Origin of the sequence: Myxococcus llanfairpwllgwyngyllgogerychwyrndrobwllllantysiliogogogochensis (assembly GCF_006636215.1) — a bacterium.
Lineage (GTDB): Bacteria > Myxococcota > Myxococcia > Myxococcales > Myxococcaceae > Myxococcus > Myxococcus llanfairpwllgwyngyllgogerychwyrndrobwllllantysiliogogogochensis.
On the sequence record NZ_VIFM01000001.1, the window covers coordinates 1 to 57,671 of the forward strand.

Annotated in this window: 21 protein-coding genes and 1 pseudogene (1 of these 22 running past the window's edge); 11 read left to right on the forward strand and 11 right to left on the reverse strand. The window is 69.3% G+C overall.

The window, feature by feature from the left end:
- Positions 1–14 precede the first annotated feature (14 nt).
- Positions 15–31,775, forward strand: coding sequence for a non-ribosomal peptide synthase/polyketide synthase (locus FJV41_RS00005; protein ID WP_246136904.1), 31,761 nt, complete (start codon positions 15–17; stop codon positions 31,773–31,775).
- Positions 31,776–31,834: 59 nt separating this feature from the next.
- Here FJV41_RS00005 and FJV41_RS00010 read toward each other — a convergent pair whose 3' ends face one another.
- Positions 31,835–33,061, reverse strand: a complete 1,227-nt coding sequence (locus FJV41_RS00010; RefSeq protein ID WP_141640284.1) for a M56 family metallopeptidase — start codon at positions 33,059–33,061, stop codon at positions 31,835–31,837.
- Between the two features lie 259 nt (positions 33,062–33,320).
- On the opposite strand from FJV41_RS00010, the gene FJV41_RS00015 reads away from it, so the two are divergent.
- The 5 genes from FJV41_RS00015 (at position 33,321) to FJV41_RS00035 (ending at position 37,345) form a co-directional block, all read left to right on the forward strand.
- Complete coding sequence (locus FJV41_RS00015; RefSeq protein WP_141640285.1) at positions 33,321–33,539, forward strand: hypothetical protein; 219 nt, start codon at positions 33,321–33,323, stop codon at positions 33,537–33,539.
- Between the two features lie 152 nt (positions 33,540–33,691).
- Positions 33,692–35,290, forward strand: a complete 1,599-nt coding sequence (locus tag FJV41_RS00020; protein WP_141640286.1) for a PKD domain-containing protein — start codon at positions 33,692–33,694, stop codon at positions 35,288–35,290.
- 94 nt (positions 35,291–35,384) lie between these two features.
- Entirely contained in the window at positions 35,385–35,741 is a 357-nt protein-coding gene (locus tag FJV41_RS00025; protein WP_141640287.1) for a MerR family transcriptional regulator, read from the forward strand.
- 7 nt (positions 35,742–35,748) lie between these two features.
- Positions 35,749–36,684 (forward strand): alpha/beta fold hydrolase, encoded by a 936-nt coding sequence (locus FJV41_RS00030; RefSeq protein ID WP_141640288.1) that lies wholly within the window; start codon positions 35,749–35,751, stop codon positions 36,682–36,684.
- A gap of 106 nt (positions 36,685–36,790) precedes the next feature.
- Positions 36,791–37,345 carry a DUF1801 domain-containing protein gene (locus tag FJV41_RS00035; RefSeq protein ID WP_141640289.1) on the forward strand — a complete coding sequence of 185 codons (555 nt, stop codon included), beginning with the start codon at positions 36,791–36,793 and terminating at the stop codon, positions 37,343–37,345.
- A gap of 285 nt (positions 37,346–37,630) precedes the next feature.
- Here FJV41_RS00035 and FJV41_RS00040 read toward each other — a convergent pair.
- The 4 genes and pseudogenes from FJV41_RS00040 to FJV41_RS00055 all read right to left on the reverse strand — a co-directional run.
- Positions 37,631–38,041 (reverse strand): annotated as a pseudogene (locus FJV41_RS00040) (DUF1801 domain-containing protein); the annotation flags it as partial.
- Positions 38,042–38,066: 25 nt separating this feature from the next.
- Complete coding sequence (locus FJV41_RS00045) at positions 38,067–38,465, reverse strand: DoxX family protein (RefSeq protein WP_141640291.1); 399 nt, start codon at positions 38,463–38,465, stop codon at positions 38,067–38,069.
- Between the two features lie 18 nt (positions 38,466–38,483).
- Entirely contained in the window at positions 38,484–39,029 is a 546-nt protein-coding gene (locus FJV41_RS00050; RefSeq protein WP_141640292.1) for an SRPBCC family protein, read from the reverse strand.
- On the reverse strand, positions 39,016–39,363 hold the full coding sequence (locus tag FJV41_RS00055; protein ID WP_141640293.1) for an ArsR/SmtB family transcription factor: 348 nt from the start codon (positions 39,361–39,363) through the stop codon (positions 39,016–39,018). Before FJV41_RS00055 ends, FJV41_RS00050 begins: the two co-directional genes overlap by 14 nt.
- Before the next feature lie 144 nt (positions 39,364–39,507).
- Between FJV41_RS00055 and FJV41_RS00060 the strand changes: the two genes are divergently transcribed.
- Positions 39,508–41,880: an ATP-binding cassette domain-containing protein gene (locus tag FJV41_RS00060; protein WP_141640294.1), complete on the forward strand. Its 2,373-nt coding sequence runs from the start codon at positions 39,508–39,510 to the stop codon at positions 41,878–41,880.
- A gap of 75 nt (positions 41,881–41,955) precedes the next feature.
- Here FJV41_RS00060 and FJV41_RS00065 read toward each other — a convergent pair whose 3' ends face one another.
- Positions 41,956–44,391, reverse strand: a complete 2,436-nt coding sequence (locus FJV41_RS00065) for a hypothetical protein (protein ID WP_141640295.1) — start codon at positions 44,389–44,391, stop codon at positions 41,956–41,958.
- Between the two features lie 130 nt (positions 44,392–44,521).
- Here FJV41_RS00065 and FJV41_RS00070 point away from each other — a divergent pair, with 130 nt between their 5' ends.
- Both FJV41_RS00070 and FJV41_RS00075 read left to right on the forward strand, forming a co-directional pair.
- Complete coding sequence (locus FJV41_RS00070; RefSeq protein WP_246136905.1) at positions 44,522–47,566, forward strand: serine/threonine-protein kinase; 3,045 nt, start codon at positions 44,522–44,524, stop codon at positions 47,564–47,566.
- Positions 47,563–48,450 (forward strand): RNA polymerase subunit sigma-70, encoded by an 888-nt coding sequence (locus FJV41_RS00075; RefSeq protein WP_141640297.1) that lies wholly within the window; start codon positions 47,563–47,565, stop codon positions 48,448–48,450. Before FJV41_RS00070 ends, FJV41_RS00075 begins: the two co-directional genes overlap by 4 nt.
- Before the next feature lie 26 nt (positions 48,451–48,476).
- Here FJV41_RS00075 and FJV41_RS00080 read toward each other — a convergent pair whose 3' ends face one another.
- The 3 genes from FJV41_RS00080 to FJV41_RS00090 all read right to left on the reverse strand — a co-directional run bounded on the left by FJV41_RS00080 (position 48,477) and on the right by FJV41_RS00090 (position 54,427).
- Positions 48,477–51,557, reverse strand: a complete 3,081-nt coding sequence (locus tag FJV41_RS00080; protein ID WP_141640298.1) for a serine/threonine-protein kinase — start codon at positions 51,555–51,557, stop codon at positions 48,477–48,479.
- Positions 51,554–52,450 (reverse strand): transcriptional regulator, encoded by an 897-nt coding sequence (locus FJV41_RS00085; protein WP_141640299.1) that lies wholly within the window; start codon positions 52,448–52,450, stop codon positions 51,554–51,556. Before FJV41_RS00085 ends, FJV41_RS00080 begins: the two co-directional genes overlap by 4 nt.
- Before the next feature lie 117 nt (positions 52,451–52,567).
- A complete protein-coding gene (locus FJV41_RS00090; RefSeq protein ID WP_246136906.1) occupies positions 52,568–54,427 on the reverse strand; it encodes a hypothetical protein in 1,860 nt (619 codons plus the stop codon).
- Between the two features lie 54 nt (positions 54,428–54,481).
- Here FJV41_RS00090 and FJV41_RS00095 point away from each other — a divergent pair, with 54 nt between their 5' ends.
- Entirely contained in the window at positions 54,482–55,153 is a 672-nt protein-coding gene (locus tag FJV41_RS00095; RefSeq protein ID WP_141640300.1) for a hypothetical protein, read from the forward strand.
- Between the two features lie 393 nt (positions 55,154–55,546).
- Here FJV41_RS00095 and FJV41_RS00100 read toward each other — a convergent pair whose 3' ends face one another.
- Positions 55,547–55,957, reverse strand: a complete 411-nt coding sequence (locus FJV41_RS00100; protein WP_141640301.1) for a VOC family protein — start codon at positions 55,955–55,957, stop codon at positions 55,547–55,549.
- 76 nt (positions 55,958–56,033) lie between these two features.
- On the opposite strand from FJV41_RS00100, the gene FJV41_RS00105 reads away from it, so the two are divergent.
- Complete coding sequence (locus FJV41_RS00105) at positions 56,034–56,552, forward strand: MarR family winged helix-turn-helix transcriptional regulator (protein WP_141640302.1); 519 nt, start codon at positions 56,034–56,036, stop codon at positions 56,550–56,552.
- 78 nt (positions 56,553–56,630) lie between these two features.
- On the opposite strand, the gene FJV41_RS00110 is transcribed toward FJV41_RS00105, so the two are convergent.
- A protein-coding gene (locus tag FJV41_RS00110) for an invertase recombinase-like protein (protein WP_141640303.1) crosses the window boundary here: on the reverse strand, positions 56,631–57,671 show its 3' portion. The gene runs 810 nt beyond the window's last position; only the last 1,041 of its 1,851 coding nucleotides appear in the window; its start codon lies beyond the right edge, outside the window; the stop codon is at positions 56,631–56,633.

Genomic DNA, 57,671 nt, shown 5'->3' on the forward strand with positions numbered 1-57,671 from the left:
GGCCCAAGGGCGTCATGGTGCCTCACCGCACCGCCGCCAACTTCTTCGCGGCCATGGATGACCGCCTGGGCACCTCTCCCGGCACGTGGCTCGCCGTCACCTCCATCTCCTTCGACATCTCCGTCCTCGAGCTGCTCTGGACGCTCTGCCGAGGCTTCCATGTCGTCCTCCATGACGAGCGCGCCGCCTCTCGCCTCGGCACCGCGCTGACGCTGCCCGAGGTCCTCCGCCGCCACCCCGTCTCCCATCTCCAGTGCACGCCGTCCTTCGCTCGCGCCAGGGTGCTCGCGCACGACTCACTCGCCGCGCTCGCGTCCCTCCGCTACCTCCTCGTCGGCGGTGAGGCGCTACCCGGCCCTCTCGCCTCCCAGCTTCGCGCCGCGCTCCCTCGCTCCACCCTGCTCAACATGTATGGTCCGACGGAAACCACCGTCTGGTCCTCGTCTCACCCGTCCTCGCTTTCCGACGAAGGTGCGTCCACCCTTTCCATCGGGACGCCTCTCGCCAACAACCGTCTCTTCGTCCTCGACACCTCCGGTCAGCCCTGCCCCATCGGCGCTCCCGGCGAGCTCTTCATCGCGGGCGAAGGCGTCGTGCGCGGCTACTTCGGCCGCCCCGACCTCACCGCCGAGCGCTTCCTCCCCGACGCCTTCTCCGGCATCCCTGGCGCGCGCCTCTACCGCACCGGTGACCTTGCTCGCTGGCGCCCTGACGGCTCGCTCGACTTCCTCGGCCGCGCCGACTTCCAGGTGAAGCTGCGCGGCTTCCGCATCGAACTGGGCGAAGTCGAAGCCGTCCTCTCACGCCACACCTCCGTCCTCCAGGCCGTCGCGGGCGTCCACCTCGACTCCTCGGGTGACGGTCGTCTCGTCGCCTGGCTCGTCCCTCAGCCCGGCCTCGCGCTCGACTCCTCCGCGCTCCGAGACTTCGCCCAACGGCACCTGCCCGAGCACATGGTGCCGGCCCTCTTCGTCGCCCTGCCCGCGCTGCCGCTCACGCCCAATGGCAAGGTCGACCGCAAGGCCCTCCCCGCGCCGCAGAGCCGGGGTCCACAGCCCGCCGTCGCCGACGACTCCGAGCCGCGGACACCTCAGGAGAAGGTCCTCGCCGCCATCTGGTCCGACGCCCTGCGCGTGCCGCGCGTCACGCGCCATGACAACTTCTTCGCGCTGGGTGGCGACTCCATCCTTTCCATCCAGATTGTCTCCCGCGCACGCAACGCGGGCGTCCAGCTCACGACCCAGCAGCTCTTCCAACACCCGACGCTGGAAGCCCTGGCCCGAGTGGTACAGCTCCAGGGCGGCGCCTGGGCCGAGCAGTCGGACGCCGCGCTGCTCGCGCTCACCCTGCGCGCATCGACGGACTCGAAGGGTCCTGAGTCCACGGACGTCGTCCTGAGCCGGTTGAAGCAGGCCATCGCCGACCGTCTCGTCACAGCGGGCACGCCGGTGGAGGACCTCTATCCGTTGTCGCCCTTGCAGCAGGGCATGCTCTTCCACACCCTCGCGGCGCCGGGCTCCGGCGTCTACGTCACCCAGTTGACGTGGACCTTCGGTGACGCCCTGGACCTGGGTGCGTTCCGGCGCACCTGGGAGGCTGTCATCCAGCGACAGCCCCTGCTGCGCACGTCCTTCCTCACGGGCGGCTCACAGGAGCCCCTTCAGCTCGTCCACCCCGGTGCTGCCCTGCCCTGGGAGGAACTCGACTGGCGCGGAGTGGAGGAAGCAGAGCAGCAGTCCCGCTTCCAGGCCCTCCTCTCCGAGGACCGCGCTCGCGGGTTCGACCTGCGCACGCCACCGCTGCTGCGACTGACGGTCATCCGCACCGATGAGCACGCCTGGCGCGCTCTCGGGACCATGCATCACATGCTGATGGATGGCTGGAGCATGGGCCTCCTCTTCCAGGACCTCTTCGCCACCTACGAGCAGGTTCGCGCGGGACTGGTGTGGATCCGGCGTGAAGCGACGACCTTCCGCGACTACATCACCTGGCTCGAACGCCAGCCGATGGAGCCCGCGGAGCGCTACTGGCGCAAGACGCTGCGTGGCTTCACCGCGCCCACGCCCCTGCCGGGTGCGCTTCCCCGAAGCCCGGACTCGGTGCTCCAGCGTCAGCGACTCCAGCTCCACCTTCCCGCGCAGACCACCACCGACCTCCAGGCCTTCGTCCGCCAGCACCACCTCACCCTCAATGCACTGGTCCAGGCCGCGTGGACGCTGGTGCTCTCACGTCACACCGGTGAGAAGGACATCCTCTTCGGCGCCACCACCTCAGGTCGCTCCGCCGACGTCTCCGGCATCGACCGCGCCATCGGGCTCTTCATCAACACCGTGCCCGTCCGCGTCTTCGTCGACGATGACACCACCACGCTCTCCTGGCTACAGCAGCTCCACACCCAGCAGCTGGAACTGCGCCAGTTCGAGCACACGTCCCTCGTGCGTCTACACGGGTGGAGCGACGTGCCGCGTGGCACGCCCCTCTTCGAGTCCCTCTTCATCGTCGAGAACTTCCCCGTCGATGCCGCGGTGAATTCCGCCGGAGAAGCGCTGGGCATCCGCGACTTCACCATCCTCGACCAGACGGACACGCCGCTGGAGGCGTACGTCATTCCCGGGGACTCGCTGGAGCTGCGTCTCTTGTTCGACGCCGCGCGCTTCGCGCCATCCATCCCCGAGCGCCTCCTGCACCACTGGGGCGTGGCGCTCCAGGCGCTGATGGCTGCTCCGGAGGCACGCGTCGCCTCCATCTCCCTGCTGACGGGAGAGGAACTCGAGCAGGTCCTTCTCTCCTTCAACAGCAAGGCCCTCCCCGCGCCGGCCCAGAGTGGTTCTGTCCTTCGCTACACCGCGCCGCGCTCACGGACGGAGGAGCAGCTCGCGCGGTTGTTCGAGCAGGTGCTGGACGTGGCGCACGTCGGGGCAGAGGACAGCTTCTTCGCGCTCGGCGGCCACTCCCTGCTCGCCACGCAGATCGTCTCACGCATCCACTCCGTGCTGGGGGTGGAGCTCCCGCTGCGCGTCCTCTTCGAGTCGCCCACCGTCGCGCAGCTCGCACGCCGGCTCGAGTCCTCGACTCATGCGGTGGAGCGCCACTCCCCGCCGCTTCAGCCTGTCTCTCGCTCGGGCGAGCTGCCCCTGTCCTTCGCCCAGCAACGCCTGTGGTTCCTCGACAAGCTGGAGCCGGACAGCCCGTTCTACAACATGCCCGTGGGCCTCCGGCTGGAAGGGACACTCGACGTCCCCGCGCTGGAGCACGCCTTCACCGAGTTGGTGCGCCGCCACGAGGTGCTCCGCACCACCTTCCGCGAGGGTCCGGTTCAAGTCATCCATCCAGCGGCCCCGGTTCCGCTGCTTCGCGTGGACCTCTCGGCGCTACCCGTCGATGAAGGTGAAGCGGAAGCCCGGCGCCTCGCTCGCGAAGAGGCGCGGCGTCCCTTCGACCTCACTCGCGGGCCGCTGCTGCGCGCCACGCTGCTGCGTCTTTCCGAGTCGCGGCACGTCCTGCTGCTGACCCTGCATCACATCGTCTCGGACGGCTGGTCCGTCGACGTGCTGGTTCGCGAGTCCGCCGCGCTCTATGCCGCGTTCCGCGCGGGACACACCTCTCCGCTGCCCGAGCTGTCCATCCAGTACGCGGACTACGCTGCGTGGCAACGCGGCTGGCTCCAGGGCGAGGCGCTCGACGCGCAGTTGTCCTGGTGGCGGGAGCACCTCCAGGGTGCGCCCCGCTTCCTCGAACTCCCCACGGACTTCCCCCGGCCCGCCATCCAGGGCTTCCAGGGCGCCACCCTCACCCGCACGCTGCCTCGCGCGCTGGCAACGGCGCTCCAGGCACTCTCCCGCCGTGAGGGCACCACCCTCTTCATGGCGCTGCTGGCCGGCTTCGACCTCGTCCTCTCGCGGTACTCAGGGCAGGACGACCTCGTCGTCGGCACGGACATCGCCAACCGCAACCGCGTGGAGACGGAGGGCCTCATCGGCTTCTTCGTGAACCAGCTCGCCCTGCGCGCGCGAACCACGCCGGGGATGACCTTCCGCGAGCTGCTCGCCCAGGTGCGCGACGTCACGCTGGGCGCCCACTCGCACCAGGACCTGCCGTTCGAGGAACTGGTCAAGGCCCTCAACCCCGAGCGCAGCCTCGGCCATACGCCCCTGTTCCAGGTGAAGCTGGTGTTGCAGAACCAGCCTGCCGCTGCGCTGGAGGTGCCCGGCCTCACGCTGCGCCCCGAGTTCTCGGAGTCCGGCACCTCACGCCTGGACCTCACCCTCGCCATCGTCGAGACGGAGGCCGGGCTGGAGTGCACCTGCGAGTACCGCACGGACCTCTTCGAGGCCGCCACCATCGATGGGCTCGTGCGTCACCTCGGCGTGGTGCTGGAGGCCGCGGCGGCGAACCCCGGCACGCCCATCTCCGACCTGCCCCTCATGGCCCAGGCGGAGCAGCGCCAGCTCCTGGTCGACTGGAACGCATCCGCGCACGACTTCCCGCGTGACGTCGGCGCGCACCAGCTCTTCCAGGCGCAGGCCACTCGCACCCCGGACGCCATCGCCGTGCGCTTCGAGAGCCAGCAGCTGTCCTACGCGCAGCTCGACGCCCGCGCCAACCAGCTCGCGCACCACCTGCGGGGCCTCGGCGTCCGCGAGGATGTGCCCGTCGCCCTCTGCGTGGAGCGCTCGCTCGACACCGCCGTCGCCATCCTCGGCATCCTCAAGGCGGGCGGAGCCTACGTCCCGCTCGACCCCAGCTATCCCGTCGAGCGCCTCACGTTCATGCTGCGCGACTGCGCGGCGCCCGTCCTCGTCACGACCGAGGCCATCGCCGACGAACTCCCGGCGGGGAGCGAGCAGCTCGTCCTGCTCGACGCCGAGGCGGACCTCATCGCCGCACAGCCCACCCGCGCGCCCGAGCCGGCCACCACCGCCGACAACCTCGCGTACATCATCTACACCTCCGGCAGCACCGGCAGGCCCAAGGGCACGCTCCTGCAGCACCGGGGCCTGTGCAACACGGCCCTCCAGACAGGCCGTGCCATGGGGCTCGGCACCGGAAGCCGCGTCCTCCAGTTCTTCTCCCCTGGCTTCGATGCATCGGTCTGGGAGTTCTTCGGCGCGTTGCTCTCGGGTGCCACCCTCGTGCTGGCGCCGCGTGAGCGACTCCTGCCCGGAGCACCCCTGCGTGCGCTGGCGCGGGATGAGTCCATCACCGCGGTGACGCTCACCCCCTCGGTCCTCGCGCAACTGTCGCCCGAGGACTTCCCTTCGTTGGAGACGCTCGTCTCCGCGGGCGAGGCCTGCACGCCAGAGCTGGTGCGTCGCTGGGCACCACACGTGCGCTTCCTCAACGCGTACGGCCCCACCGAGACCACCGTCTGCGCGTCCATCACCGAGCCGCTGACGGCCGGACAGGTCCTCACCATCGGTCGCCCCTGGGCCAACCTCCAGGTGTACGTACTGGACGCTTCGCTGCGCCCACAGCCCGTCGGCGTGCCCGGCGAGCTTTGCGTGGGCGGCGTTGGTCTGGCGCGAGGCTACCTGGGACAGCCCGCGCTCACCGCCGAGCGCTTCATCCCGGACGCACTCTCCGGAGTGCCCGGAGCGCGGCTCTACCGCACTGGAGACCGGGCGCGGTGGCGAGCCGATGGAACGCTCGAATACCTGGGCCGCCTCGACTCGCAGGTGAAGCTGCGCGGCTTCCGCATCGAGCTGGGTGAGGTGGAGTCCGTCCTCTCGCGGCTCCCCTCCGTGCGCGAGGCCGTCGCCGTCGTGCGCGAGGATGCTCCCGGCCTCACCCGGCTGGTGGCCTACGTCGTGGCCGAGGAGGACGAGTCGGTCGACCCGGCCTCACTGCGCGCGGCGCTCAAAGAGCGGCTGCCCGAGCACATGGTGCCCTCCGCCATCGCCGTCCTGCCCGCGCTGCCGCTCACGGCCCACGGGAAGGTGGACCGCAACGCCCTGCCTCCGCCCGAAGGCACGGGCGAGACCGAGGTCCGGGAGTACGTCGCGCCCCGCAGTGAGACGGAGTCGCGGCTCGCCACGCTGTGGCAGGAGTTGCTGCACGTCGAGCGCGTCGGCGTGCATGACGACTTCTTCGAGCTGGGTGGCCACTCACTGCTCGCCACCCAGGCCCTCTCGCGCGTGCAGGTCGCCTTCGGAGTCGAGCTGCCCCTGCGCGAGCTCTTCGAGGCCCCCACCGTGGCGCGGCTGGCCCTGAGGCTGGATACGCTGGCCCAGGCCGGCGCGAGCACCCTCAAGGCCCCCGCGCTGACTCCCGCGCCGCGCACGGGAGACCTGCCGTTGTCCTTCGCCCAGCAGCGGCTGTGGTTCATCGACCAGCTCGAACCCGGCAGCTCGCTCTACAACATCCCCACGGCCCTGGAGTTGGAGGGACCGCTGGAGGTCACCGCGTTGGAGCGCGCCTTCACCGAGCTGCAACGGCGCCACGAGTCCCTGCGCACCACCTTCGGCGCCGTGGACGGAAAGGCCATCCAGCGCGTCCACCCGGCCGCGCCGTTCCCGCTGCCCGTGGTGGGGCTGGAGTCGCTCGCGCCCGAGGAGCGGGACCGCGAGACGCGGCGGTTGACGTCGGAAGAGGCCCTGCGCCCGTTCGACCTCGCACGCGGTCCGTTGCTGCGCGCCACGCTGTTGCGGCGGGCCACGACTTCGCACGTGCTGCTCGTCACCCTGCACCACGGCGTCGCCGACGCGTGGTCCATGAGCGTCCTCGTGCGCGAGCTGGTCGCCCTGTACGCGGCCTTCCGCGAGGGCCTTCCGTCTCCCCTGTCGGAGCTGGCCGTGCAGTACGCGGACTTCGCCGTGTGGCAGCGCGGTTGGTTGCGAGACGCGGCCCTGGAGGAGCAACTCGCGTGGTGGCGTGACGCGCTGGCCGGCGCGCCCCCCTTGTTGGAGCTGCCCACCGACAGGCCCCGTGCCGCACTGGCCTCACGCGAGGCGGCGCTCCACCCTGTCTCCCTCGGAGCCGAGCTGTCCGAGTCCATCAAGGCGCTCTCCCAGCGCCATGGGGCCACGCCCTTCATGACGCTGCTGGCGGCGTTCCAGCTCCTGCTCGCGCGCTACTCCGGGCAGGACGATGTCGTCGTCGGCTCGCCCATCGCGGGGCGCAACCGCGCCGAGACGGAGGACCTCATCGGCTTCTTCGTCAACACCCTGGTGCTGCGCGCCCGGGTGGCCCCGCGCGTGACGTTCTCCGAGCTGCTGACCCAGGTGAAGCACTCCACCCTCGGCGCGTTCGAGCACCAGGACGTGCCCTTCGAGAAGCTCGTGGAGGAGCTGCAGCCTCAGCGCAGCCTCGGCTTCTCTCCGCTCTTCCAGGTCACCTTCTCGCTGCTCAACGCGCCCACCGGCGACCTGGAGCTTCCCGGACTGAGCCTGCGCCCGCTCGCGCCAACGGGGCTGCTCGCCAAGTTCGACCTGGACCTCACCCTCTCCGAGTCCCCCACGGGCTTCGAGGGCGCGCTCCAGTTCTCCACCGCGCTCTTCGACACGGCCACCGCCGCGCGGATGGCGACGCACTTCCTCACCCTGCTCCGCGCCGCCGTGGCCCAGCCGGAGGTGCCTGTCTCCTCCCTGCCGCTCATGGACGCCGCCGAGCGGCAGCGCCTCCTCGTCGAGTGGAACAACACCGGCATCGACTTCCCGCTCGACAGCCCCGTCCATCGACAGGTCTCCGTGTGGGCCGGGCTCATGCCGCACGCCACCGCGGTCATCTCGGACGATGGCACCCTCTCCTTCTCCCAGCTCGAGGCCCGCGCCAGCCGTCTCGCCGCCCGGCTCCTCCAGACAGGTGTCCGTCCGGGCTCCCTTGTCGCCGTCTTCATGGAGCGCTCACTCGAGCTGCCCGTCGCCCTGCTCGCCATCCTCAAGGCGGGCGCCGCGTGGCTCCCGTTGGACCCGGCCTATCCCCGTGAGCGACTGGCCTTCATGCTCCAGGACGCCGCGCCCCCGGTGCTCCTCACCCAGCCCCACCTCCGGGCGACATTGCCCGAGGGCCCCACTGTCATCTGCCTCGACCCCCAGTGGGGCGCGCAGGGCGATGAAGGCGAGAGACGCTTCGACACCGAGGTGGCCGTGGCTCCCTCCAGCCCGGCGTACCTCATCTACACCTCCGGGTCCTCTGGCCAGCCCAAGGCCACGCTCGTCTCGCATCAGGCCCTCGCCAACCACATGGCGTGGTTGCTCTCCGCCTTCCCGCTCCTGCCCGGCGACAGGGTCCTCCTCAAGACGCCGCTCAGCTTCGACGCCTCCGTCTGGGAAATCTGGGCGCCGCTCCTCGCGGGACTCCCCCTGGTCCTCGCTCCCACCGACGCCCACCGCGACCCGGCCGCGCTCCTGGCCAGCGTCCTGCGACACCGCGTCTCCGTCCTCCAGCTCGTCCCCTCCCTGCTGCGCTTTCTCCTCGACGAGGAAGGACTCGCGAGCGCGGCTCCCCACCTCCGCTTCCTCTTCTGCGGCGGCGAAGCCCTGCCCTCCGAACTCGCGCGCCGCCTCCACGCCACGCTCCCCAGGGCCCTGCTCGTCAACCTCTACGGCCCCACCGAAGTCACCATCGACTCGACGTTCGCCCTCGCCTCACCGTCGGAGACTCGCGCGGCCATTCCCATCGGCAGGCCGGTCTCCAACACGCGGGCCTACGTCCTCGACGCGCTCCTCGAGCCCGTCCCCACGGGGGTCCCGGGCGAGCTTTTCCTCGCCGGTGCCCAGCTCTCGCTCGGCTACCTCCACCGCCCGCACCTCACCGCGGAGCGGTTCATCCCGGACCCGTTCGGCACCGAGCCTGGCGCGCGCATCTACCGCACCGGCGACAAGGCCCGCTGGCTCGCGGACGGCACCCTGGAGTACCTCGGGCGCCTCGACTTCCAGGTGAAGCTGCGCGGCCAGCGCATCGAGCTAGGTGAAGTCGAAGCCGCGCTCCTGGCGCACGCCGACGTTCGTGAAGCCGTCGCGCTGGTTCGAGAGGACTCGCCGGGCAACCAGCACCTGGTGGGCTACGTCGTCGCCAGCGAGACGGTGGACATCGCGGCCCTGCGCACGTTCCTCCTGGCGCGGCTGCCCGAGTACATGGTGCCCGCCGTCCTGGTACCGCTGGAGGCCCTGCCCCTCACGGCCAACGGCAAGCTCGACCGGAGCGCTCTGCCGGCCCCCGACGCTGTTCTCACCGACACCTACGTCGCGCCTCGTACCAACACCGAGCGCACGCTGGCCGCCCTCATGGCGGAGCTGCTGCGCATCGAGCACGTCGGAGCCGAGGACTCCTTCTTCGCGCTCGGCGGCCATTCGCTCCTCGCCACCCAGCTCGCCTCGCGCATCCGCGCGGCCTTCCAGGTCGAGCTGCCCCTCCGAGCCCTCTTCGAGGCTCCCACTGTCGCGTCCCTCGCGGCGCGCATCGACGCGAGTTCGCGTGGAGGCATCTCGAAGGCGCCTCCCCTGACACCCATGCCTCGCACCGAGGCCTTGCCGTTGTCCTTCGCACAGCAGCGCCTGTGGTTCATCGACCAGCTCGAGCCGGGGAGTTCCCTCTACAACATCCCCATCGCCCTGCGCCTCGAAGGCACCCTGAACGTCGCCGCCCTCGAGCGCGCGGTCTCCGAGGTCGTCGCACGACATGAAGTGCTGCGCACCACCTTCACGGCCTCCGTCGACGGGCAGCCCCTCCAGCGAGTCCGCGCGGCTGCTCCCGTCACCATTCCGTGCATCGACCTCCGTCACCTCGACCCGACCTCCCGTTCCTTCGAGGAGCGGAGCCTTGCCCTGGAGGAGTCCGCTCGCCCGTTCGACCTGACCTCGGACTCCCTCTTCCGCCTCTGCCTCGTCCAACTGGAGGAGCACGCGCACCTGCTGCTCTTCACCGTCCACCACATCGTCTCGGATGGCTGGTCCACCGGGGTGCTGGTACGCGAGCTGGGCGCGCTCTATGCCGCGCACCTGTCCGGTGTGCCTGCCTCACTGCCTCCGCTGCCCGTGCAGTACGCCGACTTCGCGGCCTGGCAGCGCGGCTGGCTGCGCGACGAGGCGCTGCGCACGGAGCTGGACTACTGGAAGAAGCACCTCCAGGGGGCTCCGGCGCTGCTGGAGCTGCCCACCGACAGGCCGCGTCCCGCGGTTCAATCACGCACGGCCTCGTCCCATCCGCTCTCCCTCGGCGCGCGGCTCTCCGAGGCCGTCAAGGCGCTCTCCCAGCGTGAAGGCGCCACGCCCTTCATGACGTTGCTGGCGGCCTTCCAACTCCTGCTCTCGCGATACTCCGGGCAGGACGACCTCACCGTCGGCTCGCCCATCGCCGGCCGCAACCACGCGGAGACCGAGCCCCTCATCGGTTTCTTCGTCAACACGCTCGTGCTCCGCGCGCGCATCGACTCGCGGGCTTCCTTCCGAGAGCTCCTCGCCCAGGTGCGCGCCTCCACGCTGGAGGCGTACGAGCACCAGGACGTGCCCTTCGAGAAGCTCGTCGAGGAGCTGCAGCCCGAGCGCAGCCTGGGCTTCTCTCCCCTGTTCCAGGTCTTCTTCTCGCTCCTGAACACCCCCATGGGAGACCTGGAGCTGCCCGGCCTGCGCGTCCTTCCCGTCGACTTCGACAACGCCGTCGCGAAGTTCGACCTCGACCTCTCCCTCAGCGAGACGCCGTCGGGCTTCCAAGGCTCGCTCCAGTTCTCCACGGCCCTGTTCGACGCGGCCACCATCTCTCGACTGGCGTCCCACTTCCTCACGCTGCTCCGCGCGGCGGTGGAACAGCCGGATGTCCCCGTCGCGTCCCTTCCACTCATGGACGAGGCCGAGCAGCACCGCGTCCTCGTGGAGTGGAACGACACGCACGCCGACTTCCCCGCGCACACCACCGTCCACGCCCTCTTCGAGGAAACCGTCGCTCGCACTCCCGACGCGCTCGCCGTGTCCATGGGCGACGCTCAGCTCACCTTCCGTGAACTGGACGCACGCGCCAATCAGCTCGCCCACGCGCTGCGCGACCTGGGCGTGGGACAAGGCTCACGGGTAGGCCTGTACTTCCGCCGCTCGCCGGAGATGGTCGTCGCCCTCTGGGCCGCGCTCAAGGCCGGTGCCGCCTACCTGCCTCTCGACCCGGCCCTGCCCGACTCTCGCATCGCCTTCCTCCTGGACGACACCCACGTCTCCATCGTCCTCACTGAGTCGGTGCTCGCGGACGCGCTGCCCGCGAGCGCGCTCCATGTCCTCCGCGTCGACGACGACTGGGACGTCACGGCGGGCAAGCAGCCCACGACGGCGCCAGCACCCCTGGCCACCGCCGACGACCTCGCCTACCTCATCTACACCTCCGGCAGCACCGGTCTCCCCAAGGGCGTCATGGTGGAGCACCGGGGCGTCGTGAACTACCTCACCTGGGCCCTGCGCGCATACCGCATCGCAGAGGGCTCCGGCTCTCCGGTCCACTCGCCGCTCTCCTTCGACCTGACCGTCACCAGCCTCATCGCTCCGCTCATCGCGGGGAGACCCGTGGTGCTCGTTCCCGAAGAGGCGGGCGTGGAGGGGCTGGGTGAAGCCCTGCGCGAGGGCAGCGACTTCAGCCTCGTGAAGCTGACTCCCACGCACCTGCAACTGCTCGCCTCCCAGCTCACGCCGGGCGAGGCGGCCGGTCGCACTCGAGCCTTTGTCATCGGTGGCGAGGCCCTGACCGCAGAGGGCGTGGCCTTCTGGCGCAAGCACGCTCCGGACACCCTGCTCATCAACGAGTATGGCCCCACGGAGACGGTGGTCGGTTGCAGCGTCCACACCGTGGCCCCTGGAGACGCGACGAGCGGTTCCATCTCCATCGGCCGTCCCATCGCCAACACCCGCCTGTACGTCCTGGATGCCCACCTGCGCCCCGTTCCGGTGGGCATCGTGGGTGAGCTGTTCATCGGCGGCTCGGGCGTGGCGCGCGGCTACTGGCGGCGTCCCGCGTTGACCGCGGAGCGCTTCATTCCAGACGCCTTCAGCACGCTGCCTGGAGCCCGGATGTACCGGACGGGCGACCGCGTCCGCTGGGGCGCTGACGGACGGCTGGAGTACCTGGGCCGCGCCGACTTCCAGGTGAAGGTGCGTGGCTACCGCATCGAGCTGGGAGAGATTGAATCCGCGCTGCGGACGCATGCCTCCATCGGCGACGCGGTGGTGGTGGTGCGCGAGGACGGCCCCTCGGGCGCACGGCTCGTGGCCTATGTCGCGCCGCATGCCGGCGCTTCCCTCCCCGACATCGGCGTGCTGCGGACGCACCTGGGTGAGCGCCTCCCCTCGTACATGGTGCCCTCGGCCATCGTCGCGATGGAGGCGCTGCCCTTGTCCTCCAACGGCAAGGTCGACCGCGCCGCGCTGCCTTCGCCGGACGCCGTGAGCACCGACTCCTACGTCGCGCCTCGCAACGAGATGGAGGAGGCCCTCGCCACGGTGTGGGCCCAGGTGTTGCGCGTCCCGCGTGTCGGCATCCACGACAACTTCTTCCAGTTGGGCGGCGACTCCATCATCAGCCTCCAGCTCGTCGCGCGCGCCCGTCGTGCCGGTCTGCACTTCGCGCCCCGGCAGCTCTTCCAGTCGCAGACCATCGCCACCCTGGCCCCCGAGGTCTCCCGGCTCCAGGCCACCACCCCCGAGCAGACGCCCGTCGTCGGCCCGGTGCTCCTCACGCCCATCCAGCGCGCGTTCCTCGAGGGCACGAATCCCGAGCCGCACCACTACAACCAGGCGCTGATGCTGCGGCTGCGCGAGCCGGTGGAGCCCTCTGTCCTCGAAGCCGCCCTGCGCAAGCTGGTGGAGCACCACGACGCCCTGCGCATCCGCTTCGTCCAGGTGGACGGCCGGTGGAGCCAGCACGGCACGGGCCTGGAGCACACCCCGTCGTTGCGCCGGGAGGACGTGTCCTCGCTGTCCACGGGTGAGCGGACCGCGCGGGTGGAAGCCATCGCCACCGAGGCGCAGAGGTCCTTCGACCTGGGCTCGGCGCCGCTCTTGCGCGCCGTCCACTTCGACTTCGGCCCGGGGGAGTCCGCACGACTGCTGCTCGTGGCCCACCACCTCGTCGTCGACGCAGTCTCCTGGCGAATCCTCGTCGAGGACCTGGAGACCCTCTGCCGTCAGGCCCTGCGTGGCGAGGCGCCCTCGCTCCCGGCAAAGACGACGTCCTTCAAGACGTGGTCCGAGCGCCTGCACAAGCATGCCCGGTCCGAGGCGCTCGACGCTGAGCGCGCCTACTGGCTGGACGAGGCCCGCGCGCGCGTCCTCCCGCTGCCCCGAGACAGGGCGGAGGGGCTGAACACCGTCGCCTCCTCGCACACCGTCTCCACGAGTCTCGACGCCGGAGACACAGGCCTGCTGCTGCGTGAGGTGCCCGCGGCGTACCGCGCGCGGCTCCAGGATGTGTTGCTGGCCGCGCTGGGCCGTGCCCTGGCCGTGCGCACGGGCCAGTCGCGCTTCCTCGTCGAAGCCGAAGGCCACGGCCGCGAGGACCTCTTCACCGACGTGGACCTGTCACGCACCGTGGGCTGGTTCACCTCTCTCTACCCGGTCCTGCTCCAGGTGGGCGCCGGGGACAGCCCCGGTGACACCGTGCGCTCCACGAGGGACGCGCTGCGCACCCTGTCCGCCAACGGCCTGGGACACGGACTGCTGCGCCACCTGCGCGAGGACGACACCCATGCGCGGCTGCGCGACCTGCCCGTCCCCGAGGTGTCCCTCAACTATCTGGGCCAGGTGGACTCCGCCTCCAGCGACGCCTCGCTGTTCACCTTCGCTCCAGAGGCCCAGGGTCCATCCATCAGCCCGCGTGCGCCGCGCGCGCACCTGCTCGACATGTCAGCCGTCGTCCAGGGGGGACAGCTCACCCTCTCCCTCACCTACAGCCGCGACCTCCACGACGAGGCCACCGCGCTCGCGCTCGTGGAGTCCTTCAAGGACGCGCTGCGCCTGCTCGTCTCCGGCCGCGCCACGTCCGATGCCCTGCGCTACACCCCGGCCGACTTCCCGCTGGCTCGGCTGACACAGGCGACGCAGGACAGGGTGCTCCCACCGGGCTTGCCCGTGGAGGACGTCTACCCGCTGTCCGCGCTCCAGCAGGGCATGCTGTTCCAGTCGCTGATGGCGCCGGGCTCGGGCGTGTACGTCACGCAATTCGGCTGGACGTTCGGCGCGCGCATCGACCTGGGGCACTTCCGCCGCGCCTGGGAGACGGTGGTGGAGCGCCATGCGCCCCTGCGCACCGCGTTCGTCTGGGAAGGGCTGGATGAACCGCTTCAGGTGGTGAGCCCGCGCGTCGCGCTGCCCTGGGAGGAGCTGGACTGGCGCGGCCTGACTCCGGACGAGCAGAAGGCCCGCTTCGATGCCCTCATGGCCTCGGACCGCGTCCGGGGCTTCGACCTGCGCCAGTCGCCCCTGATGCGCCTGACGGTGGTGAAGCTGGATGATGGGTTGCACCGCGTCCTCTGGTCCTCGCATCACCTGCTGATGGACGGCTGGAGCCTCGGCCTCGTCTTCAAGGAACTGTTCGCCTCCTACAACGCCGCCTCCAAGGGCCAGCGTCCCGCGCTGGGGGCCGCTCCCGCGTACCGGGACTTCATCTCCTGGCTACGAGAGGACCCCACCGCGCACAGCGAGGCCCACTGGCGCGAAGCCCTCCAGGGCTTCACCGCGCCGACGCCTCTCCCTGGCGCCCGGCTCCCCGACACCAAGGACGCGCCATACGCGCAGGGCGAGCGAGGGCTCCTCTTGAGCGCCGAGACGACCCAGGCGCTGCACGCGTACGCACGCCAGCACCAGCTCACGGCCAACACCGTGCTGCAGGGCGCCTGGGCGCTGGTGCTCGCCCGCTACTCCGGTGAGGGCGATGTCATCTTCGGCACCACCGTGTCCGGCCGCGCCGCCGACGTGCCGGGCATCGAGCACATGGTGGGCCTGTTCATCAATACGTTGCCCCTGCGCAGCCGGCTGGAGCCCGACATGCCGGTGGTGGCGTGGCTCGCTTCGCAGCACGCTCAGATGCAGACGCTGAACCAGCACGAGCACGCCTCACTGGCGCGCATCCAGGCCTGGAGCGACGTGCCTCGCGGCCAGCCGCTGTTCCAGAGCCTGTACGTCTTCGAGAACTACCCCGTCGACGACGCCGTCTACTCCGGCGGCAGCGACTTCCAGGTCCGCGACCTCGCCAGCGCCGAACAGTCCGACGTGCCCTTCGTGGCCATCGTCCTGCCCGGCCCTCGGCTGGAGCTACGCCTCGTCTACGACACGCAGCGCTTCAAGACGCCGGCGCTGGAGCGGGTGCTGCGCCACTGGGCCGCGGCCCTGGAGTCCATGCTGGCCCAGCCCCAGGCCCTGCTGTCCTCGCTCTCCCTGGTGACACCGGAGGAGCGCGAGCGAGTGCTGGTGGAGTGGAACCGGACACAGCGCGACTACCCGCGAGACGCGGGAGTGCATCAGCTCTTCGCCGAGCAGGCGGCGCGCACACCGGACGCCATCGCCGTCGAGTCCACGACGGGCACGCTCACCTACCGGGAGCTCGACGAGCGCTCCAACCAGCTCGCGCACCACCTGCGCACCCTGGGCGTCACGCCGGGGACTCGCGTGGCCCTGTGCCTGGAGCGGAGCCTGGAGCTGCCCGTGGGCCTGCTGGGCATCCTCAAGGCGGGCGCGGCCTTCGTTCCTCTCGACCCCGCCTATCCGGCGGAGCGGCTGTCCGCCATGCTCGCGAGCACGGGCGCGTCCGTCCTCGTGACCCAGGAGCGGCTCGCCGATGAGCTGCCCGCCTACGTCCCGCTCCTCGTCTGCCTCGACTCCGACTGGGAGCAGGTGGCCCTTCAGCCCGTGTCGACGCTCGACACTCGCGCTGACGCGGACAGCCTCGCGTACGTCATGTTCACCTCGGGCTCCACGGGGCAGCCCAAGGGCGTCGCCGTCCCCCACCGAGGCATCACCCGGCTGGTGATGAGCGGCGAGTTCATCCACTTCGGTCCCCAGGAGGTCTTCCTCCAGCTCGCACCCATCTCCTTCGACGCCTCCACGTTGGAGGTCTGGGGCGCGCTGCTCCATGGCACCCGCTTGGTCCTCTTCCCGCCTCACACGCCCACGCTGGAAGAGCTGGGCGCGGTGCTGGTGCGCCACCGCGTCACCACCCTGTGGTTGACGGCGGCCCTCTTCGAGCAGATGGCCATCCACCAGCCCGAGGCCCTGGCCTCCGTGCGACAGGTGCTGGCGGGAGGCGATGTGCTGCCCGTGCGGCGCGTGCGCGAACACCTGTCGCGGATGGCTCCCGACGCGGTGCTCGTCAACGGCTACGGCCCCACGGAGAACACGACCTTCACCGCATGCCACCGGATGGAAGCGGGCGACGTCATCGGCGCTTCCGTGCCCATTGGCCGCCCCATCTCCAACACCCGCGTCTACGTGCTGGATGAGCGGTTCGAGCCGGTGCTTCCCGGTGCGCCGGGCGAGCTGTTCACGGGAGGAGACGGATTGGCCTGGGGCTACCTGGGCCGGCCGGACCTCACGGCCGAGCGCTTCGTGCCCCATCCGTTCAACGCGGGAGAACGCCTCTACCGCACGGGCGACAAGGTGCGCTGGAGCGACGACGGCACGATGGAGTTCCTCGGCCGCACGGACTTCCAGGTCAAGGTGCGCGGCTTCCGAATCGAGCCGGGCGAGGTGGAGAGCGTCCTGCGGCTGCACGCCAGCGTGAGCGAGGCCGTCGTCGTGGTGCGCGAGGACGCGCCCGGAGACAAGCGGCTGGTGGCCTATGTCGTGGCGCCGGACGCCGACGTGGCGGGGCTGAAGGACTTCCTGCGCCAGAAGCTGCCCGAGTACATGGTGCCCTCGGCCCTGGTGTCCCTGGAGTCCCTGCCGCTGACTCCGAACGGCAAGGTGGACCGCAATGCCCTGCCGGCACCGGAGCTGGAGGGCTCGGGTGCTGACGCCTTCATGGTGCCTGTCGGTGCCACCGAAGTGGCGCTGGCCAGCATCTTCTCCGACGTGCTGGGCGTCCCGCGCGTGGGGAGGAATGACGACTTCTTCGAGCTGGGCGGACACTCGCTCCTCGCCACCCAGGTCGTCTCGCGCATCCGTGCGACGTTCGACCTGGAGCTGGCCCTGCGTGAGCTGTTCGAGTCCCCGACGCTCTCCGCGCTGGCCGGGCAGGTGGACGCCCTGCGCCTGGAACGGCGAGGCCTGGGCCTGCCCCCGCTCGTGCCCGTGCCGCGCACGGATGCGCTGCCGCTGTCCTTCGCGCAGCAGCGCCTGTGGTTCATCGACCAGTTGGAGCCGGCCAGCGCCCTGTACAACATGCCCTCCGCGCTCCGGCTGGTGGGCGACCTGGACGTGGCCGCGCTGGAGCACTCCATCTCCGACGTGGTGGAGCGCCACGAGGCGCTGCGCACCACCTTCGCCTCGCGCCAAGGGGAGCCCGTGCAGCACATCCATCCGGCCGCGCCCGTGACGCTGCCGGTGGTGGACCTGAGCACCCTGCCCTCGGCCGAGCGCGAGGCCGAGGTGCTCCGCCTCGCCCGCGAGGAGGCCCTGACCCCCTTCGACCTCGCCACGGGTCCGCTCTTCCGCGTCACGCTGCTGCGAGTGGAAGCGCGGGAGCATGTGCTGCTCTCGACGATGCACCACATTGTCTCCGACGGCTGGTCCACGGGCGTGCTGGTGCGCGAGCTGGGCGCCCTCTACGCGGCGCACCTGTCAGGGACACAGGCGGAGCTGCCTCCGCTGCCCGTGCAGTACGCCGACTTCGCGGCCTGGCAGCGGGGCTGGCTGCGCGACGACGCGCTCCGCACGCGCCTGGGCTACTGGAAGCGACAGCTCGAAGGCGCTCCGGCGCTGCTGGAGCTGTCCACCGACAGGCCCCGTCCGGCCGTCCAGACGCGCAACGCCGCTCAGCGCGCCGTCGTGCTGTCCACGGACCTCTCCGACGCCATCAAGGCCCTGTCGCAGCAGCACGGCGCCACGCCCTTCATGACGTTGCTGGCCGCGTTCCAGGTGCTCCTCGCGCGCTACTCCGGCCAGGACGACATCGTCGTCGGCTCGCCCATCGCCGGGCGCAACCGGGGGGAGACCGAGGGCCTCATCGGCTTCTTCGTCAACACGCTGGCGCTGCGCGCGCGGCTGGAGCCACGCGCCTCCTTCGCCTCGCTGCTGAAGCAGGTGAAGCGCACCACGCTGGAGGCCTTCGACCACCAGGACGTGCCCTTCGAGAAGCTCGTCGAGGAGCTGCACCCCGAGCGCAGCCTCAGCTACTCGCCGCTGTTCCAGGTCATGTTCTCCGTGCTGAACACCCCCATGGGCGCGCTGGAGCTGCCCGGGTTGCGGCTGGAGGGACTGGGGGACCACGAGATGCCCCTCAAGTTCGACCTGAACCTCACCCTGACGGAGACGCCAGCGGGCTTCGTGGGCACGCTCGACTACAACGTCGACCTGTTCGACGACGCCACCATGGCGCGGATGGTGGAGCACCTGCTCACCCTGCTCCGCGCGGCCGCGGCGGACCCCGAGCAGTCACTCTCCGCCCTGCCGCTGATGGGCGAGGCCGAGCTGCGACGCGTCCTCGGAGAGGGGAACGACACCCAGACCTATGTCCTGGACGCGGACCTGCGGCCGGTCCCCACGGGCGTGCCCGGCGAGCTGTATCTGGGCGACGAGGGTCTGGCGCGCGGCGCCCCGCACCAGCCCCACCTCATCGCCGAGCGGTTCATCCCGAACCCGTTCAGCACCGAGCCCGGTGCCCGCATCTACCGCACCGGCGACAGGGCGCGCTGGCTCGCGAACGGAACCCTCGAGCACCTCGGCCGCCTCGACTCCCAGGTGAAGCTGCGCGGCTTGCGCATCGAGCCAGGTGAAGTCGAAGCCGCGCTCCTGCGACAGCAGGGCGTCCAGGAGGCCGTCGTGCTGGTGCGCGACGACCTGCTGGTCGCCTACGTGGTGCCACGAGCAGAGAGCACGCTGGAGGCCACGGAGCTCCGGCGAGGACTGCTGACCGGACTGCCTGAGCACCTCGTACCCGCGGCCTTCGTGGTGCTGGATGCGCTGCCCCTCACCGCGAACGGCAAGCTGGACCGCGAGGCGCTGCCCGCGCCAGACCCGCAGGCCGAAGTGGAGGCCGCGTGGATCGCCCCGCGCACGCCCACGGAGCAGACGCTGGCGGAGCTGATGGCCGCCATCCTCCGCGTCGAGCAGGTGGGAGCGCAGGACAGCTTCTTCACCCTGGGAGGACACTCGCTGCTCGCCACCCAGCTCGCCTCTCGCATCCGGGCCGCGTTCCAGGTGGACCTGCCCCTGCGCGCCCTCTTCGAGGACCCCACCGTGGCGGGCCTCGCCGCGCGCATCGACGCCAGCCGAGGGGAGACGACTCCGGCGGTGCCACCCCTGGTGCCCGTGCCTCGTACGGAGGCGTTGCCGCTCTCCTTCTCCCAGCAGCGCCTGTGGTTCATCGACCAGCTCTCCCCGGGCACGCCGCTCTTCAACCTGCCCACGGCGCTTCGCGTGGAGGGCGCACTGGAGGTCGGCGCGCTGGAGCACGCCTTCAACGCCCTGGTGAACCGCCACGAGGTGCTGCGCACGACCTTCGCCATGCGTGACGGTGCGCCCGTGCAGCGCATCCGCCCCGCCTCGCACTTCAGCGTGCCCGTGGTGGACCTGAGCGCGTTGTCCGAAGAGGAGCGACAGGCGCGGACGCAAGCCCTCATCGCGGCGGACGCCCTCGCTTCATTCGACCTCTCGACGGGGCCGCTCCTGCGCGCCTCGTTGCTGAAGCATGGCGCACAGGCCCATGTGCTCCTGGTGACGATGCACCACATCGTCTCCGACGCGTGGTCCACGGGCGTCCTCGTGAGCGAGCTGGCCACGCTGTATGTGGCCCGGACCACGGGCACTCCGGCCGCGCTGCCTCCGCTGCCCGTGCAGTACGCCGACTACGCGGCATGGCAGCGCACCTGGCTGCGCGGCGACATGCTCCAGCGTCAGCTCGACTTCTGGAAGGAGCACCTCTCGGGCACCTCGGGTGTCCTCGAGCTGCCCACGGACAGGCCTCGTCCGGCCGTCCAGTCCCACAAGGGCACCCTGCTCCCTGTCGCGCTGACGGGCGAGCTGAGCGCCTCCGTGCGAGCGCTGGCCCAGCGAGAGGGCTCCACGCCCTTCATGGTGCTGCTCGCGGCCTGGCAGCTCGTGCTCGCCCGCTACGCCGGGCAGGACGACGTCTCCGTGGGCTTCCCCATCGCCAACCGCCAGCAGGGGGAGACCGAGGGCCTCATCGGCTTCTTCGTCAACACGCTCGTCCTGCGCTCGCGCATCGACGCGCGCGGCTCCTTCCTCCAGCTCCTCGCCCACGTGCGGAGCGCCACGCTGGCCGCGTACCAGCACCAGGACCTCCCCTTCGAGAAGCTCGTCGAAGAGCTCCAGCCCCAGCGCGACCTCGCTCGCAGCCCGCTCTTCCAGGCCACCCTCACCCTCCAGAACACCCCCGTCGAGGCCATCCAGCTCCCGGGGCTCTCCTTCGCGCCGCTCACCGCGAACATCACCACGTCGCAGTACGAGGTCAGCCTCCTGCTGGAAGAGGGGACGCAGGGCTTCTCCGGCGCCCTCAACTACAACACCGACCTCTTCGACGCGGACACGGTGAAGCGGCTGATGCGCCACTATGCCGTGCTGCTGGAGGCGGTCACCGCCGCGCCGGAGCGTCCACTGGGCCTCGTGTCGCTGCTGTCCTCCGAGGAGCGGCATCAGGTCCTGACGCGGTGGAACGCCGCCGCCGCGGAGTACCCGCGTGACGCGGCCATCCATCAACTCTTCGCCCGACAGTCCGCGCTCACTCCGGACGCCGTCGCCGTCGAGTCCGAGGACGCGAGCCTCACGTACGCGCAGCTCGACGCGCGCGCGAACCGGCTCGCCCATCATCTCCGCGGACTGGGCGTTCAGCCCGGCAGCCGCGTCGCCGTGCACCTGAAGCGCTCCGTGGACCTGGTGGTCGCGCTGCTGGGCACCCTCAAGGCGGGAGCCGCGTACGTCCCACTGGATGCCACCTGGCCGACCGAGCGCATGGCGTGGGTCCTGCGCCAGTCTTCCTCCGCCGTCCTGTTGACGGAGTCGTCGGTGGCGGACGAGCTGCCAGAACTGGGCGTCGTGCTCGTCGTCATGGACGAAGAGGCCGCGCATATCGCCCGCCAGCCAGACTCGGCCCCAGAGGTGCCCGCGAGCGCGGACGCCCTGGCCTACGTCATGTTCACCTCGGGGAGCACCGGCGAGCCCAAGGGCGTCTGCGTGCCGCACCGGGGCGTCGTCCGACTCGTGCAGCCTCACGGTGCCATCCGCTTCGGGCCCAACGAGGTCTGGCTCCAGGCGGCCCCCGTCGCCTTCGATGCCTCCACGCTCGAACTCTGGGGCGCGGTGCTTCACGGCGCCCGGCTCGTCCTCGCGCCTCCTGGAGCGCTTTCCCTGGAGGAGCTGGGAGCGCTGCTCGCGCGTCACCGCATCTCCTCGCTCTGGCTCACCGCTGCCCTCTACGAGCAGATGGTGACGTATCAGCCCCAGGCGCTGACCGGCGTCTCCCAGGTGCTCGCGGGTGGAGACGTGCTGCCCGCGCGGCGCGTGCGCGAACACCTCGCGCTGCTGCCTCCGAGCGGCGTCCTCATCAACGGCTACGGCCCCACCGAGAACACCACATTCTCCGCCACACATGCCCTGCGCGCGGGTGATGCGGTGGGCGACTCGGTCCCCATCGGCGGGCCGGTGCCTCACTCCTCCGCCTTCGTGTTGGACGGCTCATTCCAGCCGACGCCTCCCGGAGTGACGGGCGAGCTGTACGTCGGAGGCGACGGCCTCGCCTGGGGCTACCTCGGGCGGCCGGACCTCACCGCGGAGCGCTTCGTGCCCCATCCCTTCGGGGCTCCGGGCACGCGGCTCTACCGCACGGGTGACAAGGCCCGGTGGCGGATGGATGGAACCTTGGAGTTCCAGGGCCGCGCCGACTTCCAGGTCAAGGTGCGTGGCTTCCGCATCGAGCCCGGTGAAGTGGAGAGCACCCTGCGCCAGCACCCGGGTGTCGGCGAAGTCATCGTCGTCGTGCGCGAGGACGTCCCGGGCGACAAGCGACTCGTCGCCTACGTGGTGCCCTCGGAGCATGGACTGGACACGGGCGCTGTGCGCGGATTCCTCGAGGAGCGGCTCCCCGCGTACATGGTGCCGTCGGCCATCGTCACGCTGACGGAGCTGCCGCTGACAGCGAACGGCAAGGTCGACCGCAAGGCCCTCCCGCCGCCCGGAGTCAGCACTCAGCCTCAAGAGGCGCCCGAGATGCCACGCACCGCCACGGAGGAGGTGCTCGCGGGCATCTACGCCGAGGTGCTCGGTGTCTCGCGAGTGGGCCCGCAGGACGACTTCTTCGAGCTGGGGGGCCACTCCCTTCTCGCCACGCAGGTCGTCTCCCGCATCCGCTCCGCCTTCAACGTCGAACTCCCGCTGCGGGAGCTCTTCGAGGCCCCCACCGTCGCCGGACTGGCCCGGTACCTGGATGCCTCGCGACTGGAGCAACAGGGGTTGGAGGTTCCGGCGCTGACGCCCGTACCGCGCACAGGCGCCCTGCCGCTGTCCTTCGCGCAGCAGCGACTGTGGTTCATCGACCAGCTCGATCCCGGCAGCGCCCTCTACAACATCCTCACGGCGCTCCGCCTCGAGGGGACACTCGACATCGCCGCCTTGGAGCGAGCGGTCTCCGACGTCGTCTCACGCCACGAGGCGCTCCGCACCACGTTCACCTCCATCGACGGGCAACCCTCCCAGGTCATCCACCCCGCGGCGCCCGTCTCCATCGCGCTCATCGACCTGCGGCACCTGGAGGATGACCACCGTCAGGCCGAGGCCCGACGACTGACGGTGGAGGAAGGAGAGCGCCCCTTCGACCTCACCTCCGGACCGTTGTTCCGCCTCCGCCTCGTCAAACTGGCGGAGCGCGAGCACCTGCTCCTCGCCAACATCCACCACATCGTCTCCGACGGTTGGTCTTCCGGCGTGCTGGTGCGCGAACTGGGCACGCTCTACGCGGCGCACCTCTCCGGCGAGCCGGCCGAGCTTCCGCCGCTGTCCGTGCAATACGCCGACTTCGCGGCGTGGCAGCGCGGCTGGCTGCGTGACGACGCGCTGCGGACGCGGCTGGCCTACTGGAAGCAGCAACTCCAAGGAGCCCCCGCGCTGCTGGAGCTGCCCACCGACAGGCCCCGCGCCGCCCACGCGTCGCGCGAGGCCGTCATCCTCCCCATCGCGCTGGGTGCCGAGCTGTCCGACGCCATCAAGGCGCTCTCACAGCGCCAGGGCGCCACGCCCTTCATGACGCTGCTGGCCGCCTTCCAGCTCCTGCTCTCCCGCTACTCGGGCCAGGACGACATCTCCGTCGGCTCCCCCATCGCCGGCCGCAACCGCGAGGAGACCGAGGGCCTCATCGGCTTCTTCGTCAACACGCTGGTGCTCCGTGCGCGCATCGACCCACGAGCCTCGTTCCACGCGCTGTTGGAGCGCGTCCGCGCCACCACCCTGGGGGCCTTCGAGCACCAGGACGTGCCCTTCGAGAAGCTCGTCGAAGAGCTGCAGCCCGAGCGGGTCCTCGATGTCCCCCCGCTCTTCCAGGTCATGTTCTCCCTGCTGAACACGCCCATGGGAGGCCTGGAGCTGCCCGGCCTGCGAGTGCATTCCGTCGACCAGGGTGACGCGCTCGCCAAGTTCGACCTCAACCTCACCTTCGTCGAAGCACCTTCTGGATACGAAGGCGCCCTCCAGGTCGCCACCGCGCTCTTCGATGCCTCCACGGCCGCGCGCATGGTGGCGCACTTCCTCACGCTGCTTCGCGCCGCTGTGAAGCAGCCGGATGCCCCGGTCGCGTCCCTTCCGCTCATGGACGAGGCCGAGCAGCACCGCGTCCTGGTGGAGTGGAACGACACGCATGCGGACTTCCCCGCGCACACCACCGTCCACGCCCTCTTCGAGGAAACCGTCGCTCGCACTCCCGACGCGCTCGCCGTGTCCATGGGCGACGCACAGCTCACCTTCCGTGAGCTGGACGCACGCGCCAATCAGCTCGCCCACGCGCTGCGCGACCTGGGTGTGGGGCAAGGCTCACGAGTGGGCCTGTACTTCCGCCGCGCACCCGACATGGTCGTGGCCCTCTGGGCAACCCTCAAGGCCGGTGCCGCCTACCTGCCTCTCGACCCGGCCCTGCCCGACTCTCGCATCGCCTTCCTCCTGGACGACACCCACGTCTCCATCGTCCTCACCGAGTCGGTGCTCGCGGACGCGCTGCCCGCGAGCGCGCTCCATGTCCTCCGCGTCGACGACGACCTGGACGTCACGGCGGGCAAGCAGCCCACGACGGCGCCAGCACCCCTGGCCACCGCCGACGACCTCGCCTACCTCATCTACACCTCCGGCAGCACCGGTCTCCCCAAGGGCGTCATGGTGGAGCACCGGGGCGTCGTGAACTACCTCACCTGGGCCCTGCGCGCATACCGCATCGCAGAGGGCTCCGGCTCTCCGGTCCACTCGCCGCTCTCCTTCGACCTGACCGTCACCAGCCTCATCGCTCCGCTCATCGCGGGGAGACCCGTGGTGCTCGTTCCCGAAGAGGCGGGCGTGGAGGGGCTGGGTGAAGCCCTGCGCGAGGGCAGCGACTTCAGCCTCGTGAAGCTGACGCCGACGCACCTGCAACTGCTCTCCTACCAGCTCACACCGGGTGAGGCGGCCGGTCGCACCCGAGCCTTTGTCATCGGTGGAGAGGCCCTGACCGCCGAGGGCGTGGCCTTCTGGCGCAAGCACGCTCCGGACACCCTGCTCATCAACGAGTACGGCCCCACCGAGACGGTGGTCGGTTGCAGCGTCCACACCGTGGCCCCTGGAGACGCGACGAGCGGCTCCATCTCCATCGGCCGTCCCATCGCCAACACCCGGCTGTACGTCCTGGATGCCCACCTGCGCCCGGTGCCTGTGGGCGTCGTGGGTGAGCTGTTCATCGGCGGCTCGGGCGTGGCGCGCGGCTACTGGCGGCGTCCCGCGTTGACCGCGGAGCGCTTCATTCCAGACGCCTTCAGCACGCTGCCTGGAGCCCGGATGTACCGGACGGGCGACCGCGTCCGCTGGGGCGCTGACGGACGGCTGGAGTACCTGGGCCGCGCCGACTTCCAGGTGAAGGTGCGTGGCTACCGCATCGAGCTGGGAGAAATTGAAGCCGCGCTGCGGACACATGTCTCCGTCGGCGATGTGGTGGTGGTGGTGCGCGAGGAGGGCCCCTTGGGCGCACGGCTCGTGGCCTACGTCGCGCCGCATTCCGGCGCCCCCCTCCCCGATGCCAACGTCCTGCGGGGACACCTGGGCGAGCGCCTTCCGGCGTACATGGTGCCCTCAGCCATCGTCGCGCTGGAGGCGCTGCCCCTGTCCTCCAACGGCAAGGTCGACCGCGCCGCGCTGCCTTCGCCGGACGCCGTGAGCACCGACTCCCACGTCGCGCCTCTCAACGCCACCGAGCGCACGCTGGCCACCCTCATGGCGGAGTTGCTGCGCATCGAGCACGTCGGCGCCGAGGACTCCTTCTTCGCGCTCGGCGGCCACTCCATCCTCGCCACCCAGCTCGCCTCGCGCATCCGCACGGTCTTCCAGGTCGAGCTGCCCCTCCGAGCCCTCTTCGAGGCGCCCACCGTCTCGTCCCTCGCCGCACGCATCGACGCGAACGCTCGCGGGGGCACCTCGTCGTTGCCTCCCCTGATTCCCGTATCCCGCACCCAGGCACTGCCGCTGTCCTTCGCGCAGCAGCGCCTGTGGTTCATCGACCAGCTCGAGCCCGGCAGCGCGCTCTACAACATGCCCGCGGCGCTGCGCCTGGAAGGGCCGCTGGACGCGGACGCGCTCGAGGCCAGCTTCGACGCCCTGGTGCGACGCCATGAAGCCCTCCGCACCACCTTCCCGTCTCACGACGGCGAGCCCGTGCAGGTCATCCACCCGGCCGCGGCCTTCTCACTACCGCTCGTGGACCTGAGCCGCGTGCACGGGGACGCGCGTGCGACTCGGGCTCAGCGGCTCATCAACGAGGAGGCGCTCAAGCCCTTCGACCTGGCCACCGGCCCGCTGCTGCGCGCTTCGCTGCTCCGGATGGACGCGAAGGAGCACGTGTTGCTGGTGACGATGCATCACATCGTCTCCGACGGCTGGTCCATGGACGTGCTGGTGCGCGAGCTGGTCACGCTCTACGCGGCCATCGCCACGAACACGTCGCCAGACCTCGCGCCATTGCCTGTGCAGTACGCCGACTTCTCCGCATGGCAACGCGCGTGGCTGCGCGGCGAGGTGCTCCAGCGACAGCTCGACTACTGGAGGCACCAGCTCGCGGATGCGCCCGCCGTGCTGGAACTGCCCACCGACAGGCCCCGCCCGGCGGTCCAGTCCTCCCAGGGTGGAGCGGTTCCATTCCACCTGCCCGAGGAGCTGACCCAGGCCCTGGAATCCTTCACCCAAGCCGAAGGGGCGACGCTCTTCATGGGCGTGCTGGCCGCCTTCCAGCTCCTGCTCTCGCGTTACTCCGGGCAGGACGACATCTCCGTGGGCTCGCCCATCGCGGGACGCAACCGAGCGGAGACCGAGGGCCTCATCGGCTTCTTCGTCAACACGCTCGTCCTGCGCTCCCGCATCGCCCCACGCTCAACCTTCCGCGAGCTGCTCTCCCAGGTCCGTGCATCCACGCTCGCGGCCTATGAGCACCAGGACGTCCCGTTCGAGAAGCTCGTCGAGGAACTCCATCCCCGGCGCAGCCTGAGCCACTCGCCGCTCTTCCAGGTGATGCTCGCGCTCCAGAACACGCCTCGACAGGCGCCGTCGCTCCGCTCCGGACAGAGCGGGCTGGAAGCACTGAAGCTCACGCCGATGGGCGTGGAGGGGCTGGAGGCGAAGTTCGACCTCTCGCTCTCGCTCGCCCGGACATCCCAGGGACTCGGAGGAGCGCTCGATTTCCGCGTGGAGCTGTTCGACGAGCGGACCGTCGCGCGCATGGCGGGGTACCTCATCACCCTGCTGAAGGCCGTGGTCACCACGCCCGATGCGGACCTGGGTTCGCTGTCCCTCCTCTCCGACGCGGAGCGGGAGCAGCTCCTCGTGACGTGGAACGACACGCACCGCGAGCTGCCGTGGGGAGGAGCTCTACACGAGCGAATCGAAGCTCAAGTCGCTCGCACACCCGATGCGCTGGCGGTCCTCGACGACACGACGTCGCTCACCTTCGACCAGCTCGACCGTCGGGCCAACAGGCTCGCCCACTGGCTGCGTGCTCACGGCGTCAGGCCCGAGTCCCGCGTCGCCATCTGCATGGAGCGCGGCGTCGACATGATTGTCGCCGTCCTCGGCGTCCTCAAGGCGGGCGGCGCGTACGTCCCCCTGGACCCCTCCCATCCTCGCGAGCGGCTCGCCTTCGTGCGCCGCGACTCCGGCGTCACGCTCGTCCTCACGCAGCAGCTCCTGGCCGAGCGACTGGAGACGCCGTCCGTCAAGGTCCTCCGCATGGATGACCCGGACGTGGCCCAGATGCTCGCCAGTGAAGCGGACACCGCGCTACCCCGTGTCTCCGCGCCCCAGCACCTCGCCTACGTCATCTACACGTCGGGCAGCACCGGGCATCCGAAGGGCGTCATGATTCAGCACGCCTCCGTGATGAATCTGCATGCGGCCCTCGCGTCCACGGCGCTCGCCGGCCTGCAAGGCCCGCTGCGAGTCAGCCTCAACGCGCCGCTGGCCTTCGATGCGTCTGTCCAGCAGCTCATCCAGCTCTCCGATGGCCACACCCTGTGCGTGGTGCCCCAGGCCGTTCGCCAGGACGCGCCCCGCCTGGTGAACTGGGTGGAGCAACACCAGGTCGACGTGCTCGACTGCGCGCCGTCCCACCTGCGTCTGCTGCTCGATGAGGGGCTGGCCTCCAATCGAGCCCTGCGAGTCCTCGTCGGGGGTGAGGCGGTGGACGACGCCCTCTGGGAGCGGCTCGCCACCCATCCGCGCATCACCGCCTTCAACGTCTACGGGCCCACCGAGTGCACGGTGGACTCGACGGCGCGCGCGGTACGCGGAGCGCCGCGTCCTTCGCTCGGCTCACCGCTGACGAATGTGCGGGCCTACGTCCTGGATTCCCACCTCCAGCCTGTCCCCGTGGGTGTCTCCGGAGAGCTGTTCCTGGCCGGCGATGGCCTCGCGCGTGGCTACCTCGCGCGCCCGTCCCTCACCGCGGAGCGCTTCGTCCCCAATCCGTTCAGCTCCGTCCCCGGCGCGCGCATGTACCGCACGGGAGACAAGGTGCGCTGGCTCCCTGATGGAGAGCTCGCGTTCCTCGGCCGCCTCGACTTCCAGGTGAAGCTGCGCGGCTTCCGCATCGAGCTGGGCGAAATCGAAGCCACCCTCGCCCGCCACCCCGACGTCCGTGAAGCCCTGGTCCTCCTCCGCGAGGATGTCCCAGGAGACCAGCGCCTCGTCGCCTACTACACCGCTCACTCACGCCCGCCCGAACCCGCGGCCCTCCGCGCCTACCTCACCAAGAGACTCCCGGCCTACGAGGTCCCCGGCGCGCTCATGGCCCTGGAGTCCTTCCCGCTGACGCCCAACGGAAAGGTGGACCGCAAGGCCCTGCCTTCTCCCGAAGCGGCACCCGGCGCCGACGCCTTCGTCGCTCCGCTCACGTCCACCGAGGTGCGCCTCGCCGCCCTCTGGGCCGACGTCCTCCGCCTCCCGGTTGTCGGCCGGCATGACCACTTCTTCGAGCGCGGCGGCCATTCGCTGTTGGCCACCCGGTTGATGTCGCGCATCCGCTCCGTCTTCGCCCTGGAGCTCCCCCTACGCGCCCTCTTCGAGGCGCCCACCCTGGAACTGCTCGCCCTCCGCGTCGAGCGCGCCACCGAGGCGTCCGCGCTCCCGCCGCTGCTCCCCGCACCGCGAGACGGCGCACCGTTGCCTCTCTCCTTCGCGCAGCAGCGCCTCTGGTTCCTCGAGCAGCTCCAGCCCGGCACTCCCACGTACAACATGCCCACGGCCCTCCGCCTCGAGGGCTCGCTCGACGTCCCTTCCCTCCAGCGCGCCTTCTCGGAGCTGCTCCGCCGCCACGAAGCCCTCCGCACGTCCTTCGCCGAGGACAACGGCTCGCCCTTCCAGCACATCTCCCCCCCGGCTCCCTTCGCGCTCCTCGTGGAGGACCTCTCCTCCGTCGAGGAGCGTGAGGCCCTCGCTCGCGAGCGGGCGCATCAGGACGCCGTCCGCCCGTTCGACTTGAGTCGCGGCCCCCTGCTTCGCGCCTCCCTGTTGCGCCTCGCGCCCCAGCAGCACGTGCTTCTCCTCAACCTCCACCACGCCGTCACCGACGGCTGGTCCATGGGCCTGCTCGTCCGAGAAGTGGTCACCCTCTACGAGGCCTTCCGCCAGGGACTCCACTCACCCCTTCCCGAGCTGCCGCTCCAGTACGCCGACTACGCCCTCTGGCAGCGCCAGTGGCTCAAGGACGATGTCCTCTCCCGGCAGGTGGCCTGGTGGAAGCACCAGCTCGCCGGAGCCCCCGCGCTCCTCGAACTGCCCACCGACTTCCCTCGCCCACCGCTCCAGTCCTTCCACGGTCGCACCGTCGACTTCCAGATTCCCGGGGTCCTCGCTCGCGCCGTGGAAGCCTTCTGCAAGCAGGAGGGCGCCACCCTCTTCATGGGCGTGCTGGCCACCTTCCAGCTCCTGCTCTCGCGCTACTCCGGGCAGGACGACATCTCCATCGGCTCCCCCATCGCCGGCCGCAGGGCTTCCGAGTTGGAGGGCCTCATCGGCTTCTTCGTCAACACCCTCGTCCTGCGTTCCCGCGTCGAGCCGCGCGCATCCTTCCGTCAGCTCCTCTCCCAGGTGCGAGCCTCCACACTCGCCGCCTATGAACATCAGGACGTCCCCTTCGAGAAGCTCGTCGAGGAGCTCAAGCCCCAGCGCAGCCTCAGCTACTCGCCGCTCTTCCAGGTGATGTTCACCCTCCAGAACACCCCCACGGACACGCTGGAGGCCGGCGAAGGCACCGCGATGCTGAGCGTCCAGTCCGTCGCGCCCGACGTGCGTTCCACCCACTTCGACCTGACGCTGTCGCTCGCCGAAACGCCGGAGGGCTTCTCCGGCGCACTGACCTATCGGACCGACCTGTTCGAGGAGTCCACCATCACTCGCATGGCGGGACATTTCGCCACGCTGCTGGAAGCCGCCATCCACGCTCCCGAGACACACGTGGGCGAGCTTCCGCTGATGCCCGTCGCCGAGCGCGAGCAGATGCTGACTCGCTGGAACGACACCCATCGCGAGCGGCCCTGGGAGGGCGCCATCCACGGAGAGGCCATTGACGAGTCCTACTGGGAGAAGCTCTCCGCTCCCCGGCCCGTCGGTACCCCGCTGGCCAACGTCCAGGCCCACGTCCTCGATGCACGCATGCAGCCCGTTCCCCTGGGGGTTCCCGGCGAGCTCTTCCTCGCAGGCGCGGGCGTCAGCCGGGGCTCTCTCAGCGGGCCTGGCCTCACCGCCGAGCGGTTCCTCCCAGACCCGTTCTCGTCCACGCCTGGCGCCCGCCTCTACCGCACGGGCGACAAGGTGCGCAGACGGGACAACGGCGAGCTGGTCTACCTCGGCCGCTTCGACGACACGGTGGACCCGAAGGCCCAGCCCGCTCCGGACATGTCCTCCACGAGCAGCGAGTACGTCGCTCCGCGCAACCCTGGCGAGGAGACCATCGCGGCCCTCTGGCGCGAGCTCCTCGGCAGGCAGAAGGTGAGCGCCACCGACGACTTCTTCGCCCTCGGCGGCCACTCCCTGCTAGCCGTCCGCCTCATGTCGCTGCTGCGCGAGCGGCTGGGTGTCTCGCTGCCGGTGTCAGCCCTCTTCCAGGCCTCCACCGTGGAGCGCCTGGCTCGACGGGTGGAGCAGCGCGAGCAGGCTCCACGGCCCACTCCCAACCTCGTGCGCCTGGACACCGGCACGTCGACCGAGCGGCCCCTCTTCCTCGTCCACGGCGGCGGAGGCGCGGCGCTGGGCTACACCGAGCTCGTTCGTGAGCTCGGTACCCAGCGGCCCATCTACGGCCTGTCCGCGTCCGGCATGGAGGGCGGCGAGCTTCCCGAGTCCTCCGTGAAGGCGCTGGCGCGCGACTACCTCGCACAGCTCCGCACGGTGCAGCCTCGGGGGCCGTACCTCCTCGGCGGCTGGTCCTTCGGCGGCGTCGTGGCACACGAGATGGCGCGGTTGCTCGAGGCCACGGGAGAGAAGGTGGACCTGCTGGTGCTGCTCGACAGCCGCGCGCCCACGCGGCAGCCGATGCCCAAGCCCGACACGCTCACGCTGCTCGCCGGCTTCGGTCAGATGCTCGGCGTGTCCTGGGGAGACGCCTCACTGGAGGTGGGGCGGCTGGAGCACCTGGGAGCGCGAGAGGTGCTGGCCCAGGTGCTGCCACGGCTGCGACTCGCCGCTCCGGCCTTGCACACGCTGGACCTCGACACGGCTGAGCGGCTCTTCAACGTCTACCAGCGACTCACCGAGGCCCAGCGTCGCCACGTGCCAGACGGTGTCTACACGGGTCGGACCGTGCTCTTCCGCGCCACCCGGTCTCCCGACGAGGCCCCGTTGCGCGAGGACCGCGGCTGGCGCGAGTGGCTCACCGGGGCGCTCTCGGTGCACGACGTCGCGGGCGACCACTTCACGATGTTGAGCGCACCGCGAGTCTCCGAGTTGGTGGAGCAGCTCGCGCGAGACCTGGAGGACGCAGCCTCGTGATGTGATTCACACCAGGCCCGGGCCTCGAGCCCGGGCCCATTCCCCTCAAGGGAGGTCCTTCAGCATCTATCGGGTCCATCGGGTGACCACAGCGCGTCGTCGGGTGACCAGGGAAGGCTGGGCGCAGACGGAACCGGGGCGGGATTGAGGCTCGGTGCGGCAGGCGGGGCGGAAGGGATGGGAGCCGCCGACACCTTCGTGGCGACGACAGCCGGAGTCGCGACCTCTGGCGCGGCCGAGTCCGAGCGAGCCCGCGGCGACGCTGTCTGCTCGCGTGCGACCAGTTGGACCGGCAAGAGGACCGCGAGGCCAAGGAGTAGCAGCGCCACTCGCAACGAAGTACGGCGTCGCGGAGTGGAGACATCGACGTGTTCCAGCATGGACAACCTCCTGTGCAGCGTGTGGATGTGAGTTGAGGCACCGAGCACAGCGGCGGTGCCGTGGGTGCGGGTGACGCCAAAGGTGAGGAGGAGCTGGCCATAATCACCGGGCGCGGCCCCCGTGAGGCGGAGGGCTTCGGCGTCACAGGCCTCCTCTCGTGCCAGCGCATACTCCTGGGCTGTCTTGCGTACGAGCGGGTGGAAGAAGAGGACGCTCTCCGCGAGTGCCGGAACCCAGCCAAACCACAGGTCGCGGCGCTGGAAATGGGCCAACTCATGAGCCAATGCCATCCGCACTGCTTCCAGGTCCAGGCACCGGACCGCCTGCGCGGGCAGAACAATCACCGGGGAGATCAGCCCCGTGGCCAGAGGGCTCGCCATCTCATCGGACATCAGGAGACAGGGCACTCGGCGCAGTCCCGCGGCGGAGGCGAGCTCGCTGATGGCCTTCTCGATGTCCGGTTGGCGAAGGGGCATCGCGCGAAGGCGCAGGCGACGCATGCGACTCCAGGCTCGCACATGCCCCTTGAGCTGCCAGGCGATTCCCAATCCCCACGCAACGAGCAGCACCGCCGCGCCCCCATGTCGCCAGGGCACTCCATCGCCCATGAGAGCCATGGTGTCCGGAGTGGCCACGTTCTCCTCCGGCCCCATCGACTCCACTCGTCCCGGAATCAGCGTGGGCAGAAGAGGAAGCTGCACCGGGCTCAACGCCCCCAGGGACAGCACGAACTTGAGGGAAACCAGCCACCACAGTCCCGCGCGCAGGGCGGAGGGCATGCGCGGCACTGCGTGGGACAGCCCCCAGACCAGCGCGGCCCACGGCGCACCCTGCCAGGAAGCCCGCCACAGACACTCCAGTGTGGAAAACCCCCAGCTGAAGTCCGTCAGCCATTCAGCACCCATGGGCGCACTCCTTCCCCTGCTTCCGAGAGTTCAGCCGGGCCACGACGTCCTGGAGCTTCCGAGAACCGGGTGAGGTGCCCCTTCGTCCGCAGCCACTCCATCACCCGCTCTCCCACGGTCGCCATGACTACATCTGTAGTCAGAACGTACGCGTGACTACAGCCGTAGTCAAGTCATCTCCGGAGCCGAGCTGCTTGCGCGACTGAACTCCTCCCAGCGCCACCTCGCCCTTGTCAGTCCATTCAGAATGCCCCTTGCGGTGCGCAAGCGAATCAACGCGATGGTCGCGGTATCGCGCATCGAGGAACTCAACAGAGTGGAATCGACTCACGCAGATGGCGAGCCGCTCTCATCGCCTGAAACGTTTGCTGACCCGGCGCTCCTGAACTCCATCGTCGTGGCTCGAGTGTTCGGGGAAAACCCTACCAACGCCCATGCTTCAACGTTCTTGCCTGACTTGAATCGCTCCAAAGATTGACATGGCGAAATCGCCGCTCCCAAGGTTGGCCTGTCGCCGACGCTGGCGACCCGGAGCGCCTGCTGGTGTGAGCGAGCGCAATGGCTCTCACAGGCAGACGCGCATCGCCGTCCATTGCGTCGTTCGCGACGCTCAATGCCGAGGAGCCATCCATGTCGAAACCAAGCCAGTCAGCGCCACCCCTCTCCCGCCGCCTGTTGCCAGCACTCGCCGCCCTCGCCCTGGCCGTCGCCGCACCGGACGCCAGCGCGGCCTCCGCGGTCTACGGCGGTGGCCCGTTCTACTCCGGCGGCACCGCGGTGATGGACGACCTGCGCGCCTCGGGCTTCACCACCATCATCCTGTGGAGCTTCCACATCGAGGACAACGGCGACCTCGTCTACAACGACATCCCCGTGGTCAGGAACGGCGCCTACATGGGTGATGCCGCGTGGCCGACGCGCCTGGCAACGCTCAAGACCGCGCCGACCTCGGTGAATCGCATCGAGGTTTCCATCGGTGCCTGGAGCGTTCCGGACTTCGAGCGCATGGCCAGACTGGTCAATGGCACCGCCGCCGGCTGCGGCACCACCCTCGTCTGCGGCACCGGCAGCAACAGCATCCTGTACAGGAACTTCCAGGCGCTGAAGGCCGCCACCGGCGCCGACGCGGTGAACTTCGACGACGAGAGCGCCTACGCCCTGGCTCCAACGACGACCTTCGGACAGATGCTCATCGGCCAGGGTTACAAAATCACCTTCGCGCCGTACACCCAGCAGACGTTCTGGCGGAGCCTCAAGGACAACCTGGGCAGTGCCGTCGATAGAATCTACCTTCAGGTGTACGACGGCGGCGCCGGCAACAACCCGGCGAGCTGGAACACCGCGATGGGCATGACGGTCGACCCGGGCCTGTGGTCCAGGCATGGCACTGGCTGCACTTCGGGCGACAGCCCGGCCTCGGTGCAGAGCCGGATGAGCGGCTGGAAGACCAGCGCTGGCATTCGCGGCGGCTTCATGTGGTTGTACGACGACATCCAGCGGTGCTCCGCGCAGGGCACGAGCGCGCAGTACGCGGCGGCCATCAACACCGCGGTCAGCGGCAACACCCCGCCGGTGGCGAACTTCGGCGTCACCGTCAGCAGCCTCACCGCGACCTTCAGCGACTCGTCTACCGACGCCGACGGCACCATCACCTCGCGCAGTTGGAACTTCGGCGACGGCGGCACCTCCACCGCGACGAACCCCTCGCGCACCTATGCGAGTGCCGGCAACTACAACGTCACCCTCACCGTCACCGACAACGGCGGCGCGAGTAATACCAAGAGCCAGACGGTCTCGGTCGGCGCGGGCGTCGCCAATCTGGCGCTGAACAAGCCCACCACCAGCTCGGCCGCCTGCAACAGCAACGAGTCCGCGGCCAAGGCGGTCAACGGCAGCGTCTCGGGCGGCACCACCGACAAGTTCTGCTCGCTGGTCTCGCCGGCGTGGATGCAGGTGGACCTGGGCTCGGCGCAGACGGTCAGCAGCTTCACCCTCAAGCACGCGGGGGCCGGGGGTGAGAACACGAGCTGGAACACCCAGGCGTTCACCATCCAGACGTCGAGCAATGGGACCACCTGGAGCACGCCTGTCACGGTGAGCACCAACACCGCCAGCAGCTCCACGCACGCCATCACCTCGACGTCGGCGCGCTACATCAAGCTCAACGTGACGACGCCCACCCAGAATGGAGACCCGGCGACGCGAATCTACGAGTTCGAGGTTCGCTAAGCTCTCGAAGACGAAGCCGACCCGCGACGCACCGTCGCGGGTCTTGACCTTGACACTGGTGTCAGGGGCTAGCGTTCGTTTCCAAGAGAGCCGGATGAACATCGGAGAACTCGCCAGGCGCACGGGCTGCAGTGCGCGCTCCATCCGTCACTATGAGAAGACGGGGCTCCTCAGGTCGAATCGACGCGCGAATGGCTACCGGGATTTCGATGGGGAGTCGGTGCCCCGGGTGATGCAGGTGGCCCACCTCATCCGGCTGGGCTTCTCCCTGGGGGACATCGCCACCTTTCCCCCCTGCATGCTCCGCGACGTCACGCATGCCATCTGCCCGCAGGCGCTCGCGCTCCACCGCAAGCGGCTGGCGGAGTTCGACCAGCAGCTCCTGGAGCTCGCGGGCCGTCGAGACCGGCTCGCTCGCGCGCTGGGCGCGAATGCCCGCTCCACCAAATAAGGACCTCATGAATCGTCGCGACCTGATGAAGACCGCCCTCCTGGGCGCGGGCATGCTCCCGATGCAAGGTGCCCTCGCCGCCGCGTCCGAGCGGGGCAAGCAACCCCGTCGCTCGTTCCTCCTGGTGCATGGCGCCTGGCACAACGCCCTCCACTGGGCGCGCCTCACGGAGGCACTCTCCGCGCGAGGCCACCAGGTGGTGGCCATCAACCTGCCTGGACACGGCCTCAATGCGCGGTTTCCCTCGGCCTACGTGACGGGTGATGCGGCAAAGCTCCTCGAGGAGCGCTCACCGCAGGCGGACCTCACCTTGGAGGACTGCGCCGTCGCCGTGGTCACCGCGCTGGAGAAGCTGCGACAGGGGGCGGGCGGGACGAAGCCCGTCCTCGTGGGCCACAGCGTGGGCGGCGCCGTCATCACGCGGGCGGGAGAGCTGGCGCCACAGCACATCGGCCGGCTCGTCTACCTGAGCGCGTACTGCCCCCTGCGACTGGGAAGCCCCAGTGGCTACAACGAACTGCCCGAGGCGCGCACCGGCTACGGGGAGACACTGTTCCTCGGGGACCCGGGGAAGCTGGGCGCGGTGCGCATCAACCCTCGCGGAGGCACGGACTACCTGGAGGCCCTTCGCGAGGCGTACTACCAGGATGTGCCCCTGGCGGACTTCCTGCCCTTCGCGCTCTCCCTGACGCCGGACCTCCCCTTGTCGCTCTGGACCGCCAAGGTGGGAGCCACCCCGGCGCGCTGGGGCCGGATTCCTCGCAGCTATCTTCGCTGCACCCAGGACCGCGCACTGGCACCGGCGCTCCAGGCGTTGATGATTCGCGAGGCCAACGCCTTCACGCCCGGCAATGCCTTCACCGTCGAGTCATTGGAGGCCTCGCACTCGCCATTCGCGTCGCAGCCCGAGGCGCTCGCCGCGCTCCTGGACGGTCTGCGCTGAGCTGAGCTGAAGTGAAGGTTGCCCTCGGCAGCCTGGGCCGCGAGGCTTATCCTCCAGTCGTTGGAATGACGTGCGTCAAAGCCACCGAGGTCCAGGAGGGAGCACAATGGCCGGCAAGACACCCCGGAAGTCGGCGAAGGTCGCCAAGAAGACCGCCGCCAAAGCCAGCAAGCCCAAGCCCACGAAGGCCCCGGCGAAGAAATCACCGGCGCGCCGTGCGGCGCCCAAAGCCACCCCGGCCCCGCGCAAGAGCGCCAAGGAGCCTCGCCTCCTCTCCGGCGGCAATCCTCAAATCGCGAAGGGCTACGGCGACGCCCCCGTGCAGGCCTACATCGCGGCCATGCCGGGGTGGAAACGCGACGTCGGGCACCGCCTCGACGCGCTCATCTCGCGCACCGTCCCCGGCGTGAGTAAGGCAGTCAAATGGAACTCGCCGATGTACGGAGTCGAAGACCAGGGCTGGTTCCTCGGCGTCCATTGCTTCGCGAAGTACGTCAAGGTGGCTTTCTTCCGCGGCACCTCGCTGCGTCCTCTCCCCCCGGGCGAATCCAAGAGCCAGGACACGCGCTACCTCGACATCCGAGAGGACACTCCGCTCGACGAAGCTCAGTTCGCCAGGTGGGTGAAGCAAGCCAGCAAATTGCCTGGCGAACGGATGTGAGCGGCCACCCGCGCCGCTCCTGAAATCAGCGCGAACGCCGCCGCCTCTTTCATCAGCGGCGGCGTGTCCGACCTCATCCGCTCAGCCTCTTCTCCAGACCCGAAATGAGGCGCCCCGTGCGGAACCACGCAGGGGCGGAATCACTCAGGACTTCGCCTTCTTCGAGGGCCTGGCCTTCACCGCCGGCTTCGCCTTCGAGGGTTTGGCCTTCACCACCGCCTTCGCCTTCGAGGGCTTCGCCTTCACTACCGGCTTCGCCTTCGCGGGACTGGCCTTCGCCACTGGCTTCGCCTTCGAAGGCTTCGCCTTGCCCTCGCTGTTGAGGTCGATCGCCTGGCGAATGAGCAGCTTGAACGCGGCCGCATCCACCTTCTCTCCTTCGCGGATGTCGATGGCGCGGCGCGTATTCCCTTCGAGGCTCGAATTGAAGAGCCCGCCCGGGTCCATCAGGGAGGCGCCCTTGATGAAGGTCAGCTTCACGACCTCCTTGTAGGACTCGCCCGTGCAGATGATGCCGTCGTGCGACCAGACCGGAGTGCCCATCCACTTCCACTCCTCGACGACGTCCGGGTCCGCATCCTTGATGAGCTTGCGCATCCTGGCGAGGGTCTCCCCACGCCAGCCCCCAAGGTCGACGATTCTCTGCGAGATGAGCTCCGATGCCGACGGGCCTTCACTCGCGACGGGCTTTTTCATGGTCTCCTCCTAGAAGGTCCAGCGCTCAGGCGGTCGCCGGGCGGAGCCCAACGGACGGGGCCTGCAGGCGGCGCCAGAAGAAGTACGAGAGCCCCCAGAGTACTCCGGTGACCACCGCGTAGATCCACGACTCCGGGCCGTGTCCCATCGCGAGGTGGGCGATGAGCGCCGAGACGAGGGTGTAGGCGAAGCCCGCATAGGCCCACTCCTTGAGCCGCGCCGGCACCGGCGCGAGCAACAGCACCACGCCGAGCAACTTGGCCCACGCGAGCTCCTTGCGGAAGTAGTGAGGGAAGCCGAGCTGGGCGATCGCCTCCGCCACCTCCGGCATGCTCAGCTGCGCGTAGGCGGTGAAGCCCATCTGCAGGCAGAGCAGCGCGGTGACGACCCAGAAGCCAATGACGATACCTTTTGAGCGGTGCATGTTCATGTCCAACGGGGGTTAGAAGGAGGGAGCTTCAACGCCGAACTGCTTGGCGTACTCGACATGCAAGCGCTGCCAGCCGTCGAACCGCATGGCGTCAGGGCCGACGAGGCGTCCGATGGGCTGACCTGCGAGCAGCCGATCCATCACATCGAAGCAGATGTGCCATCCGGCGGCGCCCATGGCGATGAAGCCACGGTTGATGTTGTGCCAGAGCGTGAGCCGGGTGCCGGCGCCCTGCGGCTCCAATTCCCAGCGGAGGTCCTGTCCTCCCCAGCTGTATTCGAGCAGCCGGGGCTCGTCGGCCCGCTTGATCTGCGTCTCGGCGACCATCTGCGTCGGAGCGCCCACGGTCGACAGCTTCGCGGTGCCCAGGCTCCCGAGGTTCCGGTCAGAGTCGAACGGCGCCCATTCGCGCAGATGCTCGGGCTGGGTGATGGCCCGCCAGACCTTCTCGGGAGGATGGGAGAGGTCGCGCACGACCACGAGCGTCCACTTCTCTCCCTCTTTCTGAATCCTGGCACCAGAAGCGGCACCCGGCATGTAGTGCTCACGGCTGCTCATGTTTCTTCTTTCCTTTCACAGGAGGAACCTTGTCCATCTTGTCCAGGTGCTGCTCCAGCGCATCCAGGTGCTTCGACCAGAAGCGCCTGAAGGGAATCAGCCATTCGTCGAGTTCCATGAGCGGCTCCGGTCTCAGTCGATAGAGGCGACGCTGCGCTTCGATACGTGATTCCACGAACCCGGCGTCCCGCAGCACCCGCAGGTGCTTGGAGACGGACGGCTGCGACAATCGAAGCTCGCGCTCGATGTCGCCCACGGAGCGCTCCGATGAGAGCAGCAGGCTCAGGATGGCCCGTCTGTGCGGCTCCGCGATGATGGCGAACGATGATTCCACGCCCCATACATACCCATTGAGGTATATACCCGTCAAGGCATATTACTCGCCGTCGGCCGCCTGTCGACGTAGAAGCTGAGCGGCCGGACGGCCAGGCCGTTCGGATGTCCCACACCCCACCCCACTGCCGTTGGTTCCCAAGCCATGACTGAGCGCAAGCCCTCCCCCAGCCAGCCTCCCGCGGACCGCCACGACCTGATTCGCGTCCGGGGCGCACGTGAGAACAACTTGAAGGACGTGAGCGTCGAGCTCCCCAAGCGACGGCTGACGGTGTTCACCGGCGTGTCGGGCTCGGGCAAGTCGTCGCTGGTGTTCGGCACCATCGCCGCGGAGTCGCAGCGGCTCATCAATGAGACCTACAGCGCGTTCGTGCAGGGGTTCATGCCGAGCCTGGGCCGGCCGGAGGTCGACGTCCTGGAGGGGCTGACGCCGGCCATCATCGTCGACCAGGAGCGGATGGGCGCCAACTCCCGCTCGACGGTCGGCACGGCGACCGACGCCAACGCGATGCTGCGGGTGCTGTTCAGCCGCCTCGGCAAGCCGTACATCGGCTCGTCCAACGCCTTCTCCTTCAACATCCCGTCGGTCCGAGGGGTCGGAGAGGTTTCAGTCGAGAAGGGCGACGGGAAGACCGAGAAGCGCGAGTTCACGGCCGCCGGCGGCATGTGCCCGCGCTGCGAGGGCATGGGCTCGGTGACGGATATCGACCTGGCGCAGTTGTACGACGACACGAAGTCGCTCGCCGAGGGCGCGCTCACGATTCCTGGGTACACCCCCGACGGCTGGCAGGTGCGCATCTTCGCGGCCTCGGGCTTCGTCGACCCAAACAAGCCCATTCGAAAGTACACGAAGAAGGAGCTCCACGACTTCCTCCATCACGAGCCCATCAAGGTGAAGTTCGAGAGCATCAACCTGACCTACGAGGGCCTGATTCCGCGAATCCAGAAGTCGTTCCTGACCAAGGACAAGGAGGCGATGCAGCCGCACATCCGTGCGTTCGTGGAGCGCGCGGTGACGTTCACCCCCTGTCCCGAGTGTGGCGGCACCCGGCTCAACGCGGCCGCCCGGTCCTCCAAAATCAAGAAGATCAACATCGCGGACGCCTGCGCGATGCAGATCAGCGACCTGGCCGAGTGGATTCGCGGGCTGAACGAGCCGTCCATCGCGCCGCTGCTGGCGACGCTGCGGCAGACGCTCGACTCGTTCGTGGAGATTGGCCTGGGATATCTGAGCCTGGACCGACCGTCGGGGACGCTGTCGGGCGGTGAAGCCCAGCGCACGCAGATGATTCGTCACCTCGGGTCCGCGCTCACGGATGTGACGTACGTGTTCGACGAGCCGACGGTCGGCCTGCACCCGCACGACATCCAGCGGATGAACAACCTGCTGCTGCGGCTGCGCGACAAGGGCAACACCGTGCTCGTCGTGGAGCACAAGCCGGAGGTCATCGAGATCGCCGACCACGTCGTCGACCTGGGCCCTGGCGCTGGCACCGCCGGTGGTGAGGTGGTGTTCGAGGGCACCGTCGCCGCGCTGCGGGCCAGCAAGACGCTGACCGGACGGCACCTGGACGACCGGGCCTCGTTGAAGCCGTCGGTGCGCAAGTCGTCGGGGGCGCTGAAAATCCGCGGCGCCAGCTCCCACAACCTGAAGAAGGTCGACGTCGACATCCCGCTCGGTGTGCTGGTGGTGGTGACGGGCGTGGCCGGGTCGGGAAAGAGTTCCCTGATTCACGGCTCGGTGTCGGGCAGGGACGGAGTGGTGTCGGTCGACCAGGCCCCGATTCGGGGCTCGCGGCGGAGCAACCCCGCGACGTACACGGACATGCTGGAGCCCATTCGCAAGGCGTTCGCGAAGGCCAACGGCGTGAAGCCCGCCTTGTTCAGCGCCAACTCCGAGGGCGCCTGCCCCACGTGCAACGGCGCCGGAGTCATCTACACCGACCTGGCGATGATGGCCGGCATCAGCACGCCCTGCGAGGACTGCGAGGGCCGACGGTTCCAGGCGGCGGTGCTGAAATACAAGCTCGGCGGGCTCAACATCGCCGAGGTGCTCGACCTGCCCGTCAAGGACGCGGTCGCATTCTTCGGTTCCGGCGCGGCGAAGACGCCGGCCGCGCATGAGATTCTCACGCACATGGCCGACGTCGGGCTCGGCTACCTGCGGCTCGGCCAGCCGCTCACGACGCTGTCGGGTGGCGAGCGGCAGCGGCTGAAGCTCGCGACGCACATGGGCACGGACGGCGGAATCTACGTGCTGGATGAACCGACCACCGGACTGCACCTGGCCGACGTCGAGCAGATGCTCGGGCTGTTGGACCGGCTGGTCGATTCCGGCAAGTCGGTCATCGTCATCGAGCACCACCAGGCGGTCATGGCGCACGCCGATTGGATCATCGACCTGGGACCGGGCGCGGGCCACGAGGGCGGGAAGATTGTCTTCGAGGGCACCCCGGCCGACCTGGTCGCGGCGCGCTCGACGCTGACCGCTGAGCACCTCGCGACGTACATCCGCTGACCAGGGACCGTGGACCACGGGGGCGCGGGTGATGACCGCGCCCCCTCGCCGTTGATGTCGCTCCCCTTGAAGCCGCTACGCCTGACGCGGGGCGGGAAGCTCGTACCCTCTCAACTGGGCCCAGAGCACAAGCCCGTTCAGACTGTTGGGTGATTGAAGGATGGGTGCGGGTCCCAGGCTATCCGGCTTCAGCGATTCATCTTTCGGACTCTTGGCTGGGAACACTCCTTCCTTGTTGGCGTCGACCTCGTGGCACGCCTCAACCAGGGCCAGGACCTTGTCCTTGGGCAGCCCCTGCACGTAGTCCAGCATCGCTGTCGGATCGACACCGATGTGTCTTGCCAGCGCAGTGAGCACCGGCCCCACGCTGCGGCCATCCTCATCGGCATTGCGCAGGTGGTGGGCGACGCCATCCTGGGTGACACCGCCTCCCTTCAGGAAGTCCTCGGTGTGTTCGTTCTCGTGCTTGTTGGAGGCCCTCACCTTGTCGAGCTGACGGAACCCCCAGGCCGCTCCGACCGCCAGCACGATTCCCACACCAGTCAGGGCCAGACTTGCCGAGACGCCGACGAACCCTGTTGCAACCAACGCCATCTGACCCGCCGTCTGAGCCGCATAGATGCCTGCCTTGGCGAGGTCTCCATCCTTCGCGGCCATCACCCCCTGCGCGAGGGTGATTCCCGCCCCCACTGCGCCAAGGAACTTGCCCGCGGCCCATCTGCTGCCGATCGCGGCGCCGGACTGAGGGGTGGCGCGGAAGAGCCCCGCCAGTGCTTCAACCTGCAGGGCGGCGCCCAACGTGGTGTTGATGGCGGTGAGGACATTCGTGACGCTGGGATTATCGAACGCCTTGGGCACCGTCGTACCAACGCCCCATGCGGCGACCACGCCCCCCATCGATTGGAATGCCTTGGACAGAGGATCATTGAAAGCGAAAAGCCCCATGCCGCTGAGCCCATCGATGGCCCCGCGCAATGACTCGAGCGCGGTATTCAGTCCCGGGGGCAGGTTGACGCTGAAGGAGCCACCCGATGCGGGGTCGGGCACGGGATAGGCCGCCGCCTCGGTCTTCACGTTCTGAATCTTGGCGATGACATCGTTGAGTTGTTCCGGTTGCAGGCCAAACAGCGCCGCGTTCCTGCGAACACCCTCGAGCATCTCGTTGAACGCGTTCGGCTCCGAGCCGCCCGCGCCAGTCATGGTCTGTGCCGCGACGACATTCAGCGACGTGGTCGCGAACTGCGTGAGAAACTCCTTCTCGTTGTCCGTCGTCTTGGCGATGGCGGGAACGTCTTTCAGGATGGTGTTCCCACCCGTGCCTTCCCGCTTGAAGAGCGCCTGCAGCTCCTGCTGGGCATCACCGCTCTGCTCAATCCGAGGGAACTGCTCGGCCACGAGCTTCTCGTTGGCCTTGATGATGTCGTCGGCGTGGTCCATGCCCTTCAGGTTCTCGGGCATCTCCTTGAGGGACTGGGCCGTCCGGACCATCTGCCCGCCGAGCTTCTCCAGCTCGTCGTATTCGGAGAACCCCTTCTTGTATTCGGTGATGGCATTCGTCAGCTCATCCTTGGTCATCAACGGGCCCCAAGCGTGAATCAGCTCCGCGAGCTTCCCGTTATGGTCTTCGACCTTCTTGGCCACATCCTTCATGTGGTCGTTGAAGGCCTTGGTCCCCTCCTTCACGTTCTCGAGGATATCGTCGGCCTGCTTGCCGCGCCCCGTCTCCGTGAGCTGGCGGCTGACCTCGAGCGAGAGGTTCGCGCCAGCACCATGGGTGACGGCGTTCCCCAGCGCCTCGTCGAACCGCCCGATGTCCTTCTGGTCGATGTTGCGGGTGATGGACGCGCCCACCGCCTGCAACACGTCCTGGTTCTTGCCATCCTTCACCGCGATGTTGGTCGCGGCGGCCAGGTCGGTCACCACCTGGTCGTACTTCTTTTGAGGTTCGGCGATGAGCGAGGAGTCGAACTGCCCGCCATCGAGCTTCTTGGCCTGCTTGCCCAGCTCCTCGGTGATTTTGTCGACGGTCGGCTGGGCCGCGCGCAGGACTTCAGCGGCGACATCCGGAGGAGCGTTCTCGGTCTGCTTGCGCAGCTCGGCGGCGGCGGCCTCCGCGCCACCCTTCGTGAACGCATCCGCGACCGCCTGGGCCTGGGTGGCACCAGGAGGTGGCGCGGGCGCGGCGGGCGGCGGCGGCAGTTCGGCCTTCGCCATGGCAGGCCCGGCGGGCGGCGCGGCCGGAGGCGCTTCCGCACCGGACAGGTTGACGAGAGGGCGCGCGTTGGCTTGGGGGACGAACTCATCACGAGCCCCCGCGAACTCGGGCCTGTTCCTCGCCGTCGGGACCTTCGCGTCAGCAGCGGCAGCGGCGGCGGCCTTGGCCAGCTCGGCGGCGCGACGGGCCTCTTCGGCGCGACGGGCGGCCTCGGCGGCCTGCCGCTGGCGCTCCGCTTCGGCGGCCGCTGCCGCTGCATTCGGGTTCATTCCATTGGACGAGGGGATGGCGGACATAGGGGGTCTCCGGGGGGCAGAGGGCTTCTTCCCAAAGAGGTCCCGAGCCCCAACGCCATCCCAGAAAAACGCATCACCGCTTCTGCTAGCCTTTCCAGGGATGACGACGGAGTGCCCTGGCGAAACCACATTGAGCGACCTCCTCGCGGGGATGCTCGCGGCGGACCGTCGGGGCGCGGTCCTCGTCCATGTCGAGGGTTGCGTCGGGTGTCAGTGGGTCCTGGAGGCCTGTCGCACGTGGCCGCCCGAGGGCACGCCCTTGAAGCCCGGGGCGACCTTCGCGCGGTACGTGGTGGAGCGACAGCTCGGCGCGGGGGCCATGGGCGTGGTGTACGCCGCCAGGGACCCCTCGCTGGCGCGACAGGTCGCGCTCAAGGTCCTCCGCCCCGAGGGCCGTGAGGTCAAGGAGCTCCAGCAACGACTCCTCCAGGAAGCGCAGGCCCTCGCGCGCCTCTCCCATCCGAATGTCGTCACCATCCATGACGTGGGCACCCATGAGGACAGCGTGTTCCTCGCCATGGAGCTGGTGGAGGGCACCACGCTCGAAGAATGGCTCCGACAGGAGCGCCCCTGGCGGGAAGTGGTGCGCATCTTCCTGGAAGCGGGACGGGGCCTGGCCGCGGCACACGCCGTGGGGCTCGTGCATCGCGACTTCAAGCCCGCCAACGTCCTGGTGGGAGGCCAGGGCCGCGTCTACGTGACGGACTTTGGCGTCGCGCGCTCCATGCTCCGAGGAACGCTGCCTCCACCTCCCGAGGCCCTTCGCATCGAGGAGATTCCCCCTGGCCCCCTCACCCGCACTGGAGCCCTTCTCGGCACCCCGGCCTACATGGCGCCAGAGCTGCTGGACGGAGGGATTGCCGACGAGCGCTCCGACCAGTTCAGCTTCTGCGTCGCACTGCACGAGGCCCTCTACGGGGCCCGCCCTTTCGAGGGCGCCGACCTGGAGACGCTGGCCCGGTCCGCGCGCGAGGGAATCCTCCGGCCCGTGAAGGGCACGGTCCACGTTCCCGCGTGGATACGACGCGTGGTGCTGCGGGGCATCCAGGCGCGCCCCGAGGACCGGTTCCCCTCCATGGAGGCCCTGCTCGCGGCGCTGTCCCCTTCCCCCAGGCGCAACCGGGCCCGGGCCTGGGCCCTGCTCTCGCTGATGGTCCTGGTGGGTGCGGGCGCGGCATATCAGTGGGCCCATCGAAACGATGCGCGCTGCGAGCAGGAGGTGCAACGACTCACCTCGACGTGGAATCCCTCACGGCGGGAGAAGGTGCGGCAGGCTGTTCTCGCCACGAAGGCCCCTTATGCGGACACCGTCTGGGCACAGCTCGCCCCCGCGCTGGATGCATATGCCCAGCGCTGGCAGACGCTGCGTGGCGAGTCCTGCGCCGCGAGGAGCGACGACCTGTCGACGCCCGCCTGGCAGACCGCGACCTGTCTGGACGCCCGACTCTGGCGCTTCACCGCCACCGTCGAGGTGCTGGCGAAGGCGGACCCGCTGACCCTACAGAACGTGCCTCGGCTGCTCACCTCGCTCGAGGGGCTCGACGCGTGTCGGGACACTCCCGCGCTGGCCACGCGCCCGCAGCCCGCCGAGGCCATCCGGAGTCGCGTCGATGAGGTGCGAAGCAAGCTGGCCCAGGTCCAGGCCCTCCTCTTCGCCGGGCAGTACACGACCGCGCTCGCGCGGACGCCGGCCCTGACGGAGGCGCTGAAGGGGCTCGACTTCCGACCGCTGGAGGCGGAGGTCCTGCTCGTGCAGGGAGACCTGCTGGGGAAGTCCGGCAAGATGAAGGAGGCCGAGGCGACCCTCTACAAGGCCGTGTACGCGGCGGAGGCGGGCGGTGACGACGAGTCGGTGGCCCGCGCCTGGGTGCTCCTCTTGTGGGTCGTCGGCAATGAACTGGCGCGCGTGGAGGACACGGAGCGCATCACCCAGCATGCCCGGGCCGCCGTGGAACGCGTGGGGAGGATGCGCTTCCCAGTCACCACCTCCGACATGCACCTGTGGCGCGCCGTGGTGCTCAGGCAGCGCGGCAAGCTGGAGCAGGCCGAAGCCGAAGCCCTCCAGGGGTTGGCCTTCTCCCGCGAGGCCCATGGTCCCGCCAGTCCCTACACCGCGATGTTCCTGCTCGCGCTGGGACAGCTTCGCTACTCCCAGCAGCGAGGAGAAGAGGCCCTGACGCTCCACGAGGAGGCTCGCGCCATCCTCGAATCCACGTTCGTTCCAGAGCACGCCACCCGCCTGTCGCTCGACAACAGCATCGCGTTGGACCAGTGGCTGCTGGGGCGGTACGAGCAGGCCATCGCCGGCTGGCGGAGAATCCTGACCATCCAGGAGCGAACCCAGGCACCGGAGCACGTCGCCCTCGCATCGCCCCTGCTCAACCTGGGAGCGCGCCTGCGGGTCGAAGGGCAGTTGGACGAAGCCCGGGGTCACCTCGAACGGGCGCTCGCCATTCTCGAGAAGGCCCATGGCCCCAATCATCCACGGGTGGCCGCGGCGCTGGAGGCGCTCGCCTTGCTGGAGCTGGATGCGGGCCAGCTCGAACGAGCGCTCGCCTACTGCGAGCAATCCCTGACGCGCATCCGGAACGTCCTCGGGCCCGAGTCTCCACGCAACGCCATGCCGCTCTTGATACGCGGACAGATACACCTCGCGGCGGGCCGCTTCGCGACCGCGAAGAAAGACCTGCGAGACTCGCTCGAGCTCGCGGAGAAAGAGCACGGCAAGGACAGCGTCCTGTCCACGGACATGCACATCTGGCTGGGCAACACGGCGCTGGCCTCGGGCCAGCCGCGAGAAGCCATGGTGCACTGTCAACGGGCCCTGGCCATCGACGAGAAGGACTCCGCGCTGCAACAACTCCGCGACGTGGCGCTGGAGCTCACGTGCGTCGCGGAGGCGCGGCTCGCGCTGAAAGAGCCGGCGCAAGCGCTGCCCCTGCTCGAGAGAGCGTGGGACATCCACACGCGGCACCCGCCCCTGGACCCACTGGACGCGGGCCGTGGCGCCTTCCTGCTGGCCCGCGCCGTGGCGGAGCAACACCCATCTCCGGACCTCGCCCGCGCTGCACGACTCACCGAGGAAGCCAGGGCCCGCCTGGGCAGGCTGGGAGTCCGGGCCGCTCCAGAGCTGCGCAACCTGATGGCGCGACAACGGCTCGAGGCCTCGCGATGACGAGCCCGGCCCTCGTGCTCGCCGCGTGGCTCCGAGCAGAGCTGCCGCCCGCGAAGGCCGCCCTCCTCGACGATGTGGACGGGCTGGAGCCGCTCCTGGAGCGACACGTCGCCTCCGCACGGGAGGCCTGGCCCGAGCTGGCGCTCGATATCCCCACGTTCCTTCGGCACATGGCCCGGCATCTGCCGGCGGAGAATGCGCCGGAAGTGCTCCGCCAGTTGCATGCGAGCGACCTGTATCTCGCCTGCGCCTGCGCCGCCGGGGAAGAATCCGCGCTGCGGGGCTTCGAGCGGCACGTCCTGCGACGGATTCCCGAACGCATCCACACCCTTCCCCGGGACGTGGTGGACGAAGCGCTCCAACAGCTCCGCGAGCAGTTGCTGTTGGGCCGGGCGGACACGCCCGCGAGGATCGCGAGCTATTCAGGCCGAGGGCCGCTCCTGGCCTGGGTGACCATCTCCGCGGCCCGACTCGCCGCGGGGCTCGCGAACCGGGAGGGCCATACTCCCTTCTCCGAAAAGTCTCCGGACACCTACGTCCAGCTCCTCACGCCCGGAGACCCCGAGCTGGAGTTGCTACGAAAGGATTCGAGGACCATCGTCGCGGACGTGCTCCGCAAGGCATTGGCCGCCATGCCTGGACCGGAGCGCGCACTGCTGCGCCTGCACCACCTCCATGGCTACAACATGACCCAGCTCGCCACCGTCTTCGGAGACTCCCGCTCCGGCATCGCGCGCAGGGTGCTGCTGGCCCGTGGGCGGCTGCTGAAGCTCACTCGCGCGGAGCTGGCTTCGCGACTTCGTCTCGACGACACCCAGCTCGAGAGCTTCCTGGGCTTGATTCGCAGTCGCCTGGACTTGAGCTTGAGCAACCTCATGATTTGAGGGTGGGGGCCCTACTCAGGCGTTCCTCATCCATCATCCACGTCCCCGCGACAGCGCCCCAGCTCGGCCCGCGCCTCCGCCGTCTCCTGCGCATAGGCCTTGCTCCAGGTGGACAGCTCCTCCCAGGCGCGCCGAGCCTCCACGCAGGCCTCCTCCACCGCACCCGTCAGCCGGAGCGCCCGCGCGAGCCGACGACGCACTCTTGGGACACGCGCGGAGACCACCTGCCGCGCCGTGAGCACCTCCAGCGCGGTGCGCAGCGGCGCCAGGGCCTCGGAGGGCTGGCCCCGCGCGAGGTGGACGTCCCCCAAGAGGAGCAACGCCTCGATGCGCTCGGACGACGAAGGCCCCAAGTCATTCTCCATGCTCACGAGCGCCCGCTCCACATGCCCCCGGGCCTCGTCCACCCGCCCCAGGAAGAGGAGGGCATCCGCCAGGGCTCGCAGCCCCGCGCCATCCACCTCGCCCTTGGCGACCAGGGGCGCCTGGAGCAAGACGCCGCGCGCATGAAAACCTCGCGCCTCGTCCGGACGCCCCAGCAGACGCAGCAACCTGCCCACCTCGTGGACGTCCAAGGCCACCTCCGGGTGTGAGGCGCCGTAGACGCGCTCGCGATGCGCCAGGACGCGTCGCACGTGCGCCAGCTCCAGCGGACGCTCACCCTGCTCTCCCAGGACGCCGAGCCGGTTCGACTCCATCCCCATCAGCACCGGACTGTCCGCGGCCACGCTCGCGCGCGCTACCGCCCAGCTCTCCTCCGCGGCCTTGCGCGCCTGGGCCCCATGTCCCCACTCGAAGTAGACGAGGGCCAGGTTGGACAACGTCCGGGCCACCGACAGGTTCTCCTCGCCCAGCGTCCGGCGAAGGATTCCGAGCGCCCGTTGGAGGACCGCCTCGGCCCTCGTCAACTCACCCAGCAGGGCCAGGGTGCCACCCAGGTTCGCCAGGGCCCGACCCGTGTCCCGGTGCACCGGACCAAAGTGCTCCTCATGGAGCCGCAGCGCCTCCTCCTGCCAATGCTTCGCCTCCAGCAGGCGCCCCTGTTGCCGGGCCAGCAGGCCCAGCCGACCACTCAGCTCCGCACGCGCGTGCGTCTGTCCGCGCGTGGTGACGGTCTCCAGCGACGCACGCAAGAGCGGCTCCGCCTCCGAGAAGCGGCCCTCCTGCTCCAGCAGCTCCGCCTGCACGTTGTCCAACATCGTGTCCAGCTCGGCGTCACGCAGCGTCTCCGCCACGGCACGGGCGCGCTGGAGGAAGGGCCACGCCTCCGGGGTGCGCCCCAAGCCATATCCATGCAGCCAGGCCTGCGACTTCAGCACCCGCGCGAGCACACCCAGGTGTCGCCCCGCCTCGGCCGCCAGCGAGCCCTGGGCCAGCGACGCTCGCGCGTCCTCGAACGCTCCCGCATCCTCCTGCAACAGCGCGCAGAGCTGATGCGCCTCCGCTTCCAGGGGTCGATGCCGGGTGGCGAGCGCGCGCTCCCGGGCAGGCAGCGCGATTCGCAGCGCCTCCGGTGTATGCCCCGCGAGCAGCTCCGCGTTCGCCCGCGCCAGCTCCGTGCGCACCGCGTCCACCTCCGCGCGCACCCTCGGGTCTTCCGGTGGAGACACGGCCTCCTGCAACGTGCGCACGTCCGCGCAGCGGCCCACGCCGCCAATCGAGGCGCCCAGCCCGAAGCCCCGCTCCACCGTCCGCGCGTCCGCTCCCTGCAGCACCACCGTCAGCCGAGACAGCTCTCCCAGCCGCTGGTCCAGACACGTCATCCGAAGCCCGAGCACTGCCTCCGACTGCTCACCGAAGACGCGAGTCGCCTCGCACGCGGACTGATGCGCGTGCATCCAGTCCCGGGTCCACCGCTCCAGTGATGAGGCCACGGCCTGGAACGAGGCTTCGGCAGAAGGGTCCTCCGTCCTCAGGAAGGCCAGATGTGTGGACTCACGCACGGACACATCCCAGATGCCCGCGAGGTGCCGCTCACTGCCCTGACAGAGTTCGCTCGGTGGCGCCGCTGAAGGCCCCAGCACGACGAACCCCAGCCCCACCACGCCTCCCGCGAGCACAGCCGTGGCGGCGATGCGCTTCCAGGCCACCACCTCCCGTGAGAGCTGGGCCCGCAGCACCTGCATGGACTCGAAACGCCGCGACGGGTCCACGGAGAGTCCACGCCGGACCACGGCCTTGAGCCACGAGGGCACGCCCCGCGTCTCGGGACGAACCTCCTGGCGCTGCATGGACGACAGGAGTTCCTCGCGCGTGGCGCCCTCGAAGGGCCGCTGCCCGTTGAGCGCCTCGTAGAGCGCGACGCAGAAGGCAAACTGGTCCGAGCGAGCATCCCCCCGCTCTCCGCGGAGCTGCTCCGGCGCGCCATACGCGAGCGTCCCCAGGAACGCCCCGGTGACAGTGAGCGACTCTCCACCAGGGACTGGAGCCTCGTCTTCTCGAAGAGGCTCCAGGGCACCCGCCGCGTTGGCCAGGCCGAAGTCGGTGATGCGCACCTGACCATCGCGCGTCAGCAGGACGTTGTCGGGCTTGAAGTCGCGGTGGATGATGCCCAGCGCGTGCGTCGCCGCGATCCCATCCGCCGCCTGGATGAAGCGCGCGAGGATTTCCCGGCGCGTGCGCGGCTTCTCCGCCAACCACCGCCGGAGCGTGCCGCCCTCGACCAACTCCATGACCAGGAAGAGCTGCCCCTGGAACTCGCCCACGTCGTGCAAGTGGGCAACATGGGGATGCGACAGCCGGGCCATCGTGCGGGCCTCGCGCTCCAGTCGCTGACGCGCCTGGGCCAGGGAGTCCACCCCCAGCCTCGCGAGGTTCAGCAGCTTGAGCGCCACCTTGCGGTCCAGCTCCGGGTCATAGGCGGCATGGACGCGCCCCATGCCTCCTTCGCCAAGCAGACCGAGCACCATGTACCGCCCCACGCGCGCGCCGGAGACGAGCAGCCCCGTGTCGACCAGCGGTGGAGGCGCCTCGAGTCCGCCCAGCGCGGCGAGCACGCTCCGGCACTCCGAGCAGCCCGCGACATGCTGGCGCACGACCGCCGTGCCCTCCGAGTCCAACGCGCCATTCGCATAACCCGAGAGCGTGTTCTCGTCCGGGCAGCTCATTCGCGCACCGCCAGCAGACCCGAGAGGCTCAGGTCCAACCGGCCATGGATGGCGCGCATCAGGCTGTCGACTTCCGGCTCGGGCAGAGACAGACGCTCGGCGAGCGCTCGCCGCGTGCGCTTCTCCAGCAGCGTCTGCACCGCGGAGAGCCTGCGTGAGAGCGTGGACTTGTGCAGGTCGAACAGCGCGCCCATGCGCTCCAGGGAGAGGCGCTCGACGAAGTGCAGTCGCAGCAGCTCCCGGTCCTCGTCGTCCAGCGAGGCCACCGCCCGGATGAAGGCCGCGCGCACATGCCCCCGAGCCTCCTCCCGGACGAAGCCCAGCTCCAACCCACCCGGGGCGGGATGTGCGGCGAGCACCTCCGCCTCGACGTGTGATTCTTCCCCCTGCGCCTTGCGCATCCTCAGCGCGAGCCGCACCGCGGAGATGCTCACCCAGTGCAGCAGCGGACCCATACCCGAGTAGCCAAGCAACCGTGACGGTGCCTCCTCGCGAGGCATCAGGAGGTTGGCCCGGAGCACCTGCAGCACCTCGTCCGCGAACGCCGGCGAGGGATGGATGCGCGATAGGGGGACGCGCAGCTTGAGGAGGACCTCCTGCTCCAGGAGCGCGCAGGCCGCCGGCAGCCCCTGCGCGCAGGAGAGCGCGAGCGCGAGGTCCCGGGCATGCAGTCGCTCCAGCGCGCGCATCGGGTCCGGCGCCCGTGAAAGCTGGGCCCCGAGGTGACGCGCGAAGGTGCTTGGCTCGGGCGCGGCGGCGCGGAGGGCGGCGGCCTGGGAGACGGCTCGCTCCACCGCGGCTCGGGCTCCCGGAGCCTCTCGGAGACGGAGGGAGGACTGCTCGCCGGCGGACCGCACCACCAGCTCGAAGGACTCGGCGTCAGCCCCATGCATCCCAGGCACTCCTGACATCAAGCCCACGATTCGACGGAACCGGGGCCCACGCCCAGGAGGCTACCACCGACACCCACGACGGTTCAGCGCTTCTGGAGCGCCCCGTCGCCCGACAGCTCACGGCATGCGCAGGGTGAAACTCCAGGACCTGGCAACACCCACGAAAGGGTCGGGAGAGGTGGCCACGACGCCATAAGTCCCCGACGATTCGGCGGTGAAGCGCCGGGTCGCCGTTGGCGCATCGAGCACTACGGGAACTTCCACGCCATTCGGGTCGAGAATCCGGAGGTTCGCTGCCCTCGACTCCACGACGTAGGTCTGCGCCGCCTCCGACTCGAAGGAGAAGGCGTCGACGTCCGTGGCCAGCTCGAAGACGCCGTTCACCGTCGCTGGGAGGGGCAACGGCGTGGCATGGGCCGCGTCGTCGCCGTAGTCATCCGTCCCGGTCCGCTCCATCAGGAACGTGAAAGATCGAGGGGTGTCCCGCGAGCTCATGGAGAAGGTGACGTCACCCGAAGCCAGCAGGTGGGCATTCCAGACGCCAGCCATGGCGGTCCGGTACAGTCGGATGGACGCGACGGGAGCGTGCATCGACAGCGTGCAGTCAGGCAGGCACGTGAGCCGGTAGACCCCATCCGCCTCGAGCGGGACCGTGACGGCATCCAGGTCCGTCACCTTGTGGATGAGCCCGGTGACAGTCTCACCCACTTCAGCGCGGGTGGCCGTTTCGGGGGTGCCTCCATGGTCATCCGGCCCCAGGTTCTCCACCCGCACCTGGAAGTCCGTCCCCCAGCCTGAATCCCTTTGGACGTGCACGTAGTACGTCCCCGTCGAGGCCGCTTCCTGGAGGATTTGACTCAAGGTGGTCTCGGCCAGCGTCTTGCCGTCCGCATCCGTGAGCTTGACGCTCCGCTCGCGCGGAGGGGAAAGCCTCACGTCAAAGATTTCCCCCGCGGTGAAGGAGAAGGAGAAGACATCCACGTCGTTGGTGCCCTGGAGCCGTGCCGTCGCGGGGACACCGGCTGTCAGTCGGGTCGCGGCGGAAGGCTCATCCGCGTGGTCATCCATCCCCAGGTCGTCCAACCGACACTGGGTGGCCGGAAGACTGCCGCTTGAGGTGCGGACACGGACGAACCACGTGCTCGAGTCCGCGGTCTTGAGGCCCACGCGGTGCCCCGGCCCCTCACCCGGCACCCAGCTCTCCTGCACGACGCCCGCGCCATTCATCAGGCTCAAGTTGGCTCGTTCGGCCTCACATGAAAACCGGAAGCCATGGCCCGGCTCCGTGCGGAAGGTGAAGACATCCTCGTCACCGTTGAACTCGAGCGCGACAGGGAATGGCACGCCCGTCAGCGCCAGCGGCGCCGCCGTGGCGAGTGTGTCGCCGTGCGCATCCTTGCCCAGGTCTTCCAATCGGTAGCGATACGTCCCCGAAGCCTCGCCCTCCACCGCGGCCACTGTGATGAACCGGGGGGCTGCTTCCGTGGAGATGAACTCCAAGGGGGCGTCGCCTCTCGCCGGGAGGACCGGCGAGCCGACCTGCTTCCCCGAAGCATCCAGCATGCGCACATCCACGTTGGCCAGGGTGCCTGACAGAACGATGAAGCGAAAGCCATGTCCCGCCATGGTGGGCATGGCGAAGACGTCGTGGTCCCTCAACTTTCGGAAGGGAGGCTGGATGACGCCCTCGTGGAAGTCCACGGAGGGTGCAAGCGTCGTCGCGGCCGACACGGCGTCGCCATGATCGTCCGGCTGCCGGGAGGCGGTAATGAAGCAGGTGAGGCCCGCGGCCTCCTCCCAGGCGCCGCAGCGACACACGGGAGCGCCGTCTTCGGAGACGCAGCGCCCCGCGCTGCATTCCACATCGGCGCAAACGCGCGCGTCTTCTTCGGCGGAGGGGAAACCACAGGCGACCCAGAGGCCGCAGGCCACCAGCGCGAACAGGCGCGGGATGAAAAAAGAGCGAATGAGGGACACCGGAGACCTTGGGTTGACGACCGTCGAGCGACCGTAATAACCAAACACCCGCGCATGCAAACGCTCTCTCGTCCCGCCGCGCTGGCGCTGGTCCTGCTGTCTTCTCCAACCTTGGCGGAGGAACACGCGGAGCTCGAAGGGGGCTTTCCGCGCTGGCTCGCCATCTCCGCGCGCGGGGGCTACCTCATGCCGGGCGGGCGCATGGATGGCTCCGCCGAACCGTTCTACCTGTACGAAGTCTACAAGGGGCTCTTCGCCGCCATCCTGGAACCCACCGTCCGAATCGGCCCGAACGTCGAGTTGGGGCCCTGGCTTCAGCTCGCCCACGCGCAGATGCGGATCCGCTGCTCCGCCGACCAGGCGTGTCCGGGCAGCAACCTGCGCTTCGGACTCCAAGGCAACTACCACTGGAATCCAGCCGGCCCCTACTCACCCTGGGCGGGGGTGGCGCTCGGCCACGAAACGACGTCGTTTTCGATTGGAGACGTCGACATCACGTACTCCGGGCCGGAAATCACGCTCCAGGCAGGGTTCGACAGGAACTTCGGCGGAGCCTTCTGGGCGGGGCTCTTCGTCAATGTCACGGGCGGCCGATACAGCACGCTGGATGTGGACCTGAGCACCGGCTCTGGAAGCGAGAGCCTCCGCGAGCGGACCCTCCACATGTGGGTCGGCTTCGGCTTCCGCGTGAGGGTGGCCGCGCCCCTCCCAGCGGCCCCTCGCTGACGCCGGGACAGTCCTCATCGAGCCCTGATGACGGTGGTCATCACCCTCGTTGGCTCCAGACACCGGCCACAGTGCTCCGGAGCCCGTCCCGGCTAAAGCGCTTCAGAGGGAAAACGGCACACGGGGAGGACCGCGAGAGGCGGGCACACGGCCGTACTCTAGGGAGGTCACGTCACGGGCTGGACGACGTCTGGCCCCATCCCCACCGCCTCCCCGGAGCACTCCCATGCGCGTCTCCAACCGCCCCGCGTCCACCTCCGCCACGACCCCGGCTTCGTCCTCCAGCGCGGCGGCGTCCCCCGACAAGAAGGACGGCGTCTCGAACCTCTTTGGGTTCTGACGCGGCAGCGCTCCAGAGGGCCGGGCGCGGCGTCGAGCGAGCATCCGCGACGCCTATGCGCCCTTCAACTCGATGGTGTTGCCCTCCGGGTCCTGGATGTAGAACGAGAAGCCGTCACCCGTCGCACCGTACCGCTCCCCAGGAGCGAACACCGCGACACCCTGCTCGGCCAGGTGGGCGCGAATCGCCGCCTCGTCGAACGGCTGCACGGTGATGCAGAAGTGGTCGACGTTGCGGCCCTCACGCCCCGGTGCCGCGCCTCCCGCGCGCCCCAGCTTTCCATCCAGGGACACCAGGTCAATCATCGCCGTCCCCGCCCGCAGGTGCGTCAAGCCGAGGTGCGGCACCTCCCGGTCGACGGTGCAGCCAATCACGTCCCGATAGAAGGAGGCCATGCGCGCCGCGTCGGCGACACGCAGGACCAGGTGGTCGACCGTGGCTGGTTGGAAGGGTCGCTGACTCATCGCTGGAACTCCATTATCTTGATGTCGAGACAATGCAGCCGACTTATCTCGACGTCAAGACATCTGGAGTTCGCGAATGAGCAGGAGCACCCAGGACCATGTCGACCGCTTGCGGGGCCAGTGGGAGCGGGAGCTTCCGGACGTCGACACCCAAGGGATGGAAATCCTCGGGCGGGCCCGTCGCATCACCCTGCGGGTGCGGCCCCCCATCGAAGCGGTGTTCGAGGAGCACGGCCTGGACACGGGTGAGTTCGACGTCGTGTCAGCGCTGCTGCGCTCGGGCCCGCCCTACCGGATGCGCCCGACGGAGCTCTACAAGTCGCTGATGATTTCCTCCGGGGGGCTGACCGACCGACTGGCCCGGCTGACCCGTGCGGGCTTGATTCGCCGCCCCGCGACGGAGGGAGACGCGCGCAGCCTTCCGGTGGAGTTGACCCGGGAGGGCCGTGAGCGCACCGAGGCGGCGTTCCGCGCCGACATGGCCGTCGAGGCCCGGTTGCTCGCGGGCCTGTCACGCAACGAGCGAGCGACGCTGACCTCGCTCCTGCGGAAGCTGACGCTGAGCCTGGAGACAGCGGAGACCGAGGACGGGTGACTCACGACGAAAAGAGGGTCGAGCGCTGTCGGGTTCATCCACCCCGGCCGGCGCTCGACCCTTCATGCGACAGCGGCGCTAGTCCTTCGTACAGACGACGTCGTCGACCTGGAGGTGGTCGCGGTCGGCTTCACTCCGGCTCGGGTAGAGGAACAGGCGCCAGTCGCGCACGTTGCCGGTGAAGCGGAAGAACACCGGCTGCCACTCATCACTGTCGACGACGAGGAAGTCCGTCTGCGGGCTCCAGCCTCCACTCGAGTAGATTCGATGACGGATGCTGCCGTGGCCTCGCACCCGGTACGAGCAGGAGTAGTTGCCGCTCGGGACGTTGAACTTCTCCGTGGAGAAGCGCTCGGCGACCTGGATGGGGACGACGAACTGCAGCGCCGTCGAACCGCCGTGCACCGCGTTGAGGTAGCGCACGAGACGCGTGGGCTTGATCTCCGTGCCCGGGTCCGCGACGCCGTTGTCGATGCCGTACCAGTAGTCAGGGATGAGATGGTTCCCCTGGTAGGGGATGGAATAGATGTTCCAGGACTCGAAGCCACCGTTGCGGACGATGTTCGCGGGGTGCTCCGCTGGGACGCAGCTGCGGGTCGCCGGGTCACAAGCCGGCAGGGCGCCGACGCAGTCGAGGGTCGTGAAGCAGGCGCCTTCGGCCAGCTCACACACGCCCGTCGTGGGATTGCAGGTCGTCGCAGGGCTGCTGCACACGACTCCAGCGCAAGGGTCTCCGGCGACGCAGAGGTGCGTGCTGGTTTCGCAGACCGGCGTCTGCGGAGTCTCCGCGCAATCGGCGTGGCGGACGCAGCGGTCCTCGGCGACCACGCACGTATTGGTGTCGTCACAGGCCTCCCACGCGGCGCAGTCCCCGCCGATGTTGCAGCGACCCGAGAGCGGCTCGCAGGTCGCGGAGGCATTCACGCACCGCTCCCAGGACTCGCAGCTGACCACGTCACACGGTTCGGCCGCCCGCATGCAGCGCACGTCGTCGAGGAGCAGGTTCTCTCCGCTCGTATTCCGAACGCTGAAGATGAGTTCGAACGTGTCGAAGACGTCGCTCGCCAGGTTGAAGTTGTACGTCACCTGGGTCCACGCCGTGGTGTCGACGGAGGTGTA

Bases quoted from the DNA above. Each gene is read 5' to 3' on its own strand.
- FJV41_RS00005 (WP_246136904.1), top strand. From the start codon at position 15: ATGGTGCCTCACCGCACCGCCGCCAACTTCTTCGCGGCCATGGATGAC.
- FJV41_RS00010 (WP_141640284.1), bottom strand. From the start codon at position 33,061: ATGGGTGCTGAATGGCTGACGGACTTCAGCTGGGGGTTTTCCACACTG.
- FJV41_RS00020 (WP_141640286.1), top strand. From the start codon at position 33,692: ATGTCGAAACCAAGCCAGTCAGCGCCACCCCTCTCCCGCCGCCTGTTG.
- FJV41_RS00025 (WP_141640287.1), top strand. From the start codon at position 35,385: ATGAACATCGGAGAACTCGCCAGGCGCACGGGCTGCAGTGCGCGCTCC.
- FJV41_RS00030 (WP_141640288.1), top strand. From the start codon at position 35,749: ATGAATCGTCGCGACCTGATGAAGACCGCCCTCCTGGGCGCGGGCATG.
- FJV41_RS00035 (WP_141640289.1), top strand. From the start codon at position 36,791: ATGGCCGGCAAGACACCCCGGAAGTCGGCGAAGGTCGCCAAGAAGACC.
- FJV41_RS00045 (WP_141640291.1), bottom strand. From the start codon at position 38,465: ATGCACCGCTCAAAAGGTATCGTCATTGGCTTCTGGGTCGTCACCGCG.
- FJV41_RS00050 (WP_141640292.1), bottom strand. From the start codon at position 39,029: ATGAGCAGCCGTGAGCACTACATGCCGGGTGCCGCTTCTGGTGCCAGG.
- FJV41_RS00060 (WP_141640294.1), top strand. From the start codon at position 39,508: ATGACTGAGCGCAAGCCCTCCCCCAGCCAGCCTCCCGCGGACCGCCAC.
- FJV41_RS00065 (WP_141640295.1), bottom strand. From the start codon at position 44,391: ATGTCCGCCATCCCCTCGTCCAATGGAATGAACCCGAATGCAGCGGCA.
- FJV41_RS00075 (WP_141640297.1), top strand. From the start codon at position 47,563: ATGACGAGCCCGGCCCTCGTGCTCGCCGCGTGGCTCCGAGCAGAGCTG.
- FJV41_RS00080 (WP_141640298.1), bottom strand. From the start codon at position 51,557: ATGAGCTGCCCGGACGAGAACACGCTCTCGGGTTATGCGAATGGCGCG.
- FJV41_RS00085 (WP_141640299.1), bottom strand. From the start codon at position 52,450: ATGCATGGGGCTGACGCCGAGTCCTTCGAGCTGGTGGTGCGGTCCGCC.
- FJV41_RS00095 (WP_141640300.1), top strand. From the start codon at position 54,482: ATGCAAACGCTCTCTCGTCCCGCCGCGCTGGCGCTGGTCCTGCTGTCT.
- FJV41_RS00100 (WP_141640301.1), bottom strand. From the start codon at position 55,957: ATGAGTCAGCGACCCTTCCAACCAGCCACGGTCGACCACCTGGTCCTG.
- FJV41_RS00105 (WP_141640302.1), top strand. From the start codon at position 56,034: ATGAGCAGGAGCACCCAGGACCATGTCGACCGCTTGCGGGGCCAGTGG.